At 70.0% G+C, this 52,988-nt stretch carries 50 protein-coding genes and 1 pseudogene; 28 read left to right on the top strand and 23 right to left on the bottom strand.

The window, feature by feature from the left end; all coding sequences use genetic code 11:
* Positions 1-676: 676 nt before the first annotated feature.
* The 3 genes from D5S19_RS20090 to D5S19_RS20080 all read right to left on the bottom strand — a co-directional run bounded on the left by D5S19_RS20090 (position 677) and on the right by D5S19_RS20080 (position 7,286).
* Positions 677-3,406: a sensor domain-containing protein gene (locus D5S19_RS20090; protein WP_120024885.1), complete on the bottom strand. Its 2,730-nt coding sequence runs from the start codon at positions 3,404-3,406 to the stop codon at positions 677-679.
* A gap of 173 nt (positions 3,407-3,579) precedes the next feature.
* Positions 3,580-4,416 (bottom strand): rhomboid-like protein, encoded by an 837-nt coding sequence (locus D5S19_RS20085; protein WP_233574046.1) that lies wholly within the window; start codon positions 4,414-4,416, stop codon positions 3,580-3,582.
* 332 nt (positions 4,417-4,748) lie between these two features.
* Positions 4,749-7,286: an SdrD B-like domain-containing protein gene (locus D5S19_RS20080; protein ID WP_199730593.1), complete on the bottom strand. Its 2,538-nt coding sequence runs from the start codon at positions 7,284-7,286 to the stop codon at positions 4,749-4,751.
* Positions 7,287-7,429: 143 nt separating this feature from the next.
* On the opposite strand from D5S19_RS20080, the gene D5S19_RS20075 reads away from it, so the two are divergent.
* Positions 7,430-8,152: a hypothetical protein gene (locus D5S19_RS20075; RefSeq protein WP_233574045.1), complete on the top strand. Its 723-nt coding sequence runs from the start codon at positions 7,430-7,432 to the stop codon at positions 8,150-8,152.
* 19 nt (positions 8,153-8,171) lie between these two features.
* Here the strand turns inward: D5S19_RS20075 and D5S19_RS20070 are convergent, their stop codons facing one another.
* A complete protein-coding gene (locus tag D5S19_RS20070; protein WP_120024884.1) occupies positions 8,172-9,494 on the bottom strand; it encodes a right-handed parallel beta-helix repeat-containing protein in 1,323 nt (440 codons plus the stop codon).
* A gap of 114 nt (positions 9,495-9,608) precedes the next feature.
* Between D5S19_RS20070 and D5S19_RS20065 the strand changes: the two genes are divergently transcribed.
* The 3 genes from D5S19_RS20065 to D5S19_RS20055 all read left to right on the top strand — a co-directional run bounded on the left by D5S19_RS20065 (position 9,609) and on the right by D5S19_RS20055 (position 12,924).
* Positions 9,609-10,670, top strand: coding sequence for a Dyp-type peroxidase (locus D5S19_RS20065; protein ID WP_233574044.1), 1,062 nt, complete (start codon positions 9,609-9,611; stop codon positions 10,668-10,670).
* A gap of 263 nt (positions 10,671-10,933) precedes the next feature.
* The gene (locus D5S19_RS20060; protein WP_120024883.1) at positions 10,934-12,169 is read left to right on the top strand and encodes an NAD(P)/FAD-dependent oxidoreductase; all 1,236 of its coding nucleotides are present in this window, start codon (positions 10,934-10,936) and stop codon (positions 12,167-12,169) included.
* Between the two features lie 32 nt (positions 12,170-12,201).
* Positions 12,202-12,924: a Clp protease N-terminal domain-containing protein gene (locus D5S19_RS20055; protein WP_120024882.1), complete on the top strand. Its 723-nt coding sequence runs from the start codon at positions 12,202-12,204 to the stop codon at positions 12,922-12,924.
* Positions 12,925-12,992: 68 nt separating this feature from the next.
* Here D5S19_RS20055 and gndA read toward each other — a convergent pair whose 3' ends face one another.
* Together gndA and D5S19_RS20045 are read right to left on the bottom strand one after the other, a co-directional pair.
* Positions 12,993-14,432: an NADP-dependent phosphogluconate dehydrogenase gene (gene gndA / locus D5S19_RS20050; RefSeq protein ID WP_120024881.1), complete on the bottom strand. Its 1,440-nt coding sequence runs from the start codon at positions 14,430-14,432 to the stop codon at positions 12,993-12,995.
* A gap of 98 nt (positions 14,433-14,530) precedes the next feature.
* On the bottom strand, positions 14,531-15,451 hold the full coding sequence (locus D5S19_RS20045) for an MBL fold metallo-hydrolase (RefSeq protein WP_120024880.1): 921 nt from the start codon (positions 15,449-15,451) through the stop codon (positions 14,531-14,533).
* 325 nt (positions 15,452-15,776) lie between these two features.
* Here D5S19_RS20045 and D5S19_RS20040 point away from each other — a divergent pair, with 325 nt between their 5' ends.
* A complete protein-coding gene (locus D5S19_RS20040; protein ID WP_098511869.1) occupies positions 15,777-16,631 on the top strand; it encodes a helix-turn-helix domain-containing protein in 855 nt (284 codons plus the stop codon).
* Here the strand turns inward: D5S19_RS20040 and D5S19_RS20035 are convergent.
* Positions 16,591-17,739: a glycosyltransferase gene (locus D5S19_RS20035; RefSeq protein ID WP_120024879.1), complete on the bottom strand. Its 1,149-nt coding sequence runs from the start codon at positions 17,737-17,739 to the stop codon at positions 16,591-16,593. The two genes, D5S19_RS20040 and D5S19_RS20035, sit on opposite strands and share 41 nt — an antisense overlap.
* 128 nt (positions 17,740-17,867) lie before the next feature.
* Here D5S19_RS20035 and D5S19_RS20030 point away from each other — a divergent pair, with 128 nt between their 5' ends.
* Complete coding sequence (locus tag D5S19_RS20030; protein WP_199730592.1) at positions 17,868-18,716, top strand: SAM-dependent methyltransferase; 849 nt, start codon at positions 17,868-17,870, stop codon at positions 18,714-18,716.
* 15 nt (positions 18,717-18,731) lie between these two features.
* On the opposite strand, the gene D5S19_RS20025 is transcribed toward D5S19_RS20030, so the two are convergent.
* A complete protein-coding gene (locus tag D5S19_RS20025; RefSeq protein WP_120024890.1) occupies positions 18,732-18,977 on the bottom strand; it encodes a hypothetical protein in 246 nt (81 codons plus the stop codon).
* Positions 18,978-19,485: 508 nt separating this feature from the next.
* On the opposite strand from D5S19_RS20025, the gene D5S19_RS20020 reads away from it, so the two are divergent.
* Positions 19,486-19,746 carry a DUF397 domain-containing protein gene (locus D5S19_RS20020; protein WP_120024877.1) on the top strand — a complete coding sequence of 87 codons (261 nt, stop codon included), beginning with the start codon at positions 19,486-19,488 and terminating at the stop codon, positions 19,744-19,746.
* A 247-nt stretch (positions 19,747-19,993) separates the two neighbouring features.
* Here the strand turns inward: D5S19_RS20020 and D5S19_RS20015 are convergent, their stop codons facing one another.
* The 3 genes from D5S19_RS20015 to D5S19_RS20005 are packed head-to-tail and all read right to left on the bottom strand — an operon-like array spanning position 19,994 to position 22,774.
* Complete coding sequence (locus D5S19_RS20015) at positions 19,994-20,839, bottom strand: oxygenase MpaB family protein (RefSeq protein ID WP_120024876.1); 846 nt, start codon at positions 20,837-20,839, stop codon at positions 19,994-19,996.
* 1 nt (position 20,840) lies between these two features.
* Positions 20,841-21,419 carry a TetR/AcrR family transcriptional regulator gene (locus tag D5S19_RS20010; protein WP_120024875.1) on the bottom strand — a complete coding sequence of 193 codons (579 nt, stop codon included), beginning with the start codon at positions 21,417-21,419 and terminating at the stop codon, positions 20,841-20,843.
* The gene (locus D5S19_RS20005; protein WP_120024874.1) at positions 21,386-22,774 is read right to left on the bottom strand and encodes an amidase; all 1,389 of its coding nucleotides are present in this window, start codon (positions 22,772-22,774) and stop codon (positions 21,386-21,388) included. The genes D5S19_RS20010 and D5S19_RS20005 overlap by 34 nt, the downstream gene beginning before the upstream one ends.
* Positions 22,775-23,358: 584 nt before the next feature.
* On the opposite strand from D5S19_RS20005, the gene D5S19_RS20000 reads away from it, so the two are divergent.
* Positions 23,359-24,387, top strand: coding sequence for a D-cysteine desulfhydrase family protein (locus D5S19_RS20000; protein ID WP_120024873.1), 1,029 nt, complete (start codon positions 23,359-23,361; stop codon positions 24,385-24,387).
* On the opposite strand, the gene D5S19_RS19995 is transcribed toward D5S19_RS20000, so the two are convergent.
* Both D5S19_RS19995 and D5S19_RS19990 read right to left on the bottom strand, forming a co-directional pair.
* Complete coding sequence (locus tag D5S19_RS19995; protein ID WP_233574043.1) at positions 24,365-24,970, bottom strand: DUF998 domain-containing protein; 606 nt, start codon at positions 24,968-24,970, stop codon at positions 24,365-24,367. The genes D5S19_RS20000 and D5S19_RS19995 overlap by 23 nt on opposite strands.
* Positions 24,971-25,109: 139 nt before the next feature.
* The gene (locus tag D5S19_RS19990) at positions 25,110-25,871 is read right to left on the bottom strand and encodes a hypothetical protein (protein ID WP_120024872.1); all 762 of its coding nucleotides are present in this window, start codon (positions 25,869-25,871) and stop codon (positions 25,110-25,112) included.
* A gap of 72 nt (positions 25,872-25,943) precedes the next feature.
* Here D5S19_RS19990 and D5S19_RS19985 point away from each other — a divergent pair, with 72 nt between their 5' ends.
* On the top strand, positions 25,944-26,153 hold the full coding sequence (locus tag D5S19_RS19985; RefSeq protein ID WP_120024871.1) for an ECF-type sigma factor: 210 nt from the start codon (positions 25,944-25,946) through the stop codon (positions 26,151-26,153).
* Positions 26,153-26,686, top strand: coding sequence for a Clp protease N-terminal domain-containing protein (locus D5S19_RS19980; RefSeq protein ID WP_120024870.1), 534 nt, complete (start codon positions 26,153-26,155; stop codon positions 26,684-26,686). Before D5S19_RS19985 ends, D5S19_RS19980 begins: the two co-directional genes overlap by 1 nt.
* Before the next feature lie 214 nt (positions 26,687-26,900).
* Here D5S19_RS19980 and yczE read toward each other — a convergent pair whose 3' ends face one another.
* Complete coding sequence (gene yczE, locus D5S19_RS19975) at positions 26,901-27,533, bottom strand: membrane protein YczE (protein WP_120024869.1); 633 nt, start codon at positions 27,531-27,533, stop codon at positions 26,901-26,903.
* Positions 27,534-27,593: 60 nt separating this feature from the next.
* Here yczE and yczR point away from each other — a divergent pair, with 60 nt between their 5' ends.
* A complete protein-coding gene (gene yczR / locus D5S19_RS19970; protein WP_120024868.1) occupies positions 27,594-29,042 on the top strand; it encodes a MocR-like transcription factor YczR in 1,449 nt (482 codons plus the stop codon).
* 466 nt (positions 29,043-29,508) lie between these two features.
* Here yczR and D5S19_RS32055 read toward each other — a convergent pair whose 3' ends face one another.
* On the bottom strand, positions 29,509-31,500 hold the full coding sequence (locus D5S19_RS32055; protein WP_158605573.1) for a hypothetical protein: 1,992 nt from the start codon (positions 31,498-31,500) through the stop codon (positions 29,509-29,511).
* Positions 31,501-31,855: 355 nt separating this feature from the next.
* Entirely contained in the window at positions 31,856-33,022 is a 1,167-nt protein-coding gene (locus tag D5S19_RS19955; protein ID WP_120024889.1) for a pyridoxal phosphate-dependent aminotransferase, read from the bottom strand.
* A gap of 29 nt (positions 33,023-33,051) precedes the next feature.
* Between D5S19_RS19955 and D5S19_RS19950 the strand changes: the two genes are divergently transcribed.
* The gene (locus D5S19_RS19950) at positions 33,052-34,350 is read left to right on the top strand and encodes a DUF445 domain-containing protein (RefSeq protein ID WP_120024865.1); all 1,299 of its coding nucleotides are present in this window, start codon (positions 33,052-33,054) and stop codon (positions 34,348-34,350) included.
* Positions 34,351-34,638: 288 nt separating this feature from the next.
* On the opposite strand, the gene D5S19_RS19945 is transcribed toward D5S19_RS19950, so the two are convergent.
* Complete coding sequence (locus D5S19_RS19945; protein WP_120024864.1) at positions 34,639-35,106, bottom strand: CGNR zinc finger domain-containing protein; 468 nt, start codon at positions 35,104-35,106, stop codon at positions 34,639-34,641.
* A gap of 86 nt (positions 35,107-35,192) precedes the next feature.
* Here D5S19_RS19945 and D5S19_RS19940 point away from each other — a divergent pair, with 86 nt between their 5' ends.
* Genes D5S19_RS19940 through D5S19_RS19930 form a run of 3 tightly spaced genes read left to right on the top strand, consistent with a single transcriptional unit; the run spans position 35,193 to position 36,614 of the window.
* Positions 35,193-35,561 carry a VOC family protein gene (locus D5S19_RS19940; RefSeq protein WP_120024863.1) on the top strand — a complete coding sequence of 123 codons (369 nt, stop codon included), beginning with the start codon at positions 35,193-35,195 and terminating at the stop codon, positions 35,559-35,561.
* A 32-nt stretch (positions 35,562-35,593) separates the two neighbouring features.
* Positions 35,594-35,980 (top strand): TFIIB-type zinc ribbon-containing protein, encoded by a 387-nt coding sequence (locus D5S19_RS19935; protein WP_120024862.1) that lies wholly within the window; start codon positions 35,594-35,596, stop codon positions 35,978-35,980.
* 19 nt (positions 35,981-35,999) lie between these two features.
* Positions 36,000-36,614 (top strand): nucleoside kinase, encoded by a 615-nt coding sequence (locus tag D5S19_RS19930; RefSeq protein ID WP_120024888.1) that lies wholly within the window; start codon positions 36,000-36,002, stop codon positions 36,612-36,614.
* Between the two features lie 31 nt (positions 36,615-36,645).
* Here D5S19_RS19930 and D5S19_RS19925 read toward each other — a convergent pair whose 3' ends face one another.
* On the bottom strand, positions 36,646-37,773 hold the full coding sequence (locus D5S19_RS19925; RefSeq protein WP_120024861.1) for a methyltransferase domain-containing protein: 1,128 nt from the start codon (positions 37,771-37,773) through the stop codon (positions 36,646-36,648).
* A 109-nt stretch (positions 37,774-37,882) separates the two neighbouring features.
* Between D5S19_RS19925 and D5S19_RS19920 the strand changes: the two genes are divergently transcribed.
* The 6 genes from D5S19_RS19920 to D5S19_RS19895 all read left to right on the top strand — a co-directional run bounded on the left by D5S19_RS19920 (position 37,883) and on the right by D5S19_RS19895 (position 41,845).
* Positions 37,883-38,320, top strand: a complete 438-nt coding sequence (locus D5S19_RS19920; RefSeq protein ID WP_199730591.1) for a helix-turn-helix domain-containing protein — start codon at positions 37,883-37,885, stop codon at positions 38,318-38,320.
* Positions 38,317-38,979 carry a coiled-coil domain-containing protein gene (locus D5S19_RS19915; protein ID WP_120024860.1) on the top strand — a complete coding sequence of 221 codons (663 nt, stop codon included), beginning with the start codon at positions 38,317-38,319 and terminating at the stop codon, positions 38,977-38,979. Before D5S19_RS19920 ends, D5S19_RS19915 begins: the two co-directional genes overlap by 4 nt.
* Positions 38,980-39,266: 287 nt before the next feature.
* Entirely contained in the window at positions 39,267-39,560 is a 294-nt protein-coding gene (locus D5S19_RS19910; RefSeq protein ID WP_120024859.1) for a DUF2516 family protein, read from the top strand.
* Positions 39,561-39,603: 43 nt separating this feature from the next.
* Positions 39,604-40,149 carry a YbaK/EbsC family protein gene (locus D5S19_RS19905; RefSeq protein ID WP_120024858.1) on the top strand — a complete coding sequence of 182 codons (546 nt, stop codon included), beginning with the start codon at positions 39,604-39,606 and terminating at the stop codon, positions 40,147-40,149.
* A gap of 136 nt (positions 40,150-40,285) precedes the next feature.
* Entirely contained in the window at positions 40,286-40,720 is a 435-nt protein-coding gene (locus tag D5S19_RS19900) for an SRPBCC family protein (protein WP_120024857.1), read from the top strand.
* 114 nt (positions 40,721-40,834) lie between these two features.
* Positions 40,835-41,845 (top strand): NADP-dependent oxidoreductase, encoded by a 1,011-nt coding sequence (locus D5S19_RS19895; protein ID WP_120024856.1) that lies wholly within the window; start codon positions 40,835-40,837, stop codon positions 41,843-41,845.
* A gap of 75 nt (positions 41,846-41,920) precedes the next feature.
* On the opposite strand, the gene purU is transcribed toward D5S19_RS19895, so the two are convergent.
* The 5 genes and pseudogenes from purU to D5S19_RS19870 all read right to left on the bottom strand — a co-directional run bounded on the left by purU (position 41,921) and on the right by D5S19_RS19870 (position 45,582).
* Positions 41,921-42,808 (bottom strand): formyltetrahydrofolate deformylase, encoded by an 888-nt coding sequence (gene purU / locus D5S19_RS19890; protein WP_120024855.1) that lies wholly within the window; start codon positions 42,806-42,808, stop codon positions 41,921-41,923.
* Positions 42,809-42,818: 10 nt separating this feature from the next.
* Positions 42,819-43,424, bottom strand: a pseudogene (locus D5S19_RS19885) (maleylpyruvate isomerase family mycothiol-dependent enzyme); the annotation flags it as partial.
* A complete protein-coding gene (locus D5S19_RS19880; RefSeq protein WP_233574042.1) occupies positions 43,330-44,127 on the bottom strand; it encodes a DedA family protein in 798 nt (265 codons plus the stop codon). The pseudogene D5S19_RS19885 and the gene D5S19_RS19880, both read right to left, overlap by 95 nt.
* Before the next feature lie 70 nt (positions 44,128-44,197).
* Positions 44,198-45,016 carry a class I SAM-dependent methyltransferase gene (locus D5S19_RS19875; protein ID WP_120024853.1) on the bottom strand — a complete coding sequence of 273 codons (819 nt, stop codon included), beginning with the start codon at positions 45,014-45,016 and terminating at the stop codon, positions 44,198-44,200.
* A 65-nt stretch (positions 45,017-45,081) separates the two neighbouring features.
* The gene (locus tag D5S19_RS19870; protein ID WP_120024852.1) at positions 45,082-45,582 is read right to left on the bottom strand and encodes a DUF2505 domain-containing protein; all 501 of its coding nucleotides are present in this window, start codon (positions 45,580-45,582) and stop codon (positions 45,082-45,084) included.
* Positions 45,583-45,646: 64 nt separating this feature from the next.
* Here D5S19_RS19870 and D5S19_RS19865 point away from each other — a divergent pair, with 64 nt between their 5' ends.
* The 7 genes from D5S19_RS19865 (at position 45,647) to D5S19_RS19835 (ending at position 52,790) form a co-directional block, all read left to right on the top strand.
* Positions 45,647-46,690: a UDP-N-acetylmuramate dehydrogenase gene (locus D5S19_RS19865; RefSeq protein WP_120024851.1), complete on the top strand. Its 1,044-nt coding sequence runs from the start codon at positions 45,647-45,649 to the stop codon at positions 46,688-46,690.
* Between the two features lie 155 nt (positions 46,691-46,845).
* The gene (locus D5S19_RS19860; RefSeq protein WP_120024850.1) at positions 46,846-48,018 is read left to right on the top strand and encodes a L,D-transpeptidase; all 1,173 of its coding nucleotides are present in this window, start codon (positions 46,846-46,848) and stop codon (positions 48,016-48,018) included.
* A gap of 22 nt (positions 48,019-48,040) precedes the next feature.
* Complete coding sequence (locus D5S19_RS19855; RefSeq protein ID WP_120024849.1) at positions 48,041-48,871, top strand: alpha/beta fold hydrolase; 831 nt, start codon at positions 48,041-48,043, stop codon at positions 48,869-48,871.
* A gap of 6 nt (positions 48,872-48,877) precedes the next feature.
* A complete protein-coding gene (gene mshA, locus D5S19_RS19850; RefSeq protein WP_199730590.1) occupies positions 48,878-50,182 on the top strand; it encodes a D-inositol-3-phosphate glycosyltransferase in 1,305 nt (434 codons plus the stop codon).
* Complete coding sequence (locus D5S19_RS19845; protein WP_120024848.1) at positions 50,179-50,691, top strand: type III secretion system chaperone family protein; 513 nt, start codon at positions 50,179-50,181, stop codon at positions 50,689-50,691. The genes mshA and D5S19_RS19845 overlap by 4 nt, the downstream gene beginning before the upstream one ends.
* A gap of 65 nt (positions 50,692-50,756) precedes the next feature.
* Positions 50,757-51,614, top strand: a complete 858-nt coding sequence (locus D5S19_RS19840) for a DUF4349 domain-containing protein (protein WP_120024847.1) — start codon at positions 50,757-50,759, stop codon at positions 51,612-51,614.
* A gap of 426 nt (positions 51,615-52,040) precedes the next feature.
* Positions 52,041-52,790, top strand: a complete 750-nt coding sequence (locus tag D5S19_RS19835; protein WP_120024846.1) for a phosphoglyceromutase — start codon at positions 52,041-52,043, stop codon at positions 52,788-52,790.
* Positions 52,791-52,988: the final 198 nt, after the last annotated feature.

Below are 52,988 nucleotides of genomic sequence, written 5' to 3'. Positions count from 1 at the left end.
GGGATGGTGTGGTGGCGACTCTCGTGGTGCTGGGGCGGAGCGATGGCGACTTTCGCGTCGAGGGGGCGATGCGAACGGGACTTTCGTGACACTGCGGTTGGTGCGAGAGGGCCGTTCACAGCGCGGGTGGTCGGGCGAGAGGGACTCTCGCGCCGACGTGTCGGTGCGGCAGGGACGTTCGCGGCGAGGTGGTGGCGCGAGGGGGCCGTTCGCAGTGAGGGTGGTGGTGTGAGGGGGCCGCTCGCGGCGGTGGGGATGGTGTGGTGGCGACTCTCGTGGTGCTGGGGCGGAGCGATGGCGACTTTCGCGTCGAGGGGGCGATGCGAACGGGACTTTCGTGACACTGCGGTTGGTGCGAGAGGGCCGTTCACAGCGCGGGCGGGTCGGGTGACAGGGACTCTCGTTGCAAAGGGTGGTGGTGTGAGGGGCAATTCGCGGCGCGAGTGGTGGTGTGAGGGGGCCGTTCGCGGCGAGGCGTCGGTGCGGAAGGGACTTTCGTGGCGAGGATGGCGGTGTGGGAAGGACTCTCGTGGCGAAGGTGGCGTTGTGAGAGGGACTTTCGTGACGGGCCAAAGCCGCCAGCCCCCAACCCCGGCCGAGCCCCGAGCCGAGCCCCGAGCCGAACCCCGGCCAAACACCCAGTCAAACACCCACCCGGACCACCGGCCAGAAAGGCCTACCCGAACATCTCCCTCGCCGAGACCGGCCGGCCAAGGTGGTACCCCTGGGCCTGATCGCACCCCAGTTCCCGAAGCAGCTCCAGCTCGTCCGCGGTCTCCACGCCCTCCGCGACCACCGTCAGGCCCACCGCATGGGCCATCGCGATGATGCTCGCCACAATGGCGGCGGCGTCCCGGGAATCGGCGATTCCGGTGATGAACGAGCGGTCGATCTTCAGGGTGTCCAGGGTCAGGCGGCGTAGCTGGGCCAGTGACGAGTATCCGGTGCCGAAGTCGTCGATGGCCAGCAGGACGCCAAGGGAACGCAAGGCGGTCAGGACTTCCGCGGCGGCGGAGGCATCGCGCATCAGGGCGCTTTCGGTTACCTCCAGGGTCAGTGCCTCCGGAGGCAGGCCGGTGGTCGACAGTACGTCGCGGACGGCGGGGATCAGGTGTGGGTCGTCCAGTTGACGCACCGACAAGTTGACCTTCAGGCTCAGACCGAGACCGTGTTCGGTGCGTTGGGCGGCCAGTTCCCGCGCTGTGTCCTGCAGGATGAACTTGCCCAGGATGTTGATCAGTTCGCTTTCCTCGGCGAGCGGGATGAACTCGGCGGGGGAGATCGCGCCGTGCTTCGGGTGGGTCCAGCGCAGCAGGGCCTCCACCGCGACCATTTCCCCGGTCCGCAGGTCGACCACCGGTTGGTAGGCCGCCCACAGCTGTCCACTGTGGACGGCCTCGCGCAGGTCCTGCTCCATCCGCAGCCTGCGTTGCATCCGCATCCGCATTTCCACGTCGAAGAACTCGAACCGGCCGCGGCCGCGGGCTTTCGCCTGGTACATCGCGATGTCCGCGTCGCGCAGCAGGTCCTCGGCCGAGCGCGGGTCGGTTTCGCCGATCAGCACGATGCCCGTGCTCGCGTCCAGGTGCAGCTGCCTGCCGTGCACGGTCACCGGTTCGGCCAGTACCGAACGCAAGTGTGCGGCGAACGTCCGGACTTCCGCCACCTCGGTGGCCTCGGTGGTGACCACGACGAACTCGTCCCCACCGAGTCTGCCGACCACGTCCGCGGGGCCGGTGGCCCGCCGCAGCCGCTCGCCGGCGACGCGCAGCACCTGATCGCCGACCGGATGCCCGAGGGAATCGTTGATCAGCTTGAACTTGTCCAGATCGAGAAACAGCACAGTGGTCGCGCCGGGACGGTTGCGCCGGTCGAGCCGGTCCAGCACCAGCGTCCGGTTCGCCAAGCGGGTCAACGGATCGTGCGTCGCGTCGTGGGCCAGGCGGGCGCTGATCGCGCGCCGTTCGGTGATGTCGGTGAACGAGATGACCACTGCGACGCCGTGCGGATCGTCCGGATCCAGCAGCCGCGAGGTGAGCGCGACCCACACGTCGCGCCCGTCCGGCCGGCGTAGCCGCACCACCTGGCCGTTCTGCGTGATCCCGGTCCGCCGGGTGCGCGCTGACGGCAGCTCGTCCGCCGGGATCCGTGCGCCGGACTCGTCATAGAGCACGAGCGTCGCGCACGGCACGCCGATCAGCTGCGCCGGAGGCACGCCGAGAATGCGCGCGGCGGCTGGGTTCACCGATTCGATCAGCCCGTCCGGCCGCACGACCACCACGCCTTCGTCCAGCGCCGCGACCACCGTGCGGTAGTGCAGTTCGGCCCGGTGCCGCGCGGTCTGGTCGGCACAGACGACCACGTACCCGTCGGTGGCCTCGGCCACGGAGACCTGTACCGACAACGGCGCTCCGTCCCGCCGGTGGTGGGTTTGGCCGACCACTCCGCCGGTCCGCAGCGCCGCTTCCGGATCCAGCTCCGCGCCGAGGACTTCGCGGATCCGCCTGCCGATCGCCTCATGCATCGGCCAGCGGTACACACTTTCCGCAGCAGGGTTCCAGCTTGTCACGATGCCGTCCGCGGTGATCGCGACGATGGCGTCGCTGACCTGCGAGACCAGCGCCGCCCGCGCGCGCACGGCGGCCGCTGCGGCCAGCTTCGGGGTGACGTCGCGGATCACGACCTGATACGACGGCGTGCCCGAGTCGGTCGTGCGCACGGAGATCGTCTCGGCGGTGAACTTGCTTCCGTCGACCCGGGTGAACATGGCTTCAATCGGCTCGGATTCGGCGTTGGCGAGCAGCCCACCGGCGGATTCCGCGGTTACGAACTCGGCAAACGGGCGACCGACCAGCTCGGCGGGGGACCGAGCGGCGAACAGGTCGAGTGCGGCCCGGTTGGCGTAGGTGATCATCCCGCCCTGGTGCACGCAGATCGCGTCCGGGCTCAGCTCCACCAGCACCCGGTACCGGTCGGCCAGCTCGCCCAGATCGGAGCGGCCCGGCGAATCCTCCGGCATCGCGGACAAGACGCCAAGCAAACCGGTCGTGCAGCCCTGATCGCCTACCGTGCGGGCCCGCAGCCGGATCCGCCTGCGCGTGCCGTCCGCCGCGTCGTAAGGCTGCTCCAGCTCGAAGTCCCGGTCCGGTCTGGTGCGGGGCAGTTGCACGGTGAGCGGGCTGAGCAGGTCGGTGAGCCGTCCGCTCAGCTCGTTGCCGCTCACTCCGGGATGGCCCAGCACGGTGTCCAGGCCGGGCAGCCAGGTCAGCGTGGCCGGACCGGCACTGGTGTGCAGTGCGAACACGACGTCCCCGCTATCGGCCTGGTGCAGGCCGGCCAGCCGGGCCCGCCAGATGGCGGAGTCGGTGTCGTCGATCGGCCCGCCGGCTAGGGCGTCAGCCTCCATATGCGTCCAGACCCCCTGTGTCGGCAGATGGCCCGTCGATTACACCACCGAGTGAAGCTCGTGTATATGAGTGCGCGCCGCTTCCTTGAATCACTCTTCCGGCCCAGACGGTTCGCTCGCTCGTCGGAGGCGGTCTCGTGGGTGTGTACGCTCCGCGTTGGGCGGAGCCGGGTTCAGACGGCCTGTTTGGCCTGGTCTGCCCGCAGCTTTGGTCCCCAGCAGAGCAGGCCGAAGTGTGCGGCCACGACGTGCCCGAGCATGGTGATGACCGAGTCGAGGCTGCCCGGGTCGTCCACCACGTAGACCAGGACGATGAACAGCTCCAATGCCACCAGTGCGACGATCCGCGCCTGCCCGCGAGCCAGACAGGCGAGCGCGCCCGCGGTGGTGAGGAAGCCGTAGCTGACGCCGATGTCCAGCCAGCGACCGGCGGAGTTCGGCAGGACGGCGGTGTTGATCAGCGCCATCACCGGCAGTTCGGTGGCGAGGGTGGCCACGATGTGGCCGCTGAAGAAGACGAGCGCGGTCCGGCCGGGGCCGAAACGCCGTTCGAGCGGGGCGATGGCCAGCGCGAAGATCGCCGCGTAGGCGATCCAGCCGCCGTCCTCGATCCAGATCGCGCTGGTCAGCAGCGAGGTGAGCGGGCGGCGCCACAGGTTGTGCGCGTCGGTGCTGGACAGCTGCAGCAGCTTCGCGGTGAGCACCGGATCGGCGAACCGCAGCACGAGCGTGGTGCACAGCAGCAGAACGAGGTAGCTGAACGTGAACGGCGTACTCCGTGGGGAGGGCAGGTAACGCAGCCAGGCCCGGCCGGCCCGCCGCGGAAAGCAGCCGTCCAGGCCGGACAGGGAGCCGGGCATGCGGGCCGAGCGCAGCAGGTCCCAGCAGAGGTAGCGGACCTGGTTGAGCGAAGGAAATTTCCAGGGAATGTCCCGTTCACCGGTGCCGCGCAGCCGGGGGAGCACGGGCGCCGGCGGACGCGGCAGCAGGTCTCCGTGACGGCGGGGCATAGTTCCAGTGTGGCTGGCCGGGCTGTGAGAACCCTGTGATCGTCACCGGCGTGATGTCGCACGCTGGGTGGCGCCGCGCCGCGCCGGCTTAACGGCTGTGAAGGGTCCCTTCACGGACGCAGAGGCTGTGAAGGGTCCCTTCACAGCCTTCAGGGTGCAAGCCCGCGCCGAGTGGCAGCATGTTCGCGGAGCCGGAGCCGGAGCCGGCAGCCCCGATCCAGCGAAACCCGGCGTGCCGCGCCTACTCGGCTGAGAAGGAAAAGCCCGGTCCGCCCACGCAGCGCGCGAGCGGACCGGGCTTCCGGTTCAGTGCTGGGTTTCAGTGCCAGGGGTCACCGCTGAGAAAGGCGGCGCCTCCGGCGGCTGGCGAACACGAGCCCCGCACCGGTGGCGAGGAGCATCGCACCGCCGATCAGCAACGCCGGCAGGATCGGCACACCGGTCGAGGCCAGTCCGACGTTTCCGGCCTGCGCCGGGGCCGGGCCCGAAGGCGCGGCCGGCGGCGTGCCCGGCGCCGGGTTGGACGGGGGAGCCGGGGTAGTCGGAGTGGTCGGAGTGGTCGGCGGCACCGGCTTCGGGATGTAGACGCCCGCGTCGATGGTGTGGTCCACCCCGCCGGCCTGAGCCGGTGCGGTGACCGGCGCGAAGCCGTTGCAGAGCCGCCCGGAGGTGGGCGGGACGACGTTGGAGTCGTGCGCCCGGTCCGGTCCGGCCGTCGGCAGGGTGAAGCGCAGGTCGGTCGCCGGTGGCTGCTCGGGCACGTTGTCCGTGTCCGCGGTGCAGACGTCGAACTGCACGGTGTACTTCGCGCCCGGCTTCAGCTGGTATTCGGCACCGACGCCGCCGAAGTAGTATTCGCCCGCCTTGTCGGTCTGCGTGGTGGCGACCTGCTTGCCATCCGCGTCGAGCAGGTTCACGGTCGCCTTGGCCAGCGCGACCTCGTCGGTCCGGTGCGGGTCCTGGATACCGTTGTGGTCGCCGTCGAACCAGACGAGGTTGCCGATCTGGATCGGCGCGTTCGCGGCCTGGTAGGCGATGTCGCCGAGCCCGCCGGCCTTGCCGAAGCTGTTGGCCGGATCGACGAACTGGTAGCCGTGCTTCGGATTCTCCTGGCCGGGCCCGACGCTGCCGTCGATGTCGTAGTAGCCGACACCGTCGGAGCTGACGTTCTGCGCCGGGTCGAGCTGGGTACTGATCACCCACTGCTGCTGCGGGATGTAGGCGACCGAACCCTGCGCCGCCTCCTGGTGCAGGCCGTTGCCGGACCGGCTGGGGTCGAAGAAGTCGCCCGGGAAGTACTCGACGACGCCGGCCGGCTCGTGGCCGTTGTTCGCGTTGGTGCCGTGGTTCGGGCACACGCCGGTGCCCTCCCAGTCGTAGCCGCCGCCAGGAGCCGCGCATGCCATGGTGATGTCCCCGCCGGACATGCCGGTGGCGACCCCGGTCTTGTCCGGCCGCGGGTCGATGCCGGAGCCGAAGACGTCCATGAACCGGTCACGGAACCCGAGGATCATCGAGCCGTCGCGGGAGAACGCCAGGCTCGCCAGCTCCGGTTCCGGGTTGATCCCCGGCCCGTGCTTGATGAAGTTGTCCCACGAGGAGAATCTGGTGTCCCACGGATTCCAGTGGCTGGTGTTGTCGTCGGTGATCCCGCCGATCACGTAGCCGCGGGCGAAGTCGAGACCGTGTGTGAGCACCGGCGTGAACTTCCCGCCGTCATAGGTATAGACCACTGCCTTGAGGTCCGCACGCTTCTGCGTGCTTTCCGCCGAGCAGATGCCGCCGACGTACAGCTTCGCGTCGTGCGCGGTGACGGCGAACGGGCGCCAGTCATCGGCTGCCGCGCAGTCCGGGTCCGGAATGCGGACGGTCTTCTCCACCTTCGCTGTGGCGCCGGTCGCGGCGAAGCTGACCAGCGTGCGGTCCAGCAGGTTGACCGCGTACAGCGTCTTCCCGTCCTCGGTCAGCGCGATTCCGCCGAGGCTCTCCTTGCCGGAGGCATCCACGAAATTCTGGTCCTTGCGCATGTCCACGGTGCCGTGTTCGGTGGCCGTGGCGCCCGGCACCTTCGCGAACAGCTGAGGTGCGCCGCCCTTGAGCGGCGTCGTGTAGATCGCGCCGCCGCCTTCGGGGCCGTAGAGGGTGAACCGCTTCGCGAAGGCCGACTGGAAAATGCGGCCGCGGTGCTTGTCGTAGGCCAGCCCCCAGGTCGCGCCGACCTGCGCTTGCGTGTTCACCACGGTCGGGCAGGGCGAATCCGCCGGGCAGGTGCCGCGGTTCTTGCGGTCGAACGAGACCAGCGCGCGGCTGTTCGGATCGGGCGCGCTGCCGTCGGTGTTCACCGCGGGGCTTTGCACCGGCACGTAGTACTTCGCGTCCGGCAGCGTGTGGTCGGCCGGGTTCCAGACGCCGGTGATCACCGAGGCGTCCTTGCCCTCGCGCAGATCCACGAACGTGGTGAAACTGTCGAAGTGGTTTTTCTGCGTGGACGCCGGCGCGGCCTGCAAATACGCGCGGTACGGGTCCGGAATCGACACATCGACCCGGTACTGCCCACCGGTCAGCGTCGTCGACGCGGGCAGCACCACCTTGCCCGCCGCGTCCGTCCGCCCGCGCACCTGATGTCCCGGTGGATCGGTGACCACCACGGACATCCCAGGCTGCGGGGTGTCCATGGTGGTGTTGATGATTCCGGTACCGAAGAAGTCGCGGAGCACTTGGACGGTGAGCTTCCCGTCCTCGGCGGCGGCCCCGGCCACCCCGGTCGTGGCCGCCATTCCGACGGCCGCACTGCTGCCCAGCAGGAGCCCGGCCGCGGCCGCGCGGACCAGCCGGGATCTGCCGATGGTTCTTCTGCCGCTTCGACTCATGATTGCGGGCTCTCCGTTCTGCGCGCAGGAAAGTGCGCTGCGTTCCCCAAAGCTGTCACAGTGAACCAGAAAAGGGGTCCGAACGGTTGCGGGGCTCGGGTGAATAAGCGGGTGAATTGCGCATCCTGCTACGGTCACTCACTGTGCTGGTCAATCGGAGACGCCGAATCCTCGCGGCGGTAGTGGTCGTGCTCGCGCTCGGCGCGGGAATGGGGGCGTGGATCGCCGCCGGTTCCGGTGACTCCGGTCCGCGTCCGGTGACCGCGGACGAGGCGAGCCGGCTGGCGATCATGCGTTTCCGGGACTTTCAGGCGGGCGGCCGGGCGGTGACGATCACCGTGCCCGATACCGCCGGCGAAATGGTGGTCACCGGTTCGGTCGATTACCGCGGGAACAGCGGTTACGCAGTGGTGAAGGGCAAGGGGCGCAACGACTCCAGTGCTGGGCTGATCCGGTGGACGGCCACTCGCGTGGCCGTCCGGCCGATGCCGGCCGCTCCGGAGGGCGCACCCGTGCATCCGCCCGCCGACGGCTGGACCGATCGCGCGCTCGATCCGACGGCCGGGCCGCTCGACCGGGCGTTGGCGATTGTGCTCGGGCTCGGCAATGACCGGCCCGATAACGCACAATTGCTGCCACAGAATGGTGCCGCGTGGATAGCCGCCGATCAGGTGAACGGACGTCCGGTTGACGTTTTCACCGGTCCGGAATCCCGGGATCGGCCGGGTAACGCGGAATCCGTGCGGTATTGGCTGGCCGCGGACGGCATTCTGTACCGGGTGCGGGCGATGATCCCCGGGGAAACGGATCCGGTCGTCATCGATTTCGACACCCACGAATTCGTGGCGATACCCCCTGCCGGCTGACGTATTCCGCCGTTTTCCGTCAGGGGACCCGCACCGAAGCCCGGTCGGCCAGCAGGGTGGCCGCCGGAACCGTGACCTTCGTGAGATCCGGAAACGCCGGTATGGCCGGGACCTGGGTCGGCCCTGCGGTGCTCGCGTTCGGGAACTGCGGCTGCGCCGGTGGTTCGGCCACTTCGGTGAACGGGATCCCGGGCGGGGGTTTCGGAGCCGGCCAGGTGCCGGCCGGGGAAACGGCCGTCGCGGCTACGGGACACGTGGCGCTCATCGCGAGTCCCTCCGGAATCGTGCGTAGTTCCCCGGAATCAACGCAGTTTCCGCTGCCCTTCGTGGTGCCGGGAAAGGTCCAGCCCACGTCGATGCCGTTGCCGGCGAAGACGTCCTCGGTGATCCGGTTGCCTTGCGGTGGAAGGTCCTGGCCCGCGGTGAGCACGAGCCCGGCGTTGGCGTTGCCGGTGATCCGGTTGCGCAGCACCTGGTTGCCGCTGCCACCGTCGATGCCGACCCCGATACCCCAGCCGCCGTCGGCCTGCTGCGGCGTGGCCGGCTGCTGGTTGCCCGCGACCAGGTTTCCGGCGATCACGGCGTCCTGCTGCGGCAGCAGTTTCTCCTGGTGATCGGAATCGGTGGTGAGCCCGACCCGGTTGCCGACGAACCGGTTGCCGACGACGTACATCTCGCCGCTCGCGTTCGTGCCCTCGTAGCCGACCGCGTTGAGTTCGGCGACGTTGTCCCGCACGACCGTCCGGCAAGGCTTGCACTGACCGACGTAGATTCCCGAATCGGCACCGCCAGACGTGTACGACTGCTCGATCACGCCGTTCTGCGCGGAAAATGCATAGATTCCGTAGAGGCCATTGCGGGTCGCGGTGACGTGCGAGACGAGGAACGAGTCCAGGAACCGGATCGGTTCGTCGCCGGTGTCGTACCCGCCGTCGCGGCCGGGCAGGCCCGCCGCGGCCTTCACCGAACCGGTCACGAGCACGCCGTTCTGCGTGTTGTTCCGTACGGTCAGGTTCTCCACCGCGACGCCGGGCGCGGAAACGACGACGCCGTTGTCCCGCTGCAATTGCCCGTCGAGGACTACTTTCTCCCGCACTTCGCCGCGGAGCGTGACGTGCGGCGTGCCGAGTTTCACCGTTTCGTGGTATTCCCCCGGGGCGACGAGCACCAGGTCTCCGGACTGTGCCAGGGAAACGGCCGCGGAAATCGTCGGGGCGTCGGCCGGTACCCGGATCGTGACCCCCGTGCCGTCCGGGCGATGTCCCTCGGCCGAAGAAGAACCACAGCCGCTGAGCAACACGGTGCACAACCCCAGGATCGCCGCAACGGCGCGAAAACGCATGTGCTCAGTCTGGCACGACAGCGGAACTCGACGGCGGCGCCGTCTTCTGCCACGCTGCCCGTCGTGAATTCCGCCGAGCGCCGAACGTCCCGCCGCGCTTTTCTCGGAGCAGCCGTGACCACCGGACTGGCCGCCGGGTGCCACGCGGCCTCCGCACCCGGTCCTGTGGTGACCGCCGTTCCGGCCACCGGTGCCCAGCAGGCCGGGGTCGCCCTGCCCGGGACGCCGCAACCGCACCTGCTGGTCGTGGTCGCCGATATTTCCGTTGCGCCGGGCCCATTACTGGCCGATCTCGGCCGGCACGTCCAGGTGCTCACCGCCGACGCCGACGATCGTCTGCTGGGGTTGCCCACGGGCGATCTCACCGTGACGATCGGCGTCGGCCCGCGACTGGTCCGGGAGCGCGACCCGAAACTGCCGGGTGCGACGGATCTCGCGCCGTCGTCGCATGAAGCGATCGCTCCGGAGGCGCGCGGTGGTGATTTACTGCTCCAATTGTGTGCGAGTGATCCGCTGGTCCCGCCGGTCGCCGCGGCTGCGTTGCTGGCGCGGCCCGGCGTACGCGAACGTTGGCGGCAGTCGGGCAGCCGTGGTCCGCACGTGCCGGTGACCGGTGAGTTGAGCGCGCCGCGGAACCTGCTGGGTTTCGTGGACGGCATCGTCGGCCCGCACACCGACGCCGACCGGCAACGGGATCTGTGGCTCGCCGGCCCGGCGCCGGTGGCGGGCGGGACGATCGCCGTGGTCCGCCGCATGGAACTCGACCTGACGCGGTTCGCCGGGTTGCCGGTCGCCGCGCAGGAAGGGGTTTTCGGTCGCCGCCGTGACACCGGGGTGCCGTTGTCCGGTGGTGTTATCGCCGATGGTCCCGAGCTGGGCGCGAAAACCCCGGACGGCCGCTACCTGGTGCCCGCGGACGCGCACATTCGCCGTGCGCACGCGAACGTCGTCGGCGTCGGGTCGATGCTTCGGCGCGGCTACAGCATGGACAGTCCGGCGCCGGGTTTGGTGTTCGTGAGTTTCCAGAATGACTTGCGCACGTTCACCGCCACCCTCGCGCATATGGAAGGCGGGGACGCTTTGCTGCCGTTCACGACTACTACCGCCAGCGGGACCTTTTTGATCCTGCCGGGTTTCGACGGGGGGCGTCCGCTGGGGTCGACGGTGTTCTCCTGAGCCTCGAAGTCCACAAAGGACAGTTCGGCCGCGAGTGGGCTCGAATCCGCCGGTCGCGGATAGTGTGCGGACGCTCACGCAGGGTCCGGCCCGGAGCGCCTCGACGATCACCGGCGGTTGTGCTCAGATGACGGTGAAGATAGTGGACTGCACGGCCAGTCAAGGGAGGCCGCCGGCAGCCGGTTCCACCGTCCGGTGACCGGCTTCGCGGAGACCGAGCAGCACCCGGGTCTGGTCCTGCGCTTGCCGGAGGAGTAGCAGCTATGAGCACCGAGACCGTCCTCGTCGTCGGCGCCGGGCAGAGTGGGTTCCAGACTGCGGCGTCGTTGCGGGACAAGGGATTCGCCGGACGGGTGGTGCTGATCGGCGACGAGCCCGGCGTACCGTACCAGCGGCCCCCGCTGTCCAAGGCCTACCTCGAAGGCGCGGCCGGGGACGAGCAGCTGCGCCTGCGGCCGGAGGACTTCTTCGCGGAGAAGGACATCCGGCTGGTGCCCGGCCGGGTCGCCGGAATCGATCGCACGGCCGCGCGGGTCCGGCTCGCTGACGGTTCGGAACTTGGCTACGACCACCTGGTGCTCGCCACCGGCGCCCGCAACCGTTCGCTCCCGGTGCCCGGCGCCGATCTCGACGGCGTACTGATGCTGCGCACCCGCGACGACGCCGATCGGCTGCGTGCCTCGCTGGCGGCCGCGCGCGACGTGGTGGTGATCGGCGGCGGCTTCATCGGCCTGGAATTCGCCGCGCACGCCGGTCGCCCGGTCACCGTTGTGGAGGCGCAGGACCGTCTGCTGGCGCGGGTCGCGTCGCCGGAGATCTCCGAGTTCTTCGCCGAGCACCACCGCGCGGCCGGGCACACGGTGCTGCTCGGCACCGGTGTGAGCGCGCTGCACGGTGCGGAATGCGTGGAGTCGGTCGAGTTGTCGGACGGCCGCCGGTTGCCTGCGGATCTCGTGGTGGTCGCGGTCGGCGTGCTGCCGGAGACGGCGCTCGCCGAGCAATCCGGGCTGGACGTGGCCAACGGCGTGGTGGTGGACGAGCACCTGTGCACTGGCGACCCGAAGATCTTCGCGATCGGTGACTGTGCCAGCTTCCCGTGCGTGCAGGCCGACGCGGTGACGCGGCTGGAATCTGTGCAGAACGCGGTGGATCAGGGCCGTTCGGTGGCCGCGGCGATCACCGGCGAACGCGCCCGCTACGACAGCCTGCCGTGGTTCTGGACCGACCAGACCGGGGCGAAGCTGCAGATCGCGGGCATCCTCGCGGCGGCGGACCGGACCGAGGTCACCGGTGACCGGGCGGCGGGCAGGTTCTCCGTGCTCTCCTTCCGGAACGACGTGCTCATCGCGGTGGAGTCGGTCAACCGCCCGCCGGACCACATCGCCGCGCGCCGCCTGTTCACCGCCGAACCGCGGCCGTCCTACGCCGATCTCGAAGCCGATTCGTTCGATCTCAAGGCGCATCTCAGGACGCGAGCCGCCGTGTCAACCCAAGGTTGACGATCCGAATTCGTCAACCTACAGTTGACGGCATGACCGGTGCAGTGAAGCTCGACGACCTCATCAACGCGATCAAAGCCAACAACGAAACCGACCAACTCGCCCAGCTGACCGACGCGGTGTACCTCGGGCAGCATCTCGGGGAGCTGGCCGACCATCTGATCGGCCACTTCGTGGATCAAGCCCGGCGGTCCGGCGCTTCGTGGACCGACATCGGCGCCAGCATGGGTGTGACCAAGCAGGCCGCGCAGAAGCGCTTCGTGCCCAAGAGCGCCGACACCAGTGGGACGATCGAGCGGTTGTACGGCCGCTACACCGACCGCGCGCGGCACGTGATCGTCGCGGCGCAGGAGGCGGCGCTCGACGCGAAAAGCCCGGGCATCGACACCGTCCACCTCGTGCTGGGGCTGCTGTCCGAGCCCGCTGCGTTGGCCGCGGGGGTGCTCGTGTTCCAGGGCGCCACCTTGGAAGCGGTGAAGGAGGCCGCGGAGGCGAAGCTGCCGGAGCCGGTCGACCCGGTCCCGAATCCGGTGCCGTTCACACCCACGGCGAAGAAGACGATGGAGCTGACTCTGCGCGAGGGGCTGCGTCTCGGGCACAACTACATCGGCACCGAGCATCTCTTGCTGGCTCTGCTGGAACAGGGCGAGGGCGGCGGCTACGAGGTGCTCACCGAGCTTGGCATCACGAAGGACGCCGCCGAAGCCAAGATCAAGGAAGCCGTTGCGGAGATCTTCGCGACGCGGCAGCAGTAAGGCTGTGAAGGGACCCTTCACGGACGCTGAGTCCGTGAAGGGTCCCTTCACAGCCTGAAAAGCGAGGGTCAGGCGTCGATCTCGGAGCGGTCGGTGGTGGCCCACAGCGTGTGGAACGAGCCGGGACGGTCGACGCGGCGGTACGTGTGCGCGCCGAAGAAGTCCCGCTGGCCCTGAACGAGCGCGGCGGGCAGACGGTCGGCCCGAAGGCCGTCGTAGTAGGCCAGTGCGGTGGAGAAGCCCGGAGTCGGGATGCCGAGGCGCACCGCAGTGGAGATGACCGAACGCCACGAGTCCTGCGCGTCCTCCACGGCCTTGCGGAACCCGCCGGACGTAAGCAGCGTCGGCAAGCCGGGCTCCTCTGCGTACGCGGACGTGATGTCGTTGAGGAACTTCGCGCGGATGATGCAGCCGCCGCGCCAGATCGAGGCGACGCGGCCGAGGTCGATGTCCCATCCGTACTCTGCGGCGCCGGCCTGGATCTGGTTGAAGCCCTGTGCGTACGCGACGACCTTCGACGCGTACAGCGCTTGCTCCACGTCGTCGGCGAAGGTCTGCAGCGCGGCCCCGTTCAACGGCGCCCGCGACGGCCCGCCCAGGCCGCGCGCGGCTTCACGAAGCGGCTTCGAGCCGGACAGCGAACGCGCGAACACTGCCTCCGCGATCCCGCTGATCGGCACGCCGAGATCCAGCCCGATCTGCACGGTCCAGCGGCCGGTGCCCTTCTGCTCCGCGGCGTCCTCCACCACGTCCACGAACGGCTTCCCGGAGCCGGCGTCCACGTGCTTGAGCACCTCGGAGGTGATCTCGATCAGGTACGAGTCGAGCCGCCCGGTGTTCCAGGTCTTGAACACTTCGGCGATCTCGGCGGGCGCGTAGCCCGCGGCACCGCGCAGCAGGTCGAACGACTCGGCGATCAGCTGCATATCGGCGTACTCGATGCCGTTGTGCACCATCTTCACGAAGTGGCCCGCGCCGTCCGCGCCGATGTGCGTGCAGCACGGCTCGCCATCGACCTTCGCCGAGATGTCCTCGAACAACGGCCCGAGGGACTCGTAGGAGGCCTTCGAACCACCCGGCATGATGCTCGGACCGTGTAGCGCGCCTTCCTCGCCGCCGGACACGCCGCTGCCGACGAAGTGCAGGCCACGCTCACGCAGCGCCTTCTCGCGCCGCCGCGTGTCCGCGAAGTGCGCGTTGCCCGCGTCGATGAGTACGTCACCCTGCTCCAGCAGGGGCGCGAACTCCTCGATCACCGCGTCGGTCGGCTCGCCCGCCTTGACCATGATCACGATCTGCCGCGGCCGCTGGAGAGCGTCGACGAACTCCTGCGCGGAGTACGCCGGGATGAACTCGCCCTCGTCGCCGAACTCCTCGACGAGCTTGCGGGTCCGCTCCGCGGAGCGGTTGTGCAGGGCGACCGTGTGCCCGTGCCGGGCCAGGTTCCGCGCCAGGTTACGGCCCATGACCGCGAGGCCGGTGACCCCGATGCTCGCCTTCTTGCTCATCCGAACCCTTTCCGAAGTCTCTGCCGGAGTCCGAGGGTAGTCCGGCCGGACGCGCCGGGGCGGGTCGTCGGTGGGTGAGGCGCTCCTACGCTCTCGGTTCAGGCGAAGCAGTGGATCGGACCACCGTGGTAGGTGATCATGTCCGCGAGCGCGGCGGCCAGGTCGAGGTCCGCGCCCCAGGCCGCGCCGTCCCGCTCGGCGTAGGCGCGGTGCAGGTTGCCGACGAGCCGCTCCGGCTCGGTGAGCGCGGCGAACCGGCCGAGATCGGTTTCGGTGGCCTGCGCCAGCGGCGGCCGGCCCGCCGTCTGTCCGCGTTCGGCGGTCTGCTGGACGAACTCCAGGTAGGCGTCCACTGCGTCCACCATCGCGAGGTCGCCGGCCGGCCCGTGGCCGGGCAGGATCAGTACCGGGTCGAGTTCCCGGATCACGTCCAGCGCGGCGCGCCAGCCGGCCACCGAGCCCATCAGCGCGAACGGGCTGCCCCCGTTGAACACCAGATCGCCGGCGAAGAGCACGCGTTGTTCCGGTAGCCAGGCGAGCACGTCGTTGGTGGTGTGCGCGGCGTGCCCGGGGTGGATCAGGTCGATCCGGGTCGGTCCGGCGTAGACGGTCAGCCATTCGTCGAAGACGACCTCGGGCACGCGCAGCGCGAGTTCCCCCCAGTCGTTGCCCTCGAAGATGCCGTCGTAGCGCGGGAGGCCGGCGGCGAGCATGGCCGCGCGCGTCTTGCGGTGGCCGACGATGGTGGCCGCGGGCACCAGGTGGTTGCCGTTCGTGTGATCGGTGTGGTGGTGGGTGTTGACCAGGGTGCTGACCGGGCCGGTGGTCGCTTCGACCGTGGCGAGCAGTGCCCGGGTGCGCCGCTCGGTGGCGCACGTGTCGATGAGCACGGTGTGCCCGCCCGCGTCGACGAACCCGCAGTTGTTGATGAACCAGGAGCCGTCCGGCTGCACGTAGCCGAACACACCGTCGTCGGCCAGCCGCTCGACGCGGGCCGCACCGGGGGAACGATCGATCACCGGGCCACTATGCCCGACTGACCGGGACCGGGCCGGGCGGCGAGCGCCCGGGGTCCGCGGCACTGCCCGTAAGTCCACAGTCCACCCGTCCGGGGTGCTCCTGGCGTTGCTCCGTTCGGTCCAGACCCGAAGTCGGGTGGTTCGGGAACCGGCTGCTCCGGCCGAGTGATCATGAGGGTGACTGGCATTCCCGCACATTTCCTGCCACGCTGCGCGGTGTCATCATCGAACCCCGTTGGGTGAAGTACTAGCCTGGGTTGATTCGAACGTACGCGTCCCGGTGGGAGCACCGCCGGGCTGTAGGGGTCCGGGAGAGCTAGGGGAGATGGCGAGCACCGTCACCTCACGCCGCAAGCAGCTCGGGAACGAGCTGCGGCATGCTCGTACCGCCGCGAAGATGACGCAGCAGCAGGTGGCCGAGGTCCTCGGCTGCACCCAGGGCAAGGTCAACAAGATCGAGTCCGGTGCGGTGGGGGTCAAGCTCGGCGATGTCCGGACCATGCTCAACGCGTTCGGGATCGCCGGGGAAGAGGCCGACACGCTGATGAACCTGGCCCGCGCCGCGGCCGGGCAGCGTGGGCACTGGTCGGGCTACCGCTCGGTGGTGCCGCACTGGTTCCGCACGTTCACCGACCTCGAACCGGCCGCCGCGGAGATCATGACCTGGCACGGGGAACGCATCCCGGGGCCGCTGCAGTCCGAGCACTACATGCTCAAGCAGTTCACCGAGGCGGGCGCCACCGACGTCACCTCACTGGTGCGCAACCGGCTGGACCGCAAGGCGGTGTTCGATCAGCAGCAGCCGCCGTACTACCGGTTCATCATCAGCGAGGGCGCGCTGCGCCGGGCTCCCGGCGGGTTCGCGCCCGCGGTGATGCTGGACCAGGTCGAGCACCTGCTGGCGCTCGACCGGCACCCGCGGGTGTACGTGCACGTGCTGCCCTTCGGCGCGAAGCTCGCCGCGGTGCCCAACGACTTCACCATCATGCGGTTCCCGGACCGCACCCGTGACTTCGTCTACATCGAACACTCCGCGGGCGGGCTGTATCTCGACGACGTCAAGGACTTCAACATCTTCGTCGACTCCTGGGACCGGTTGCGCGGCGCGGCGCTGGAACGCGGGGAGACCCGTCAGTTCCTCAAGGAGCTGGCCGAGATCTACCGTGCCCAGATGCAGTGACGAGTGCCTCCAGCAGCGGAACGGTATCCTCGGCGCCGGGCAGGGCGTTGATCTCCGCCCGGAGGCGCTGAACGGCCGCCCGCCACGCGGGATCGGTCAGCAGGTCTTCGGCGGCCTCCCGGATCTCCGTCGGCGTCGCCGTTTCCGGGTCGAGTACCCGGGCGGTCCCGAGCGCGCGCCCACGGAGCGCGTTGCCGGGTTGGTCGGCGCCCATCGGCAGGAGCAGTGAGGGAAGCCCGTGCGCGAGCGTGCCGAGCACGCCGCCGGAGCCGCCGTGCGAGACCACGAGATCGAGCCGTGGCAGCAGTTCCGCCTGTGGCACGAAGCGGGCCACCCGCACGTTGGCCGGCTGCGGGCCGAAGCCGGCCGGATCCAGCTGCGTGCCGACGGTCGCGGTCACGTCCGCGTGCAGCGAGCCAAGCCCGGCGAGCGCGCGTTCGATGAGATCACCGGATTCGAGGTTGAAGTTGGTGCCGAGGGTGAAGTAGACGTGCGGACGGGTGGCCTGCGGGCGGGCCGGGACCGGCGCGCCCGAGCGAAATGTGAACGTGCCGGGTGGCAGCGGCGCGGCCGGGTCGCGATAGGACGGTGGGAACGGCGAGAGCACCAGGTCGCGATGCAGGGCGGCGAGTCCGGGATCGTCCGGCAGGCACTGAACGGTCCGTGCAGCACGCAGTGGTTCGGCGAGGACTTCCTTGCGCAGCAAGGTTCCGGCCGCGAGGACGAGCACTGTGGCGCACGGGAGGCCGAGCTTTTCCGCGGCCAGTGCGGCGGAGAAGTCGACCTCGTCGCGGACCACCACGTCGGGGCGCCATTCGCGGATCAGGTCCACCAGCAACGGGGTCCGCTCGGCGGTGGCGCGGCGGATGAACAACTCCTGGATCTCCCAGTCGTCCCGTTCGGGGTCGACCGGTGGCATCGGCAGGCGGGCGGTGCCGGGCACACCGGTTGCACCGACGGGGAACGCGGGGAAGCCGGCTTGCTCGACGGCGTGCGTATCGCGGCCCGCGACGGCTACCGTGTGCCCGCGGGCGGCGAGCGCTTGGGCCACCGGGACCATCGGGTCGAAGTGGCCGCGTCCGCCGACGAAGGAGAAGAGGAAGCGCATCCGGGCCAACGTAGTACCCCCTGGCCGGTGCGTCGCCGGGTTTCCGGGCGTGCCGAAGGGTGACACGGTGCGGAGATGGTGACGGTGGGCACACTGGTCTCCGCACGCGTGGCCGGAAAGGACAGTTGATGACGCAGGTACCGGAGCCGGAAGCCCCGGAAGGGATCGACCTCGAACGCCCCAACGCGGCGCGGATCTACGACTGGTTTCTAGGCGGCACGGCCAACTGGGCCATCGATCGCGAGTTCGGGGAGCGGGCGGTCCAGACCTTTCCGATGATCAAGACCATTGCGAAGGCGAGCCGCGAATTCCTCGGCCGGGGCGTGCGGTATCTGGCCGAGCAGGGCGTCGACCAGTTCCTCGACCTCGGTTCCGGGGTACCAACCGTCGGCAATGTGCACGAGATCGCCACGGCGGTGAACCCCGGCGCACGGTGTGTCTATGTCGACAACGAACCGGTGGCCGTCGCGCATTCGCAGATCCTGCTGGAACGGGAGGGAGTCGCGTACCGGCACGCGGTGCTGCAGGGCGATCTGCGCCATCCGAGCGAGATCTGGAACCAGGCGATGGACACCGGCGTGCTGGATCCGAAACGCCCGATCGGCCTGATCGTGGTCGGCGTGCTGTATTTCCTCGGCCGGGACGAACCGGCCGTGGAGATCATCCGGCAGTACCTGTCCATGCTGCCCTCCGGCTCGTACTTCCTTTCCTCACACCTGACCAACGACGGCGTGCAGACCCCGGACCGGGCGCTGCGTGAGCAGATCCACCAGCAGTACCAGCGTTCGAGCACGCCGTTCCACTACCGCAGCCGCGCGGAGTTCGGCGAGTTCTTCGCCGGGCTGGAGCTGGTCGAGCCGGGCATCGTGTGGGTCCCGGACTGGCGTCCGGAGCTTGGCGAATCCCGGGCCGGCGCGCGGATGGCGGGCAACCCGTCGTTCAGCGGGAGTATCTGCGGACTGGGCCGCAAACCCTGAAACCCGGCCGCGGGGTCAGACGTGGGACGAGCCGAGACCGTGCCGCAGCGGAACGCCGGTCTCCAGCGGGCGGGCCGGGCGCACCGGATCGTGCCGGCGCTGCGCCGGTACGTCGAACTCTTTGTCCAGCGGCAGTGGGCTGCGCAGCGGAGCCTGGATCAGGCTGAAACCAAAGCGATTGCGCAGTTCGTGATTGATCCCACGCCGGCCGCGGATGTGTTCGTCCTCACGCAGGAAGCATGTGGTGAGCCGGACGGCCATGGGATCACACCCCCGGTTCGGAGAGCGGGCACCGGGGCCGGTCGGCTCCGGTCGGATCGGGCGCACCCACCCGGCCTGGTCGGCCGAGCGGTACGGCACCCGTCGCGGGAATTCCTTCCCGCGACGCGGGTGTGGCTCGATACCCGGACCCGGCTGACCTGGGCAGAGCCGGTGCGCCCATGGTCGGTGGCCCGCGGCGCCGGCCGACGCCCGCGCCGCATCCCACGCCTGCGCACCGCACTGCCGAGGCCGGCCCTTGGGCCACGCTCCCCGGACCGGCTGCCCGGGTCGGTACCGGCCGAGGTTGGTCCGAATGCCGTAATGCATTCACCCAACGTCGGCGCCCCGATCACTGCGATTAATCCTACTACTGGAATAATCTGTGTGTCGAGATCGGGCTGAGTTGATCACCCGCTTGGCCCTGCGGTTTGCTCCGTGGTGACGCAAGGACGCGGGGGACGGGCGCGGCGGCGCGCGGCCCCGCACAAGGCTCGGAGGTGCCCGACCCATGGCAGATTATCCGTCCTCCCCGGATTACGACCCGAACACGGCCCGGTTGCTGTTCGAGGACGCTGCCTGGGAAAAGTCGTTCGCGAGCGAGCCCAACGGGGGCAACTGTGTCGAGGTCAACCTGTCCGCGGCCGGTCTGGTGGGGGTCCGCGACACGAAGCTGACGGCCAGCCCGGTGCTGATCTTCGACCGCGGCGAGTGGACCGCCTTCCTGGCCGCGGTGAAGGCGGGGCAGTTCGATCCGCCGCCGGGTGCGTGACCGCCGCGCAGACCCCGCCCGGCCGGTGAGCGGTTCACCAAGTCTCACTCGAACGGGCGACGTAGAACGAGAGGGTCGGATGCGCTGGGTGTCCGGCCAATGGCTGGGCACAGTGGAGCCCGGGTGGCCAGAATGCCGGTCATGGTGCCGATGCCGCTGTCCGGGATGAACGTGAAGCCGACCCTGAGCGCGACCTTGGGATCAAGCCTTCGGGGATCCAGCAAGATCCCCGAATCGGTGCCGGGGCTCAGGGCAGGAACCGGTAAGCCCGCGGATGGGCGCGCAGCCACACGTTGAGCTTCCCGATCCACCGCATGTGCGCGGTGCGCAGCGGCGGCGGGACGAGCAAGGCGAGCCATCGCACCACCCGGCGGAATCGGGTGAACCGCCGTTCGTCCGCGGCGGTCCAGGCCAGCCCCAGCCGGGTGCGGAGCGGGTCGGGCAGGGTCGCCCGGATCAAGAACAACTGCGCCTGCGCGTGTCTCTTCCGGATCTTCGCCCACCGGGCGTCCGGCAAGCGCGACCACGGCTTCCGCGTGGTACGGATCGTGTCGAACAAGGTACTGACAGTCTCATTGGGACCGAACGACGAGAGCATTTCCCGGTAATACTGCTCGAATTCCGTCCAGCTCGCCGGGAGATCCCGTGCACGCACGCCGAGCAGGCGGCCGACGTCGCACATCTGCGCGTAGTACTCGTCCAGCTCCGAAGTGGACAGTGGACGGCCGAACAGCCGCTGCGCTTCCACCGGTGCCATCACCAGCGTGGCGTGCACCCAGGCGTAGGCGCCGGGATCCAGCGCGCTGTACCGGCGTCCGTCGGAGAAGCCGGTGAATGTGCGGTGCAGCTCGCGCAGCCGTTCGGCCTCGAACCGGGCGCCTTCGGCCCCGCCGTACACGTAAATCGACAAAGACGCACCGGTGCGCATCAGCCGGGTCCACGGATCCTCGGTGTAGCCGGAGTGGTCCCGCACCCCGGCCGCGACGACCGGGTGCGCGACCTGCTGCACCAGCACCTGCCCGGCCAGCAGCATGGCGCGAAAGTCGCCGAAGTGGCGCCAGGCCGCCGTGCCGCGGATTACCGGTGGTGCCATCTCAGCCCCGCGCGCCGTGCAGCAGCATCATCAGCGGTTCCGCGGCGGGCACGTCCGTGCCGGTGGCCAGCCTGCGCAGCTGCAGCCCGGCGATCAGCGCGACCACCGGCCCGGCCAGCCGTGCCGGATCAGGCAGGCCCAGCGCACCGAGAATGGCCGTGGCCAGCTCGTCGTAGGCGGCGAAACATCGTTCGGACGCCTCACGCAGGTCCGGGTCGCGGGCGGCCTGCAGGTACAACTCGTGCGGCGCCAGCTCGTCCGTTCCGAACGGCAGCTGCCTGATCACCTGCTCGACCAGGCTCGCGGCCTGCTCCAGGCTCAGCTCATCGGTCCGGTGCCCCTCGACGATCGCGGCCAGCTTCGCCGTCTCTTCCTCGGCGAAGAGCAGCATCGCCTCGCGCAGCAGCTCGGTCTGGCTGGGGAAGTGGTAGGTCAGCGTGCCGAGCGAGACCCCGGCGGCGGCCACGATCCGCCGGTTGGTGAGCCCGCCGACGCCCTGCTCGCCGACCACCTTCAGGGTCGCTCGCAGGATCGCGGCGCGGGTGCTCACCACGCCCGCGGCGGATGCAGATCCGGCCACCGTTGTACCTCTTCCAGTTGCGCGGCAAGGGAAATCAGCCGCTCCTCGGCGTGCGAGGGGCCGAGCAGCTGCGCCCCGAGCGGGAGCCCGCCGGCGGTCTGCCCGGCCGGCACATTCACCCCTGGCCAGCCCAGCACGTTCCACGGCCAGGCGTACGGGCAGGCCGCGATCATCGCCTGGTCGGTCTGCCAGCCGGTAAGTCCGTCGAAGCTGCCCACGGCGGGCGGCGGCGTGGCGGTGGTCGGTGTCAGGAGCACGTCGACGCCGCCGAACACCGCGCCGATCCGACGGCGCAGCAACGGTTCCAGCGCGCGGGCGAGCTTCAGCGCCGGGCCGGCGAGCAGGCCGCCGTGCTGGGCGTTGCTGCGGGTACGCGGGTCGAGCGCGGCGAACTCGGGCACCCGCCGGGTCCAGTCGCGCACACCGGCCAGCGAGCGGGGGAGGAAGGTCAGCCCGATCAGCCCGTAGTCCGGTTCGACCGGCACGATCTCGTGGCCCAGCCCGGCGAGCCGTTCCGCAGTGTCGCGCACCGCCGCCTCGACCACCGGATCGAGGCGGGTTTTCGTGGCAGTGAAAGGAATCCGCGTGGAAAGGCCGACCCGCAGCCGTCCGGGTTCCCGCCGGGCCGCGGCTTGGAACGCGCTCCCGGTGCCCGCGGTGACGTCCAGCAACGCTGCCGCGTCGCCCACCGTGCGGGCCAGCGGACCGAGCACGGTCAAGCCGTGGAACAACTCGCCGTCGGTGGGGATCCGGCCGCGTTGTGGCTTGATCCCGACCAGCCCGGTCCACGCCGCCGGTATGCGCACCGACCCGGCGCCGTCCGAACCGAGCGCGGCGGCCACGATCCCCGCTGCCACCGCCGCGGCCGCACCGCCGGACGAGCCACCGGGCGTGTGCTCCGGCTGCCACGGATTGCGTGTCGCCCCGAACGCCGGGCCTTCGGTGAACGGCCATTGCCCCAGCTCCGGGGTGTTGGTCTTGCCGATCAGCACTGCCCCGGCCTGCTTGAGCCGCGCCACCGCCGGCGCGTCCACGGCTGCCGGCGGGAATTCTCCCGGACAGCCGAACGCGGTGGGCAGGCCGGCCAGGTCCACGTCGTCCTTGATCGCGATCGGCACTCCGAGCAGCGGGCCATGGTCACCGCGTGCCCGGCGCTGGTCGGCCTCGGCCGCCTCCGCGAGCGCTTCGTCTTCGCGCAGCAAGCGGAACGCGTTGAGCACCGGCTGGCTCGCCCGCGCGTCGGCGAGCGCCCGCTCGGTCAGCTGCACGGCCGTGACCGTCCCCTGCCCGAGCCCGGCGACCTGGTCGGCGAGGGTGGCGAACTCGTGGTGCCGCGGTGTGGCTGCGGAGGTCATCGGCAGCTCCCTGTGCTCGTTCGTTCGAACGAACGTAGCACGAAAAGGCGCCGGCCGAAGGTTCGGCCAACGACTGGCCTCCGCTGATCATGGTCGGCGGATTCCGGCTCTTGGCCACGTCCGGCGCCCTGAGCTCTGCGTTTTTCGGTGCTGCCATGGCGATCGGGCGGTTCAGCGGCGGCCATTTCCTTGACCGCTTCCGCGGCCGGGATCACCGCCGTGTCACTGGTCCCGCATCCCGTCGTCGGCGCGGCCGGGTCCTGTGCCGGGGACCGGGCACGGCATCGGGCTTCCCGGTGGCGCTCTCCGCGGCGGGCGACGACCCGGTGGAATCCGCCCGGCGGGCGGCCACCGCCGGCTACCCGGACTCGGCTACCTGGCGGGCACCTCGGCCTGTGTACCGCGATCCTCGCCGTCCTGTTGCGCGGGCTTCTTCGGCCGGGCGATCGCGAAACCCGGACCCGGCAAGGCGTCCCCGGCCGATCACCCTTGGGCCTGTTCCGGTCGCGCTCCGTGAAAACTGGCCTAACGTATGGTATCCGGCCACGGGTGGCCGGTACTTGGGAGCCATGTCCGGAGGACCGATGACGTTCGAGTTCGATCGATTCCCCGCCCTCGACCCGTTTCCCCGGGCCGGTCTCGCGTACGGGCCGACGCCGCTGGTGCCCGCGCCGCGGCTCGGGGAAGCGCTCGGGCTGTCGCATCTGCTGCTCAAGCGGGACGACCTGCACCCGCTCGGCGCGGGCGGCAACAAGCTGCGGAAGCTCGATTTCCACCTCGGCGCCGCGCTCGCCGCGCGGGCCGACACCGTGATCACCTTCGGGGCAGTGCAGAGCAATCACGCGCGGCAGACCGCGGCCGCCTGCGCCCGGCTGGGGTTGCGGTGCGAGCTGGTGCTGACCGCGGAAGTACCGCGTTCCGGCGAAGCCTACGAGGAATCCGGCAACATCCCGCTCGACCTGCTTTTCGGTGCCCGGGTGCACGTCTGCGCGGACGAGGCGGAAAGCGCCGCCACGTACCGGGAGGTGCTGGCCGAAGCCGTCGAGGACGGCCGGAAGGCGGCCACGATTCCGGTCGGCGGCTCCAATCCACTCGGGGTGCTCGGCTATGTCGCGGCCACGCGTGAGCTGGCCGGGCAACTCGCCCACCTCGGGGTGGAGCGGGCGCGAATCGTCGCGCCGCACGCGAGCGGGGCGACCGCGGCCGGGCTGGCGCTCGGCTCGGCCGTGCTCGGTTCACTCGAACTGGACATCGCCTGCGTGAGCCATCCACTCGCCGAATCCGAGCAGACCCTGGCCGAGCTGGTCGGCGGGGCTGCGCAGCTGCTCGGGATCGATTCCCCCGCGCTGGACCACGTGTGGCTGAACGACAGCACGATCGGCGAGGGCTACGGCATTCCCGCTCCCGAGACCTGGGGCGCGCTGCGGTTGTTCGGCCGCACCGAAGGTGTGGTGCTCGATCCGGTCTACACCGGAAAAGCCGCCGCGGCACTCGTCGAATGGGTTGCCGACGGCCGGTTTCCGCTGGAGGAGACCGTGGTGTTCGTGCACACCGGAGGGATGCCCGGGCTTTTCGGCTACGCGCCCGAGTTCACGGCCGCAATGCGGGACTGACGGCGAGTTCGGCGCGGGTCGATTCGGTCCGCACCGCGATCCGGACCAGCACCAGCAGCAAGACGACGTCGGCGACGAGAGTGAGCCGCTGGGTGAGGCCGACCGGCAGCACTTCGGTGAACACATGGAACGGGGCGATGCCCGCTTCGTCCAGCCGTACGAACAGATAGCTCACCCCGAACAGCACCACCGACCCCAGCCCGAGACGCAGCCACCGCACCACGAGCGCGCGTTCCGCGGTGCCGCGCAGCGGATCCAGCATGCCGATCGCGACGCCGGGCAGGCTCGCGAACGCGATCAGGCACGAGTAGAGGTGGATCTCTCCGCTCACCGGCCGCGGGCTTTCCGGGTAGCTGGCGGGGAACAACGCGGCCGCCCCCAATCCCAGCGCCCACAGTGCGAGCAGCAGTCTCGTACTGCGGGTCATCGGCACCCCGGCGGAGGCCAGCGCGCCGAACACGGCGACCGAGCCGACCGACAGCGAGAGCACGCTCGCGCCGAGCATCCCCTCCCCGTGGTCGGTGATCGTGTAGCTGGAAAGCGTGTCGTAGAACGGATCGCGCGAGCTGACGAGGTGCAGCACGGTGATCGTGAAACAGTGCCCAGGTGATGGCTGTGAACGCGGCCAGGCGCCAGGCCCGGACCCCCAGCAGGTTCCCCATGCGGGATATCGTCCCGGTTCCGCGGCTTCGCGTGATCGGGGAAAACCCTGAACTGGACCCTTATTCGTAGTCCGTCAGGACGAGAACCTGATCGTCGTGCCGTTTCGCGCGAGGCCAGCGTACGCAGTCTGCGTCCTGTTCTTCCGCTTCGCGCACTGCGTCGAGTACAGCTTCGGGACCGGCCTCGCGTGCCCGGTGTAAGACTCCCGGCCAGTCGAAAAGCTGGTACTCGTCGACGCCGATCGACACCCCGTCGGTGGCGATCAGTACAGCGTCGACTTCCGCGCGCGGCCACACCCGGCGTACCGCCTTGTATGCGGCCGCAGGTTCGGCTTCGGCGACCCAGAACCCGCCTTCGGCGTTTCGCCGGCGGCGTACGTCCGCGCCGGTTTGCAGCAGCCCACCGTCGCGAAGGGACACCAGCCTGTCGTCGGAGACAGCGTCGGTGCCGAATCGGCCGAAGCCGACCACCGGGCTGTCGGCGAGCACCAGAACCTCCACTTCGGACTCATCCCAGCGCAGCATGGACACCGTGCTGGACGGGGACCGGCCCGGCACCAGCCCGTGTTCCTTGACCACCGAGCCGATCGCGTTCGCCAGCGTCACGCCGAGGTCTTCGTGCGGCCGGACACGGAGTTCCCCGGCGAGCTGCCGCACGAGCAGCTCCGCATACCAGCCGCCGGGCGGCAGGTCGGGGCTCGGCGAGGTCGCGCCGTCCAGGACGAGCACGGCGTGGTCGAGCACTGCTACATGGTCCTCGGTAGGGCGGGGCCGGCCGTCCGCACCGACCCCGGCCCGCTCGGCAATGGAGATCTCGGGCATGCGGTGACGGTACTCGCTCACCTTGTCAACCAGGGTTGACATCGAGATGAGTGTCAACCTAAATTGACACTCATGACAGAAGCAACGGACCTGGCCGCCCGCGCCGGCGACCGTGACCCGCGAGTCGGGTTGCGTGCGGTGGCGGCGCTGCGGCGGCTGTTGGAGCAATTGGAGGTCGTGCAGGTGCGCAGCGCGCGGATGCACGGCTGGTCCTGGCAGGAGATCGCGGCCGAGCTGGGGGTCAGCAGACAGGCCGTGCACAAGAAGTACGGGAGGCACTGATGTTCGAACGGTTCACTGCGGACGCCCGGATGGCAGTGGTGGCAGCGCAGGAAGCCGCGCACGAGGCGGGGGCGCACGAGATTTCCGCGCAGGCGGTCTTCGCCGGTCTGGTGCGGGCGCCGGACGGCGGCGCGGTGCGGCTGCTGGAGCAACTCGGTGTGGCCAAGGACGACGTGTACGCCGAACTCGGGCGGATCAAACGCCGCGGCGGAATCAGCGACGCGGACGCCGAAGCGCTGACCGAGCTGGGTATCGACGTCGACCGGATCGTGGCCGCCGTCGAGGAGACGCACGGGCCGGGGGCGCTCGCCACCGGTGCCCGGCGCTCCCGGCGCAACCACCTCCCGTTCACCTCGGACGCGAAGCGGGTGCTGGAGCTGAGCCTGCGCGAGGTGAGTGAGCTGGGTGGCAAGAGCCTCGGGCCGGAGCACCTGCTGCTCGCCCTCGTCCGCCAGCGCGGGCCGGTGGCGGATTTCCTGGCCACGCGCGGGATCGACTACCCGGTCTTGCGCCGTGCGATCGCGCAGGGCTAGTGACTCCCGTTCGGGCTGTGAAGGGAACCTTCACGGCCTCTGGGGCCAGGGTGTCGGCAAAGTTGGTCGGGGACCCGGCAGTGGGCGATGCGGAGGTGTGTGCGACCACCTCGTAGCGTGCGCCGGACCGGTTTCGGGTCCGTGAAGGGACCCTTCACAGACCTCTACACCGACTTTGCCGGAACCCTGGACTCAAAGGCTGTGAAGGGACCCTTCACAGCCTTCCTGCCCGCGGACGCCAGGTGACCAGCGGCAGCAGCGCCTGGGTGAGCGGGCCGATGGACAGCGCGTAGAGCACGGTGCCGATGCCTGCCGTACCACCGAGCAGCCAGCCGACGGCCAGCACGGTGACCTCGATTCCGGTGCGCACCAGGCGGACCGACCGGCCGGTGCGGGCGGTGAGGCCGGTCATCAGCCCATCGCGGGGTCCCGGGCCGAGCCGGGTGCCCACGTAGACCGCTGTGGCGACCGCGTTGAGCCCGACTCCGCCGGCCAGCAGCAGGATCTGCCAGCCGAGCACGTGCTGGTCCGGCAGGATCGACCGGACCGCGTCCACGGTCACCGAGATCACCAGGATGTTGGCGATCGTGCCGAGGCCCGGCCGCTGCCGTAACGGGATCCACAGCAGCAGCACGAACACCGAGGCGATGGCGGTGACCACGCCGAAGCTCAGGCCGGTGAGCTTGGTCAGGCCCTCGTGCAGCACGTCCCACGGGTCGAGGCCGAGGTGGGCACGGGTGAGCATGGCCATGCTGGTGCCGTAGAGGGCGAGCCCGGCGAGCAGCTGGCCGCCCCGGCGCAGCGGGGCCCGGCGGAGGCTGAGCGGACTGAGATCGGTGACTGCCACTTCTGCACTATTGGCCGTATTGGCCTGGTAAACCATGGCCAATGCTGGATAATTGGCCTGATGGATCCGCAGATACCGCTGGGAAGCCGGATTTCCGGCCCGAGATTGGCCACCTTGCTGGGGGAGTGGCGCCGTCGTGGTTCCCGGCAGGGTGCCGCCGACCTTGCCGCCGCCGTCGAGCTGCACGTGCTCGACGGGCAGCTCCCGATCGGCACCCGGCTGCCCGCGGAGCGCGAACTGGCGGACACACTCGGGGTCAGCCGCACGCTGATCGGCGCGGCGCTGGACCGGCTGCGGGAGGATGGGCTGCTCGCCAGCCGTCGCGGGGCCGGCACCTGGGTCGCTCGCGCCGGCCACCGGGATTCGGGGCCACGCACCCGGGCGGACCTGCTCGATCTGGCACGGGCGGCGCCACCGGCGTTGCCCGGGATGATGGCGGCGGTCGAAGCGGCCCGGTGGGAGCTGGCCGAGCACGTCGGTGGCAACGGCTATCACACCGGTGGCCTGCCGAGGCTGCGCGAGCGGATCGCCGAGCGCTACACGGCCCGTGGCCTGCCGACCACGCCGGACCAGATCATGGTGACCTCCGGCGCGTACTCGGCTTTCGTGCTGTGCCTGCGGATGCTGACCGGGCCGGGCGATCGCGTGCTGATGGAGCAGCCGACGTATCCGAACGCGATCGACGCCGTGCGCGCCTCGCACACGCTGCCCGTGCCGGTGGCGGTGGATCCGGTCCGTGGCTGGGATCCGGCCGGGATCGAGGCCGCGCTGCGTCAGGCCGCGCCGCGGTTCGGGTACCTCGTCGTGGACTTCCAGAACCCGACCGGCCTCCGGTTGGACGCCGCGGGCCGGGAACGTCTCGGTGGCCTGCTCGCCCGCTCCCGGACCCCGGTCGTGGCCGACGAATCCTTGGTAGAGCTGGATTACGAGGGCGATCCACGGCTTGGGCCGCCGCCGCTGGCCGCGTTCGGCGGGGATCTGGTGCTCACGGTCGGATCGGCGGCCAAATCGCACTGGGGCGGGCTGAGGCTGGGCTGGATCCGCGCGTCGAGCGAACTGCTGGACCGGCTGCTGTCACCGCGGTTCGCAGTGGACCTCGGCGCCCCGGTATTCGAGCAACTCGTACTGGCGGAACTGCTGGAGCCGGAGGGTTATGCCGCACTCGCCCAGCGCCGCACCGAGCTTGCTGCGCAGCGGGACACCCTGCTCGCGGAGCTGCGCACGCACTGTCCTGAGTGGACTTTCCAGGTGCCGCCGGGTGGATTGTCGTTGTGGTGCCGGCTGCCCGAGCCGATGAGCACCCGGCTCGCCGTGTCCGCGGCGAACCACGGCGTGCAGCTGGCGCCCGGTTCGCGGTTCGGCGTGCACGGCGGGCTGGAACGGTGGTTGCGGCTGCCGTTCGGGCTGCCACGGGAGCAGTTGCCGGAGGCGGTGCGCCGGGTCGCCGCGGCGGCGGCTTCGGTGCGCGGCTGCGCGGACGTGCCCGCGGTGCACGTGCCGGTGACGTAGAACAGCCGGTGCACCGGACGGTCCGGCCACCCCAGGGAGAGTGGCGGTCACACGTCCGGCGCACCGGCTGTTCGTCCGCTCGCGGTGGAGCGGACGCCGCGGTGGGATCCCGGCACAGCCCCTCGAAGTGCCGGGATCCCGCCGACGGCTCAGGCGGGCTTCGGTTGGCGCAGATCCTCGCTCGGCGCGGTGAGCAAGGATCTCCGGAGCACGCCCGTGATGGGTCCCGGCGCCACGGGGGCAGCGCGGCGCCGGGACCGGGACCCGATGCGGCCAGGCGCGGTTGGCCGATCGGGAAGCTTTGTGGTGGTGGCCGGCACGCCGGTGGCCGGCACGGCCGTGGCGGTGATGACAGACATGGATCAGCCCCTGCGACGGAATGGCGATGGGGTGAGCCGGTGCGGTGGATCCCGCGAAGTTGATCTTGGTCTGGACGTGGCTCTCCCCGGAGGACCGATTCGGGCGGTCAGTCCGGAGAGGTGTTCGGCAGCGCCGCGTCCCGCCCGGCGCCGGCGGCCTCACGGTCGCGGCTGACGCCGATGAGCTTCAGCTGGGTGACGGTGTTCCCGTCCGCCGCGACGGCGAACGGAAGCCGAGCCCCGCCCGGCCCGTCCAAGCCCGGCCCGGCAACGGTGACCGGCGCGCTCGGCGCACCCGGTGCCGCGGGCAATCCGCCCCCGCCACGGTTGCCACCACCGGCCAGGGGCGTGCGCTCGTTCGAGACCTGCTTCTCGACGGGTTCGTGCACGACCTTGGCGAAGAACGACTTCGCGTCCTTGATGACGAACGGCAACGAGGTACCCACCTCGCTGCTCGTGGTCGCAGGCGTTGTCACAGACGCCTTGGAGTTCTGCGGAACGCTCGCCGAACCGCGTTCGTACCCCATCGACGGCGCGAGCACCGTGGCACTGCCGCTGCCCGACCCACCGGACAAGGTTCGCCCGACGAAGTCCTCGAACGGCAGCAACGGCGCGATGATCCCGTCCCGGCCGGTGGCGGCCGCGGCTATCCCGGCCACGTTGTGCACGGTGCTGAGGGTGTGGTCGAGCAGCCCGTTGAGCGTGTTCCCGAACGGCAGATCGACGATGCCGAACACCCCGCCCAGCAAACCCCGGCCGGCGAATTCACGATCCGGGTTCGCGTTCGACGGACTGCCGGAGGTGTCGGCGAAGCCGCCGCCGAAGAGAGGCAAGGCGGGTATGCCTGCTTTTCCGGCGTCGGTCACGGTCCCTTGTGGACCGATGGCCGTGATTTGCTTGCCGGCGGCGGTGATTTCGTCGTGACCGTTGGCGGCGGAGTCTTGCGCCCGGTTGCCTGCGATGGCCTGGTTGCCGGTGGTCGTGCCTTGTTCATCGTTGACCGCGGCGCCGTGTTCACCGCCTCGCGTGCCAGTGGCTGCGGTTGCCTGCTCATTGCCGGTCGCGGTGCCCGGTTTGCCAGTGGCCGCAACGTTGTGTTCGCGGCCGGCCGTGGTGCTTTGCTCGTCGGTGCCTGCGGTGCCTGCGGTGCCTGCGGTGCCTGCGGTGCCTGCGGTGCCTGCGGTGCCTGCGGTGCCTGCGGTGCCTGCGGTGCCTGCGGTGCCTGCGGTGCCTGCGGTGCCTGCGGTGCCTGCGGTGCTGTGCTTCCCGCCGGAGGCGGTCCCGTGACCGTGCCGTTCGCCGGACGCCGTCTCGCCGGTGCCGGGCGCTGCACCCGGATTCGTCAGGCCGGCACGCGAATGTTTGCCGGCGTACGAGCCGTCCGCAGCGCGGAGTTTCCCGCCCGGGGTCGCCGGCGGTCCACTGTCCACCGTGGTCCGTCCGCTGGTCTTACCGGCATGCGCGCCCGATCCGCGGTCCGCGGCGCCGGTGGCAGTGGCGCTCCGCGAGCCCCGGTCCGAAGCTGCCGCATCGCCAGGCCCGTTCCCGGTCCGTTCTGCGGTCGGCGGAGAAGACCACGTCAACGTTCCGGACGACGCGGGCCGGGCAGCCGCCGTGCGCTGACTGTCGGTTTGCGGCGCAGCGACCACAGGATGATCGTCCGATCCGGACGGTCGCTCGTCCGCCGAAGCACTCGGCTGTGCCAGCGCGGCCCCGAGCAGCCATCCGGCCACCGCGAGCCCGCCCGCCAACGCGATTCGCGCCGCGGGCCGGGCGATCGGCGCCGCCCAGGGGCGCGGACGCCGCAGTGAACCGTCGCCGGGCGCGGAGTGTGCAAGCTCGCTGCCCGCGGAATCGCCCGGCACACCGTTTTCGGCCGCGATACTCGGAGTTCGACGCTCGCTGTCCGGACCAGTCTTCGACGATTGCCCGGTGCTCGGCGAATCGCGGTCTGCCGCAAGGTTCAACGCGCCATGAGCGCCGCCCGTGACAACTGATGACGCGACCACCGAGGCTGCCGACTCACCGCTGATGCCCGACGCCGCGTCGCCGGACAGGGCGAGGTGTGCGATGTCGTGCATGTATGCCATGCCGATCACGCCACCACCACCGTCCGCGCCTGAAGCTCATGCGCCCCACCGCGCGAGCCTGATCTTGCTGGTTTTCATCCGGCCAGGTCGCAGGTTCCCCGGGGCCGCCCTCTTTCTAGCACCGCACGCGAGTGTTTCATCTCTCCCGCGCGCGATCCACCCCGTAAGGCGGAACCGTCCTACCGCCTCTGGTGTCCGGCCTGCCGAAGATGATCACTGAGAGTGGTTCCTCCCTCCGGGGTCGGCGGCCATCCGAGCGGCCGGTTGGGCCGTTCGTCCAGCTGCCGGCCGGAGGTTTCCTGCGCAGGCCACTCGGGGTGCAAGGGGTAATCCGGAACTGTCCGGTGTGCCCGGAAAGCGGGGCTCAGCCCAGTTTTCGCAGTCGCCCGACTGCCTCGTCAATGACCTCATTTTGTTTACAGAACGCGAACCTCAAGAGGTATTTCCACTCGTCCGGGTGATCTGTGAAGACTTGCACCGGAACCGCCGCGACACCGACACGTTCGGGCAGCGCCCAGGCCAGTTCCGCGGCGTCGGAGAAACCGAGCGGGCGTACGTCGGCTGTGACGAAATAGGTACCGAAACTTGGCCGTACGTCGAAACCGGCATCGGCGAGCCCGGCGGACAGCCGGTCGCGCTTCTCCTGCAGGTCCCGCCGGAGGCCCTCGACCCAGTCCAGTTCGTGTTCCAAAGCGTATGCGACGGCCGGCTGTAGCGGCCCGCCGGAAACGAACGTGATGAATTGCTTGGCCGCCTTCACCGCCGCGACCAGCTCCGGGCTCGCGCAGACCCAGCCGATTTTCCAGCCGGTGCAGTTGAACGTCTTGCCCGCGCTGGAAATGGCCACGGTCCGGGTTCGCATCCCGGGCAGCGTCGCGAGGGGCACGTGCTCGCTGCCGTCGAAGACGAGGTGCTCGTAGACCTCGTCGGTGATCGCGATGAGGTCGTGCTCGACGCACAGCCGCGCGACCTCGGTCAGCTGCTCGCGGGAGAACACTGTGCCGGTCGGGTTGTGCGGTGAGTTCAGCAGCACCGCGCGGGTGCGGGGCGTGATCGCGGCGCGGAAGGCGTCCAGGTCCAGTTCGAGCCGTCCGTCGCCGGCCTCGGTCAGGCCGATCACGCGCCGCTGCGCGCCGGCCATCGCGACGGCCGCGGCGTACGAGTCGTAGTACGGCTCGACCACGATCACCTCGTCGCCGGCCTCGGTGAGCGCGAGCAGAGCGGCCGCGATGGCCTCCGTCGCACCGGCTGTGACCAGCACCTCGGTGTCCGGATCGTAGGAGGTGCCGTAGCGCTGCCGGTGCCGGGCGATCGCCGCGCGCAGCTCCGGGCGTCCCGGGCCGGGCGGGTACTGGTTATCGCCCCCGAACAGGGAGTCCTTCGCCTGTTCGAGCATCCCGGCCGGTCCGTCGGTGTCCGGAAAGCCCTGGCCGAGGTTCACCGCGTCGTGCCTTACGGCGAGCGCGGTCATCTCCGCGAAGACGGTCGAGGTGAACGGACGGAGGCGGGGGACGAGAACTGGTTCACGCACGACCACGCATCCTCACGGACAATGGGGGTGTGGAGCAACTCACCCCGCAGAAGGTCACGCCCGCCGACCCGCCCGGCGGCGCGGTCGCCGAAGAGGGCAAACGGCGCGGGCTGCGCAAGATGAAGCTGGTCGCGCTGGGCTTCCTGCTCGGCGCGACGGTGGTCTTCCTGCTCACGAGCTGGGCGGAAGCGGCAGGCTGGCCGGGCTGGGTCGGGTACGTGCGCGCGGCCGCCGAGGCGGGCATGGTCGGCGCGCTCGCGGACTGGTTCGCGGTCACCGCGCTGTTCCGGCATCCGCTGGGCCTGCGCATCCCGCACACGGCGATCATCCCGAACAAGAAGGACCAGCTCGGCAGCAGCCTCGGCGACTTCGTCGGCTCGAACTTCCTGGCCGAGGACGTGATCCGCGACAAGCTGCGCCGGATCGGCATCGCCCGGCGGCTCGGCGGGTGGCTGCGGCAGCCGGAGAACGCCGAGCGGGTCACCTCCGAGCTGGCCACCGTGGTCCGCGGCGCGGTCACCGTGCTGCGCGACGAGGACGTGCAGGCGATCATGGAACAAGCCGTGGTCAAACGCATCATCGACCGGCCGTGGGGGCCGCCGCTGGGCAAGATCCTGGCCGGGGTGTTCGAGGACGGTGCGCACCACAAGCTGGTCGACCTGATGTGCGACCGCGCCTACGAGTGGGTCCGCGACAACCATCAGGCGATGCTGCGCGTGGTGTCCGACCGCGCGCCCAGCTGGTCGCCGAAGTTCGTCGACGAGATGCTCGCGGACAAGGTGTACGGCGAGGTCCTGTCGTTCGCCTGGGCGGTGAAGACCGACGTCAACCACCCGATGCGCCTCGCGCTGGACAAGTTCCTCGGCGAGTTCGCCCAGGACCTGCAGACCGATCCGCAGACCATGGAACGGGCCGAGCTGGTCAAGAGCCAGATCGTGCATCACGCGGAGGTGCAGAAGCTGATCGGCTCCGCCTGGGCGACGGCCAAGGAGATGCTGCTCAACGCCGCCGAGGACCCGTCGAGCGAGCTGCGCGTGCGGGTCCGGACCAGCCTGGGGTCCCTCGGCGAACGCCTGGTCACCGAGGAGTCCCTCACCGCGAAGGTGGACGGCTGGGTCGAAGGCGCCGCAGCCTACCTGGTGACCAACTACTCGCGCGAGATCACCACGATCATCACCGACACCGTGGAACGCTGGGACGCCGAGGAGACCTCCCGCAAGATCGAACTCCAGGTCGGCCGGGACCTCCAGTTCATCCGCATCAACGGCACCGTGGTCGGTGCGCTGGCGGGTCTGGTGATCTACACGGTGGCGCAGCTGCTGTTCTAGGTTCCCGGGGCGGCGGTGGGTTCGCACGGGTATCTGCGCGCGCCCGGCGGCGCTCGCGGCTGGTAACCCTCCGCAGCCCGGGTACGCAGCGCGTTCGGTCCGGCGCGATCCGCGCTACTACCACACTCGCCGAGCGTCGAATCAAGTTGTCCACAGGAAGCTGAGTTATCCCCCGGGTTATCCACAGGAATTCACGGTGTTGGCCTAGTCACTATCCACAAGGTGTGGGGATCCCGGCGCGGGGGCGCGTGCACATGTTGGGGCTGTGGGCAGGTAGTCCACAGGTGCTCAGTTGTGCACAGTAGCGGTGCGTGCCCGCCAGGACCGGGCCTTTTCGCGGTTGCCGCACACCCGCATCGAGCACCAGGTGCGGGAGCGGTTGCGGGATTCGTCGTAGAAGGCCCAGAGGCAATCGCCGGCGGGACAGATCTTGAGCCGGACCCAGTCCTCGCGGATGGTGAGCCGGGTGGCGGCGGCCAGCACCGCGGTGACCGCGTCCGGGGTGATCAGGACCGGTCCGGCCGCGGTCATGGCGAAGCGAAGCGGCACCTCGAGCGGCCGCACGGACAGCCGCGGATCGCCGATCGCGGCGCGCAGGCTGTCCCGCGCGGCGCGCGCCTCGGCCGGGTCGTTCGGTGTCAGGTCGTGGTCCTCGGCCCAGCGGCGCCAGAGCCCCGGATCGTCCAGCAGATCGTCTCCCCGCTCGAAGTCGACCGTGTTGAGGAAGGCGACCACCAGGCAAGCATCGGTGTGCACCCGCTCAGTGTACGGGCGAAACCCGTTGCGACCTGGCTGGCTAACTTCCATAATTCCTTCACTGGTTACTCGGCGAAGGGGCAGGCATGGGTGCGATTCCGACGTTCGGCTGTGTGGCGATCGACTGCCCCGACCCGGTGGCGCTCGCCGGCTTCTACCAGCGGATCCTTGATTGGGGTGAGCCCACCATCCGCAACGACGGGCAGTGGGCCACGCTGGACAACCCGACCGGCGGCCCCCGGCTGGAATTCCTGTGGGTGCCGGACTATCGCGCGCCGGAGTGGCCCTCGGCGGAGAAGCCGCAGCAGGCGCATCTCGACCTTGAAGTCACCGATCTTGAAGCCGCGCACGAGCGGGTCCTCGGGCTGGGCGCGAAGCTTCTCGACGACTCGCCGGAGACGTTCCGCGTCTATGCCGATCCCGCTGGTCACCCGTTCTGTCTGTGCGCCTGCTGACGATCGGCGGCGATTCCGCGTAGGCTGGTTGCGTGATTTGTCCGAAGTGTCAGCATATGATGCAGACCGTCGACAAGGCGGGCGTCCACCTCGAGCGGTGTGAGGGTTGCCGCGGGATCTTCCTGGACCACGGTGAGCTGGAACGGATCGTGGGCGCGGAGAACTCGTTCTACGGGCACCAGCCGCCGCCGTATGACGGCGAGCGTCCCCGGGGTGGCGGTCTGTACGGCGCCCCGCGTGGTTACGCCGACTCGCCACGTCCGTACGGCGGAGGCCGTCCCGATTCGCCGCGTCCATATCGCTCGGGCGGTTACGCGGATTCACCGCGTCCGTACGGCGGCCATCGCGGGTACGCGGACTCGCCGCGTGCGTACGGCGGGCGTCGCAAGCGCAGTTTCCTCGAGAACCTGTTCGACTGAGTTGTCCACAGGTGGATCGCTGCCGGTCGCACTCGACCTGCGGGTGTGCCCGGCCTGTGGAGAGCGGGCGAGTTGTCCCCAGGTTGAAGGGACGACGGTGCGTTGTGGATCGTGCGGGCACCGCTGGCCGCTGCGCAAGCTCCCGCTCTTCGCGCTGACCGGGCCGAGTGGTGCCGGGAAATCCACGATCGGGCCGCTGCTGGCACAGCGGTTGGCCGGGGACGCACTGGTCCTGGAACAGGATCTGCTGTGGACCGGCGCACTCCAAGAAGAAAACCCGGGACACCCGGTATTCCGCGCCACCTGGCTGCGAATGGCGGCGATGCTGCACCAGAACGGTTTTCCGGTCGTCCTGTGCGGCACCGTGGCGCCGCCCGAACTGGAACCGTTGCCGGAACGGGCTTTCTTCTCCGACGTGCACTACCTCGCCCTGGTTGCCGACGACGAGATCCTCCGCGGCAGACTCCGCGCCCGCCCCGCTTGGCGTGAATGGGACGAGCCGCGGATCGAGGAAATGCTGGAGTTCAATCAGTGGATACGCGGGCAGGTCGACTTCATCGACACGACCGCGGCACCGGTGGGTGACGTCGTGGCCGCCGTGGAGAAATGGGTCCGAGTCAACCTGCCGGTGTGAGTCGCCGGTCAGTGCGTCGGGGCGGAGAAGTCTACAGTGGCCAGTTCAGTGCGCTTTCCGGCTGGTCCAGCCACCAGGTCTGCCGGTCCTGGTGCACGGTGAGGCCGAAGCGGGAGCGGTCCGGCTTGCCCAGCGTTTCCCAACGGGCGTAAGCCCGTTCGGCCAGATCCCAGAGCGCGCGTGGGCCGCCTTGGGCGACTTCCGTTCCGGAGTCCACGTTGCGGGTGCGGGCCCAGGACCCGTCCGGGTGGGCGAGGGCGAAGCCATCGCCGGGGAGCCGGAGCGGGTGCGCTCCGGGAAGCTCCAGTGAGGCGAAGAACTCGAAGCGCCGGTGGGGTTTCACGAGCGTCGCCATGGTCAGCCTCGTCGGGCGCCAGCTCGTGGGCTCCGGGAGTTCTATTGGTGGTGGCAGCCGGTGCGCGCGTAGCGGCATGAAACGGCCGTCGCGGGCGCAGACGCGGCCTTCCGCGGTGGCGTCGGGGCCGACGGTGAGGCGGACCAGGCCACCGCCCAGCGGCCGGTTCAAGGTCGTCACGATGTGGCCGCCGGGCACGGTCTGTTCCAGCCACGCCAAGGGAATCGTGGACACTGCAGCGGTGCAGAGGATGCGGTCGAAAACGATTCCGGCGGGAAAACCGAGCGCGCCGTCGCCCGCGGCACAGGCCGGTGCGTAACCGCATTCGGCGAGACGTTCGCGGGCCGCGTCGACCAGGTCCGCATCGATGTCCACTGTGGATACTTGGCCGGAACCGCAGCGGTGGCTGAGCAAACCGGCGTTGTACCCGGTCCCGGTGCCGATTTCGAGCACCCGGTCGCCGTCGCGCACGAGGAGTTCCTCAAGCATGATCGCCATGATCCCGGGCATACTCGACGAACTGGTCGGCACCCCGGTGACCGGGCCGAATTCCCTAGCCTGCAACCACTTAGCCGGCGTGTCGTCGAGTTGCGTGACCAGCACGTCACGGGAGTAGACGCGTTCCAGCCAGCCCGGATCGGCGCGCTCGACCGCACTCCAGGTGCCATTCTCCGGCACGAAGAACCGGGGGAGGAACACGTGCCGGGGCACCGCGGCGAAGGCGTCGATCCAGCGTTTCTCGTGGAGGACGCCTTCCGCGACGAGCTGCCGGGTCAGGCGCCTGCGGAGCCGTTGTGCACCCATGCCCCCCACGGTAGCCGGGTGAGCGATAGCACACCCGATGGTGCAAGCAGAGTGCTTGCAATAGCTAGCGCTGCCGCGTACCGTCGGTATGGCCAGAGGAGGTGACCGGATGACCGAACCCGGTGGCGCACACCGGCCGATCGAGAAGGTCGCGGACTTCGCTTCCGGCATCGGCGAGTACATCCGGCAGCAGCGCAGTTCGGCGAAGATCTCGTTGCGCCAGTTGTCGAAGCTCGCCGGAGTGTCCAATCCGTACCTGAGCCAGATCGAGCGCGGGGTGCGCAAGCCCAGCGCCGAGATCCTGCAGCAGATCGCCAAGGGCCTGCGTATTTCGGCCGAGGCGCTCTACGTGCAAGCGGGGATCCTCGACCTGCCGACGGGCGGACCGGTCGGCGACGCGATCCGCGCCGACACCGAGCTGACCGAGCGGCAGAAGCAGGTCCTGCTCGACGTCTACGAGTCCTTCCGGCGGGAGAACGCCGCCGGAACCGCTTCCCCCGCCGCCGACGCGGCGAAGACCACCACTATCTCTGAGGAGTCGCCATGACCACCCCCAAGACCACCGAGGACGTCCGCAAGGTCGTCAGCACCGCGATCGACCAGGTCCGCACCCCGCTGCTGGCCGCGCTCGGTGCGGGCAATCTGGCCGGCCAGGCCGTGACCGACGCCGTCGCGAAGGCTCGTGCGAACGTCAATTCCGCGCGCAAGGGCATCGAGGAGCTGCCTGGCGAGGTCGGGAGCATCCGCGAGAAGCTCGACCCGGCCGAGCTGCGCAAAGCCATCGACGAGTACACCGAGGCCGCGCTGAAGCTGTACAACAAGCTGGCCGAGTCCGGTGAGCAGGCCTGGGACAAGATCGCCGCGCAGCCACAGGTGAAGAAGGCCCTCGAGCAGCTGGAGGAGGCCCTCAGCGCCGCGCAGGACCGGGTCGACGGCCTGGCCGGCGAGACCCGCGAGCGCGTCGAAGACGTGCTGGCGAAGGTCACCAAGCGCACCCGCTCGGTCGGTGAGCAGGCTGCCCGCAAGGTGACCGAGGTCGCCGGCGAGACCGCGGACGCGGTAGAGGAGCTGGGCGACGACCTTGCCCACGAGACCCGCTCGGTGGCCCGCAAGACGGCCAACCGCACCGCGCCGAAGACCGCCGCGCCGGCCCGCCGCACCACGACCAACGCGAAGAAGCCGACCACCCCAAAGCCCGAAAAGTAAACCCGCCGCGCCCGCCGCCCTGGCGGCTCCCGGCGGCCCCGGGGCAAGGCTGTGAAGGGTCCCTTCACGGACTCTGAGTCCGTGAAGGGACCCTTCACGGACTTCGGAAAGAAGGCGAGCCGCTTCGTGGTCCGGGCCCTGCCGTGTTCGCCCGATTCGTGGCAAGTGCCCGGGCGGGCCGGTGGTCGGATTTTCCGGTGATGCCGGTCACAGGCGGGGCAATCCGGGATCGGTTCCGGGCCGCCGGGGGGTCCGGTTTCGCGCGCGGGTTGCCGTAAGCTGGATCCGTGCTGGTTGCCGACTGGATCCTCAGGGTCATCTACTGGGGCAGCATCGTGGTCGGGCTTTTCGCCTTCGTTCACGCGGTGTTGCAGCGTGCCGACGCGTACTCGGCGGCCGACCGCAAGACCAAGCCGATCTGGATGTTGATCACCGGCGGTGCCACCCTGGCGCTGGCCCTGTTCCAGGTGCAGGGGCCGGGGCTGATCTTCTGGGTGCCCGCGATGGCCGCGGTACTCGTCTACCTGGTCGACGTGCGGCCGCGGCTGATCGAAGTGCAGCGGGGCCGGCGCAACTGGTGACCGCCGTGCGGCCGTGTGCGGCCCGCGGTTTAGATTCGGTCGGATGACGACCTGGAACATCGCCGGGAGCCTCACCGTCGTTCCCGCGCCCACGCGTACCGAACTGCTCGCCGAACCTGTCGCGAAGGCGCTCGCCGCGCTGGCCGCCCCGGACGAGGTGGGGGTCGCCGAGATCGATCCCGGGCTGGCGGACACCGCCGAGTTCTGCGCGGCGTACGGGTCGCCGCTGTCCGCTTCGGCCAACTGCGTCATCGTCTCCGGCAAGCGGGCCGGTGAGGTGCGCTTCGCTGCGGCGCTCGTGCTCGCGACCACCCGGGCGGACGTCAACGGCGTGATCAAACGCCGGCTCGACGTGCGCAAGGCGTCGTTCGCGCCAATGGACGAGGCGGTGGCGCTCACCGGGATGGAGTACGGCGGCATCACCCCGGTCGGGCTGCCCGGACCGTGGCCGATCCTGGTCGACCAGGCCGTGGCCGACCAGCCGGAACTCGTCATCGGCAGCGGGATCCGGGGCAGCAAGCTGTTGATCTCCGGTGCCGCGCTCGCCGGGCTGCCGAACGCCGAGGTCATCGAGGGCCTGGCCCGGTAGCTCTCGTTCCCCGGATGTCGTTGGTGCGCAAGATGGTTTCTCCGGAGCCCGTTCGTGGCGGACGCCGTGCGGCCCGTTTCCGGCCGGGTGTGCGAAGGTGGGCTCGGCGGGAAAACGAAGAGAGCAGAGGGACGAGATGGGAAAGGTCACGGCCACCGCGGAGCGCATGATCGACGCGCCGGTGGAGAGGGTGCGCGAGCTGGTCGCCGACTACGTCGAGACCCGGCCGAAGCTGCTCACTGAGCACTACCGCGACTACGAGGTCACCGAAGGTGGCGTCGGAGCGGGTACGAAGGCCGGTTGGAAGCTGCAGGCCACCTCGAAGCGCGTACGCGACGTCGCGGCGACGGTGACCGAGCCCAAGCCGGGCACGTTGGTGGAGACCGACGCGAACTCCAGCATGGTCACCACCTGGACGGTCGCGGAGGCCGGTGCCGGTTCCCTGGTGCGCATCGAGACCAGCTGGGACGGCGCGAGTGGCGTCGGCGGCTTCTTCGAGAAGACCTTCGCCCCCGGTGGGCTGAAGCGGATCTACGACGGTGTGCTCGGCAAGCTCGCGGAGATCGTGTAGCGCCAGTCACGCCGCCGGGGCAAGCGGAACGTTTGCCCCGGTCTGGTCGTTGAAGCCGGGTGATACGGGGCACGCGCCCGGTTCGAGTCCAGTTGCAGAAACGGAGTCGGCACAGTGACCGCATCGACCAAGGCGACCGAGATCCGGCTCGCCGCTCGTCCGCACGGGGTTCCCACGCCGGAGAACTTCGACATCGTCGACACCGACGTGCCGGTGCCCGGTCCGGGGCAGCTGCTGGTACGCAACCTGGTGATGAGCGTGGACCCGGCCATGCGCGGGCGGATGAACGACGTGAAGTCCTACGCGCCGCCGTTCGAGGTGGGCGAGCCGATGCACGGTGGCGCGGTCGGCGAGGTCGTGGAATCCACTGTGGACGAATTCGCGCCCGGTGAGCACGTGCTGCACAACCTGGGCTGGCGTACGCACGCGGTACTCGATGCCAACCAGGTGGCCAAAGTGGACGGTTTGGTGGCGCAGCTGTCCACCTACCTCGGCGTGCTCGGCATGCCGGGCCTCACCGCGTATACCGGCCTGCTGGTGAGCGCGGAGTTCACGGCGGGGGACACGGTGTTCGTGTCCGGAGCGGCCGGTGCGGTCGGCTCGCTGGTGGGGCAGCTGGCCCGGCTCAAGGGTGCCAAGCGGGTGATCGGCAGCGCCGGTTCCGCGGAGAAGGTGCGTTGTCTGACCGAGGATCTCGGCTTCGACGCGGCCTTCAACTACAAGGACGGTCCGGTCGCCGGCCAGCTGGCCGCCGCCGCGCCCGAGGGCATCGACGTCTACTTCGACAACGTCGGCGGGGAGCATCTGGAAGCCGCCATCGCGTCGATGAACCTGCACGGCCGGATCGCGCTGTGCGGGATGATCTCGCTGTACAACGACACCGAGCCGGCACCCGGTCCGCGCAACCTCCTGCAGCTCGTCGTGCAGCGGATCACCATGCGCGGCATGCTCGTGTCGGACCAGTGGGGTATGCGGGAACAGTTCCTGACCGAGCTGGCGCCGCTCGTCGCTTCCGGCGAGATCAAGTACTCCGAGACCTTTGTGGACGGTATCCGCAATGCGCCTGATGCGTTCCTCGGGCTGCTCAGCGGAGCCAACACCGGCAAGATGCTGGTGCGCCTCTAAAGATTCAAAGGCTGTGAAGGGACCCTTCACGGACGCAAGGGCTGTGAAGGGACCCTTCACAGCCTTTGAATCCGTCTAGAAGACGACGGTGCGGTTGCCGTGGACGAGCACGCGGCCTTCGAGATGCCAGCGCAGGCCCCGGGCGAGGGCGACCTTCTCGACGTCCCGGCCCTTGCGGACCATGTCGTCCACCGAATCGTCGTGGCCGACGCGGATCACGTCCTGCTCCACGATCGGGCCCGCGTCCAGGTCGGCGGTGACGTAGTGGCAGGTCGCGCCGATCAGCTTGACGCCGCGGGCGTGTGCCTGGTGGTACGGCTTCGCGCCGACGAACGACGGCAGGAAGCTGTGGTGGATGTTCAGCGCGCGACCGGCCCACGCCGCGCACAGCTCGGGCGGCAGCACCTGCATGAAGCGCGCCAGCACGATCGCGTCCGGGGTGTGCGCGTCGACCAGCTTGCGGATCTCGGCGAACGCGTCCGCTTTGCCCGCCGGGTCGCCGGCCGGGAACGGCACGTGGTGGAACGGGATGCCGTGCGCGCGGGTGATGCCCCCGAGCGTGGCGTGGTTGCCGATCACTGCGGCGATTTCCACGTCCAGCTCGCCGGAGGCGACCCGGCCGAGCAGGTCGTACAGGCAATGCCCGGCCTTCGACACGAGAATCACCACGCGTGGGCGCCTCCCGGTGTCGAACACCTGCCAGTTCGACTCCGCCGACAGCTCCCCGGCCACGGCGGCGAACCGGTCACGCAGGCCGTCGACGTCGAAGGGCAGCGAGTCGGCGCGGACGACCTGGCGGGTGAAGAACCAGCCGGTGTCCGGATCGGTGTGGTAGGCCGCTTCGACGATCGTCCCGCCGTGTTCGGCGAGGAAACCCGAGATGCGCGCGATGATCCCGGTGCGGTCGGGGCAGCCGAAGGTGAGTACGTAGCGCTGTGGGTCAGGCACCCGGCCAGTATCCATTGCCGGCTGGTCAGGGTGTCTTGAGGAGGTCGAGAACAGCGGGATCGCCGGTCGTCGCGGCGGCGTGCGGGCGGCCCCAGAGCGCGCGGTAGACGTCGTCGGCCGGCCCGCTCAAGATCACGTCGGGGCTGCCTTCGCCCAGCGCCGGGCGCTCCCCGTGCCGCAGCACGAGGGTCCAGGCTCGGGTGCCGCCATGGACCTCGATGACCCCATCCCGGGTTCCGGACGGGGCCCGGCGGGGGAGCAGGAAGGCGAGATACTCGTCGATCCCGTCCTCGGCGAATTCCGGGGCGAAGCGGGTGTCCGGGGGAACGGGCAGCGCGCCCTCCGCGTCGAGCCGGTGGATGGCGAGTTCGTGGGCCATCCGCCGGGTCCAGTCGCCGACGGTGAAGGTGCCTTGCGGGAACGGGGATCTGGTCGGGTGATCCGCGGGCCGCCGGAGTGCTTCGCGGGCGGCGAGCCGGCCGCCGTCCCAGTGGCCGAGCAGGTCCGGCCAGCCCCCGTCGGTGCTCGCGGGCCGGTCAGCGCCGTCGCCGGCGATCATCGCGGTGACGTAGGAGAACAGTCCGTTCAGGTGGACGACCAGATCCTTCATCGTCCATTGAGGACAGTTCGGGACCGGGGCCCGCGGACCGGTCGTCAGCGCGGCCGCCTTCAGCCGGTCCGCGTGGATGTCGATCGCTTCCAGCAGCCGCGGGGTGTCCATGCCGCGATGTTAGGTGGCGGGCGCCGAGACGTCTGCCGAACTCGATGAGGGCAACCAGCAGCAAGGCGAGGGCGAAGGAGAGCAGCAGGCCGTACACCGGCTGGTCGGCGAACGCTGCGCCACCGGCTAGGCCGATCAGGGTGCTGTAGATCGCCCATAGTGTGGCGCCGAGGGCGTCCAGTGGCACGAAGCGTCGGAAGGGGTAACCGAGACTGCCGGTCGCCAGTGCGCTCGCGACGCGGCCACCCGGGAGGTAACGCGCGGCGATGATCAGCAGCGGCGCTCGTCTGAGTACTTGCGTGCGTGCCCACTCGTGCCGCTGTCGTCCGGATGGTCCTCGCTCCAGTCGTGCGAGCGCTCGTGGTCCGGCCGCGCGGCCGACGGTGTAGCCGAGGCAGTCGCCGGCCCACGCACCGGTCGCCGCGGCCAGCACCAGGAGGGCCAGGCGGCCGGGGTCGGGACCGAGGAGGACGGCGACGGTCACCACGGTCGTCTCGCTCGGCATGAACGGCAGCAACGCGTCCAGCGCGGAGACGGCGAACACGAGCAGCCACAGCCACGGCGACCCCAGCGCCCCTCGGAGCAGCTCGGTGACCTCTTCCAGCAGTTCCACCCGCTCAGCTTGATCACTGAAGGTCGCCACTGGGTGACCCCGCGGGGTGTGGCCGGTGAACAGGTGGGGGTCAGCCGGGCGCGACGCTCTCCCACGGAACGGTCAGCTCCCCGAGCCGGTGCCGGTCCTGGCGGCCGAGCACCGGCCAGCCGCGGCCGGCCAGCAGCGCGACCGCGGTGCGCCAGCGGGCGCGCACACCGAACGATCGGTGCGGCGCGGCCGCCGCCCAGCATTCGTCCAAAGTGGTCAGCAGCGTGTGTACGCGTTCGCCCGGAACGTTGCGGTGGATGAGGATCTTCGGCAGTCGTTCGGCCACTGTGGACGGATGGTCGAGTTCGGCGAGGCGGACCGAGAGGGTGAGCGAGACCGGTCCGCCGGCGGTCACGGTGACCCAGGTGGCGAGCCTGCCGATCTCGTCGCAGGTGCCCTCGACCAGCATCCCGCCGGAGGGCATCGCGTCGAGCATCAGCCGCCACGCACCGGTCACCTCGTGTTCGTCGTACTGGCGGAGCACGTTGAACGCGCGCACCAGCACCGGCCGCGTTCCGGCGAGTTCGAACCCGCCACGGCGGAAGTCCAGCCGAGGTGGATCCGCCGCCTGCCGGCCCCGCGCGACCCGTTCGGGATCCAGTTCGAGCCCGAGCACCCGCACGTCCGCGCGGACCCGCGCCAGCCACCGGGCCAGCTCCACGGTCGTGACCGGCGACGCGCCGTAGCCGAGATCGACGACAAGGGGACGCTCGCTCCGCCGAAGCAGCCGGGTGACCGCGGGATCGGCGACCAGCCACCGATCCACCCGCCGCAGCCGGTTGGGATTGGTGGTCCCCCGGGTCGGCGCCCCGACCGGAGCCGAACGGCCGCCTTTCGGGGCAGTGCGGGTGGCTGGCACGCCGGTCGCCGAAGCGGGCGGGGTGCCTTTTCCCGGAGTGGACGGGGGACGGGCGGCCACCGGAGTCAGCGGTGGTCGGCCAGCCACTGCGCGGTGAACTCGTCCTCGCGGCGAAGCAGGCTCGTCACCTGCTCGGAGACGAACTCCTCGATCCGGCCGCCGAACAGCGGAATCCGGACCACAACCTCGCCGGACGTGCGGAAGATCACTTTTTCCGCGGACGGGGCGAGCGAGGTCTGCGCACCGATCTCGCCGGGGACGCCGCCGACGGAGACGTCGGTCCGGCCGGTGTAGCTCTCGCCGGAGCGCTGCCAGGTCTGGGTGCGGCGGACGATGATGTCGCCCTTGATCAGGGCACGCACCGCTTGCGGCAGGCGGGCGGCGTTGATGCCGTGCTCCAGCTCGTAGCGCACCGAGTCGCCTTCGCCGGTGTACGACAGGAGCTTGCCGTTATCGCCGCCGAGGGCGGACAGGCGTGCTCGTACGGCTTCCTCGCCGGACACTGCGAGGAAGACCTCCGCGAGCGTGCCGGAGAACTCGCCGCGGTGCTCGATCCGGGAACCCATGGGCGGTGACAGTACCGGGCGCACGCGGTAAGGGGCCAAGTCGAGGCCAGTACCGTTAACAGCCGTGAACACCACAGTTGGGCCGCGCCTCGCCGACTGCACGACCTTGCGGCTGGGGGGACCGGCGCGCCGTTTCGTCCACACGGACACGGCCGCCGACCTGGTCGCCGCCGTCCGGGCGGCGGACGAAGCCGGGGAACCGGTGTTGCTGCTCGGCGGCGGCTCGAACCTGGTCGTGGCCGACGAGGGGTTCGACGGCACGCTGGTGCGGATCGCGTCCACGGGCTGGACCCGCGATGGCGACGTCGTCGAAGTGGTCGCCGGGCATGAGTGGGACGCGTTCGTCGCCGAACTGGTCGACGCGGGGCTCGGTGGGCTCGAATGCCTGTCCGGCATCCCCGGTTCGGTCGGGGCCACGCCGATCCAGAACGTCGGCGCGTACGGCTGCGAAGTGGCCGATTCTCTCGTCTCCGTGCGGCTTTACGACCGGAAAGCAGGCGAGATCCGCACAGTGCCGGCCGAGGAACTCGGCTTCGGTTATCGCACCAGTGTCCTCAAGGGCACTGATCGCGGCGTGGTGCTGAGCGTGCGGTTCCGGATCGATCGTTCAGGACAGTCCGCGCCGGTGCGGTACGCCGAGCTGGCGCGCACGCTGGGTACCGAAACCGGCGCGAAAGTCCCCACCGCGCAAGCCCGGGAGGCCGTGCTCGGCCTGCGCCGCGGCAAGGGCATGGTGCTGGACCCGGCCGACCACGACACGTGGAGCGCCGGTTCGTTCTTCACCAATCCGATCGTTCCGTCCGGCGAAGCCCCGGAGACCGTGGCGCGGATCACGGAAGCCGCCGGCGAACCACCGCGGTTCCCGGCCGAGGCGGGGGTGAAGCTGTCCGCCGCGTGGCTCATCGAGCGGGCCGGTTTCGGCAAGGGGTACCCCGGGCCGGGCGGCCGGGTTTCCTTGTCCACCAAGCACACTCTCGCGCTGACGAACCGCGGCGGCGCCAGCACGGCGGACCTGCTCGCGCTGGCGGGCGAGGTCCGGGACGGCGTCGAAGCCCGCTTCGGTGTGCGCCTGCATCCGGAGCCGCTGCTCATCGGCTGCGCACTTTGAGCCGCTACGGCAACCGGACGAGCGGGTGAAACGTCCTCCGTACGGAGAGAGAGCACCGCGGAACAGGTAGCGTCGAGAGTGCTCGCCGACGCTGATCATGTGGCGCACCCCGGGTGGACGGGGAGCAGGTGCGGGGGGACAACAGGAGGTAGACGGTGATCGAGCGCCGTACGGTGTTCAAGGCCGCGGTCGCCGCAGGTGCGGCAGCGCTCGCGGCCGCGTGTTCGACCAGTAACGACGGCACCGCGCTGCCCCAGGGCAGCAGCGATGACGGGGGCAAGGCGGTCGAGCCCGTGGCGAAGATCACGGCCACCCCGGCCGTGGCCGCGAAGGACGCGGGGGTCCGCGATCCGGTGGTGGTCAAGGTCGCCGAGGGCAAGCTGACCGAGGTGAAGGTCACCAGCTCCAGTGGCGCCGAGCTGAAGGGCGACCTCGCCGCCGACGGCCTGTCGTGGACCAGTTCCGAGCCACTCGGCTACGGCAAGACCTACACCTACGCGGCCAAGGCGCTCGGCTCCGACCAGCGCCCAGCCGAGCTGTCCGGTTCGTTCGCCACGATCAGCCCGGCCAAGCAGGTGCGCGCCACGCTGAACCCGGCCGACAACGCGAAGGTCGGCGTCGGGATGCCGATCAGCGTGAAGTTCGACAGCCCGCCGAAGGACCGCGCCGCGGTCGAGAAGGCGTTGAAGGTCAAGACCGACGTCGAGGGCGCCTGGGGCTGGATTTCGGCCACGCAGGTCGACTGGCGGCCGAAGGAGTACTGGCCGGAGAACACCTCGGTGGAGGTCGAGGCGAATCTCTACGGCCTTGAGCTGGGCGAAGGTACCTACGGCAAGTCCGATGTCACCACGAAGTTCGCCATCGGCCGCAACCAGGTGGTCAAGGTGCACACGCCGGACCACTCGATGAAGGTCTTCCGCGGCGGCTCGGAGGTCAAGAGCTACCCCTGCTCCAACGGGCTGGACGCCGAGGTGGACCGCAACACCCCGAACGGCACGTACATCGTGATGTCGAAGCAGGAGCACGCGGTCTTCGACAACGCCCGCTACGGCTACACCAACGTGAACAAGAAATGGGCCTGCCGGATCTCCAACCACGGCGAGTTCATCCACGAGAACCAGGACAATGCGGCCGCGATCGGCAAGGTCAACAACTCGCACGGCTGTGTCAACCTGCTCGAGGTGGACGCCAAGGACTACTACGACTCGGCGATGGTCGGCGACCCGGTGGAAATCACCGGTGCGCAGCAGAAGAGCCCGACCGGTTCGGATGTCAAGGACTGGTTCTACGACTGGCCTACCTGGAAGACCCTTTCCGCGCTGAAGTGAGCGTCTGCTACGAAGTAGCACCGTGAACACCGAAGTCGCCGGCCCCGGCGGAGTGCGCATCGCACTGCGGGTCGAGGGTGCCGAGAACTCCCGTCCGATCGTCTTCGTGCACGGCTGGGCGCAGTCGGCGGACGCCTGGTCCGCGCAGCTGGCCGATCCGGCGCTGTCCGGCCGGTTCCGGCTGGTCGCGATGGACCTGCGCGGGCACGGCGCGTCCGGCGTGCCCGCCGCCGGGTACGACGATCCGCGGCAGTGGGCCGGCGATCTCGCCGCGGTGCTGGACTTCGCCGGCCCGGACGCGATCCTGGTCGGCTGGTCCTACGGCGGCCTGGTGATCACGGACTACCTCCGGGTGCACGGCACCGCACGGCTGTCCGGGATCGTGCTCGTCGGCGCGGTCACCGAGATCGGCCGGGGCCGCGAGGGCGGCCGGACCGGGCCGGTGATGCGGGCCGCTTTGCCCGCCGCGCTGTCCGACGACGCCGAGGTCGCGATTCCGGCGCTGGTCGAGTTCGCCCGCGCGCAGGCGAGCGCGCGAGTGCCCGGGGCGTACGCGCAGGCCATGCTCGGGCGCTCGCTCTCGGTGCCGCCCGCGGTGCGGGGCGCGCTGTTCCGCCGGGACGTCGGCAGCGCCGAAGTGCTGGCCGCGGTGGACGTGCCGGTGCTGGTCGTGCACGGTACGGCGGACCAGGTGGTGGATCCGGCCGCCGCGGAGTACTCCGCCGGGAAGATTCCGGGGGCGGTTCTGCGTTGGTTCGTTGACGCGGGGCATCTGCCGTTCGTCGAGGAGCCGGGTGAGTTCACCGCTCTGCTGCGGCAGTTCTCCGGGAATACGGCCGAAGAGCAGGAGTAGATACAGGTGACCAGCTCCCTCAACGGGTTCCGGGCCGCGCCGCGCCGGATCGCCGTGCTGTCCGTGCACACCTCACCACTCGAACAGCCGGGCACCGGCGACGCGGGCGGGATGAACGTGTACATCAGCCAGACCGCGCAGGAGATGGCGCGCCGCGGGGTCGAGGTGGAGGTGTTCACCCGCGCAACGTCCTCGGAGCAGCCGCCGCTGGCCGAGCTGTCGCCGGGGGTCACCGTGCGGCATGTGCAGGCCGGTCCGTTCGAACCGCTCGCGCGCGACGAGCTGCCCGCCCAGCTGTGCGCGTTCACCTCCGGGGTCCTGCGTGCCGAGGCGTTCCACGAACCCGGCTACTACGACCTGATCCACTCGCACTACTGGCTTTCCGGGCAGGTCGGCTGGCTGGCCAGGGACCGCTGGGGGGTCCCGCTCGTGCACACCGCGCATACCCTGGCCAAGGTGAAGAACTCGCTGCTGGCCGCGGGGGACAAGCCGGAGCCGCGCACCCGCGTGATGGGCGAGGAGCAGGTGGTCGCGGAGGCCGACTGCCTGGTGGCGAACACCCAGGTGGAGGCCCGGCAGCTGGTGGAGCTCTACGGCGCGGCGCCGGACGCGGTACACGCCGTGCCGCCGGGCGTGGACCTCGAACGGTTCACACCCGGTTCGCAGCCGGAGGCCCGGCGTGCGCTCGGCCTGCCCGAGGACGCGGTGGTGCTCGCTTTCGCCGGGCGAATCCAGCCGCTCAAAGCGCCGGACGTGCTGCTGCACGCCGCGGCCGAGCTGCTTCGTCGGCAGCCGGAACTGACGCGGCGGCTGGTGGTGCTGATCGTCGGCGGTCCGTCCGGGACGGGGCTGGAGCAGCCGCAGGCATTGCGGGAGCTGGCGGCGACGCTGGGTATCGCCGGGCAGGTGCGGTTCCTGCCCCCGCAGCCGGGGGCGAAGCTGCGCACCGTGTTCTGCGCGGCCGATGTGGTCGCCGTGCCCAGCTACAACGAGTCGTTCGGCCTGGTCGCGCTGGAGGCGCAGGCTTGCGGGACCCCGGTGGTGGCCGCCGAGGTCGGCGGGCTGCCGGTCGCGGTGCCGCACGGGGTGTCCGGGCTGCTGGTGCCTTCGCACCGCGCTGCGGACTGGGCGGACGCGCTCGCCGCGGTCGCGCTGCGCCCGGACCGGCGGGCCGAGCTGGCGGCCAACGCGGTGCCGCACGCGCAGCGGTTCTCCTGGCGGCGGACCACCGACTCGCTGACCGGGATCTACGCTCAGGCGAGCCTGGCGTTCCGCCGGGCGCTGGAGAACCGGGCGGAGGTGGCGGTGTGAGTCTCGACGCGGTACTCAAGTCCACTTTGGACGAAGCGGGACTGAAGTACGACCGGCGCGGTGCGGGCCGCTACTTCGTCACCCTGCCCGGGACCAGGAAACTCCAGACCAACTGCTGGCTGGTGGACGGGGACCACGCGTTCTCGGTGGAGGCGTTCGTCTGCCGCCGTCCCGATGAGCGGCACGAGGACGTCTACCGGTTTCTGTTGCAGCGCAACGCCCGGCTCTACGGCGTGCACTACACAGTGGACAGTGTCGGGGACATCTACCTGGTCGGCCGGTTCGGCAGGGAGACGATCACCGCCGCGGAGCTGGACAAGATCCTCGGCCAGGTGCTGGAGACCGCCGACGGCGACTTCAACACCCTGCTGGAAATCGGGTTCGGCACCTCGATCAGGCGTGAGTGGGACTGGCGGGTGTCCCGTGGTGAATCGCTGGCCAACCTCCAGGCGTTCAAGCACCTGGTCGAGCCCGCCCGGCCGCACGAGCCGGGGCTGACCGAGTCGTGACCGCCGCCGTGCAACGGTTCTGACCGCCGTGCCGTCTCTCCGCCACGAACTGGAGGGAGAGACGGATGCGAACCCGATGGAGATCCCTGCTCGCCGGTGGCGGGCTGGTGCTGGTGCTCAGCGGCTGCAGTGGCACGCAGGAGACGGCCACTCCGGCGCAGGCGGGGATGGCGGCGAACGCCGGTGCGGCGCCGAAGCAGGAGGCCGTACCGGGGCCGAAAGCCGCTCCGGCGCAGGTCAGTCCCTCGACGACGGACCGCAAGCTGGCCCGGAGCGCCCGGCTGGACGTGACGACGCGGACGGTCGCCGACGTCGTGGCCCGCGCCCGGGCCATCGCAGCCGATGTCGGCGGGTACCCGGGGCAGGAGACCAGTACGACCGATTCCGCCACGGTGAGCTTGTCCGTGCCTGCCGAAAAGCTCGACCCGGTGCTGGACCGGCTCGCCGGCCTCGGCGAGGTCACCCGGCGCGAGCTGAGCACCCGGGACGTGACCGGGCAGGTGGTCGACGTGGCGGCCCGGCTGGCCACGCAGCGGGCGAGCGTGGACCGGATCAGGGCGTTGCTGGCGAAGGCCTCGTCGGTGTCCGAGATCGCGTCCGTGGAGAGCGAGCTGACCAGCCGGGAGGCCGAGCTGGAGTCGCTTGAGCGCCAGCAGGACTCGCTCGCCGGGACGGTCGCGATGGCCACCGTCGCGCTGTCGGTGACCGGAACCGCGGCGCCGCAGGCCGCCGATGAATCCGGCGGTTTTCTCGGAGGCCTCGGCGCGGGCTGGCGCGGGTTCCTGGTCTTCGGCGGCGCCGTGCTACGGGTGCTCGGCGCGGTGGTGCCGTTCGCCGTGGTGCTCGGGATCCCGGCGGGCGCGCTGCTGTGGTGGCTGCGCCGCCGGCGACGGGTGCGTGTGGCGGAGACGCCCGCCGAGTGAGGGCGGTGGCGGGACGGCTCGAGGGAGGGGGAGTCGCGATCTCGAGCCGCCCCGCTGAAGTTCCCGCCAAAAGTGGACCCGGTGACGAGGGGGATGCCAACGGGGCCGGCGGGCCGCGGCTCGGCAGGGGGAGACGAGCCGCGATCACGGCCCGCACGCCGGGGAGTGCGTGGATCCGGCTGTGCGGGACATGCCAAACCTGTCAGATGTCCACCGGTAATCACAAGACTACTCGTTAGACCGTTCGGGTGAATTCTTGCGACGACGATAACGGTACGCAATGCATTGCCCTTGCTGACCTGCTTGTTGGCAGCCCACCTGTTGTTCGAGTGACAGCGTTACTGTCCGGTAACGCACTCTCCGTAGAACACCGTTCAACGCGGGACTCCCGGCCGGCGCGGTGGTCCGTTCTGGCAGGCTGTGCCCATGGCCGAACTCGGGACGTTGGTGCTGCTGCGACACGGGCAGAGCACGTGGAACGCGGAAAACCTGTTCACCGGCTGGGTGGACGTACCTCTTTCGGAGACTGGGGAGCGGGAGGCCCGCCAGGGCGGGCAGCTGCTGGCCGAGGCCGGGCTGCTGCCGGACGTGGTGCACACCTCCCTGCTGCGCCGGGCGATCGGCACGGCGAACCTGGCCCTCGACGCCGCCGACCGGCATTGGATCCCGGTCAAGCGCGACTGGCGGCTCAACGAGCGGCACTACGGGGCGCTGCAGGGCAAGAACAAGAAGCAGACCCTCGACGAGTTCGGCGAAGAGCAGTTCATGCTCTGGCGCCGTTCCTACGACACCCCGCCGCCGCCGATCGACCCGGCCGACGAGTACAGCCAGGCCGGCGACCCGCGCTACGCCGACCTCGGTGACGAGGCCCCGCGCACCGAATGCCTCAAGGACGTCGTCGCGCGGCTGCTGCCGTACTGGGAATCGGCGATCGTGCCGGACCTGCGCGCCGGGCGCACGGTGCTGGTCGCCGCGCACGGCAACTCGCTGCGCGCGCTGGTCAAGCACCTGGACGGGATCTCCGACGACGACATCGCCGGCCTCAACATCCCGACCGGCATCCCGCTGCGCTACGACCTGACCACCGAGCTGAAGCCGGTCAAGACGGGCGGCGAGTACCTCGACCCCGAGGCGGCGAAGGAAGCCGCCGCCGCCGTCGCGAACCAGGGCCGCTGACCGCCACACCCGAAAGCTGTGAAGGGACCCTTCACAGCCTTTGAGTCCAGGGTTCCGGCAAAGTCGGTGTGGAGGTCTGTGAAGGGACCCTTCACGGACTCTGAGTCTGTGAAGGGTCCCTTCACAGACCCGAAACCGGTCCGGCGCACGCCACGAGGTGGTCGCACACACCTCCGCATCGCCCACTGCCGGGTCCCC

This window comes from Amycolatopsis panacis (genome assembly GCF_003600245.1).
Taxonomy (GTDB): domain Bacteria; phylum Actinomycetota; class Actinomycetes; order Mycobacteriales; family Pseudonocardiaceae; genus Amycolatopsis; species Amycolatopsis sulphurea.
This window is presented reverse-complemented; position numbering and strand designations above follow the sequence as displayed.

Coding starts and splice junctions, on each gene's coding strand:
- D5S19_RS20090 (WP_120024885.1), bottom strand. CDS start 3,406: ATGGAGGCTGACGCCCTAGCCGGCGGGCCGATCGACGACACCGACTCC.
- D5S19_RS20085 (WP_233574046.1), bottom strand. CDS start 4,416: ATGCCCCGCCGTCACGGAGACCTGCTGCCGCGTCCGCCGGCGCCCGTG.
- D5S19_RS20080 (WP_199730593.1), bottom strand. CDS start 7,286: ATGAGTCGAAGCGGCAGAAGAACCATCGGCAGATCCCGGCTGGTCCGC.
- D5S19_RS20070 (WP_120024884.1), bottom strand. CDS start 9,494: ATGCGTTTTCGCGCCGTTGCGGCGATCCTGGGGTTGTGCACCGTGTTG.
- D5S19_RS20060 (WP_120024883.1), top strand. CDS start 10,934: ATGAGCACCGAGACCGTCCTCGTCGTCGGCGCCGGGCAGAGTGGGTTC.
- D5S19_RS20055 (WP_120024882.1), top strand. CDS start 12,202: ATGACCGGTGCAGTGAAGCTCGACGACCTCATCAACGCGATCAAAGCC.
- gndA (WP_120024881.1), bottom strand. CDS start 14,432: ATGAGCAAGAAGGCGAGCATCGGGGTCACCGGCCTCGCGGTCATGGGC.
- D5S19_RS20040 (WP_098511869.1), top strand. CDS start 15,777: ATGGCGAGCACCGTCACCTCACGCCGCAAGCAGCTCGGGAACGAGCTG.
- D5S19_RS20035 (WP_120024879.1), bottom strand. CDS start 17,739: ATGCGCTTCCTCTTCTCCTTCGTCGGCGGACGCGGCCACTTCGACCCG.
- D5S19_RS20030 (WP_199730592.1), top strand. CDS start 17,868: ATGACGCAGGTACCGGAGCCGGAAGCCCCGGAAGGGATCGACCTCGAA.
- D5S19_RS20025 (WP_120024890.1), bottom strand. CDS start 18,977: ATGGCCGTCCGGCTCACCACATGCTTCCTGCGTGAGGACGAACACATC.
- D5S19_RS20020 (WP_120024877.1), top strand. CDS start 19,486: ATGGCAGATTATCCGTCCTCCCCGGATTACGACCCGAACACGGCCCGG.
- D5S19_RS20015 (WP_120024876.1), bottom strand. CDS start 20,839: ATGGCACCACCGGTAATCCGCGGCACGGCGGCCTGGCGCCACTTCGGC.
- D5S19_RS20005 (WP_120024874.1), bottom strand. CDS start 22,774: ATGACCTCCGCAGCCACACCGCGGCACCACGAGTTCGCCACCCTCGCC.
- D5S19_RS20000 (WP_120024873.1), top strand. CDS start 23,359: ATGACGTTCGAGTTCGATCGATTCCCCGCCCTCGACCCGTTTCCCCGG.
- D5S19_RS19990 (WP_120024872.1), bottom strand. CDS start 25,871: ATGCCCGAGATCTCCATTGCCGAGCGGGCCGGGGTCGGTGCGGACGGC.
- D5S19_RS19985 (WP_120024871.1), top strand. CDS start 25,944: ATGACAGAAGCAACGGACCTGGCCGCCCGCGCCGGCGACCGTGACCCG.
- D5S19_RS19980 (WP_120024870.1), top strand. CDS start 26,153: ATGTTCGAACGGTTCACTGCGGACGCCCGGATGGCAGTGGTGGCAGCG.
- yczR (WP_120024868.1), top strand. CDS start 27,594: ATGGATCCGCAGATACCGCTGGGAAGCCGGATTTCCGGCCCGAGATTG.
- D5S19_RS19940 (WP_120024863.1), top strand. CDS start 35,193: ATGGGTGCGATTCCGACGTTCGGCTGTGTGGCGATCGACTGCCCCGAC.
- D5S19_RS19925 (WP_120024861.1), bottom strand. CDS start 37,773: ATGGGTGCACAACGGCTCCGCAGGCGCCTGACCCGGCAGCTCGTCGCG.
- D5S19_RS19920 (WP_199730591.1), top strand. CDS start 37,883: ATGACCGAACCCGGTGGCGCACACCGGCCGATCGAGAAGGTCGCGGAC.
- D5S19_RS19915 (WP_120024860.1), top strand. CDS start 38,317: ATGACCACCCCCAAGACCACCGAGGACGTCCGCAAGGTCGTCAGCACC.
- D5S19_RS19905 (WP_120024858.1), top strand. CDS start 39,604: ATGACGACCTGGAACATCGCCGGGAGCCTCACCGTCGTTCCCGCGCCC.
- D5S19_RS19900 (WP_120024857.1), top strand. CDS start 40,286: ATGGGAAAGGTCACGGCCACCGCGGAGCGCATGATCGACGCGCCGGTG.
- purU (WP_120024855.1), bottom strand. CDS start 42,808: ATGGATACTGGCCGGGTGCCTGACCCACAGCGCTACGTACTCACCTTC.
- D5S19_RS19870 (WP_120024852.1), bottom strand. CDS start 45,582: ATGGGTTCCCGGATCGAGCACCGCGGCGAGTTCTCCGGCACGCTCGCG.
- D5S19_RS19840 (WP_120024847.1), top strand. CDS start 50,757: ATGCGAACCCGATGGAGATCCCTGCTCGCCGGTGGCGGGCTGGTGCTG.
- D5S19_RS19835 (WP_120024846.1), top strand. CDS start 52,041: ATGGCCGAACTCGGGACGTTGGTGCTGCTGCGACACGGGCAGAGCACG.